Consider the following 56,884-nt stretch of genomic DNA (forward strand, 5'->3'; position numbering starts at 1 on the left):
CCCTCCTGGCCGCGCATGCCCATCCGCCGGGCAGCCTCCACGGAACGGATCAGGGTCTCGCCCTGGGTGGTCAGGATGCGGGCGATGGTGCGCTGCTCCCGCGCCCGCCCCTCCACGGCGAGCCAGATCAGGATCATGGCCGCCAGTACCGCCGGAACGAGCAGGGCCAGGCCGCGCCGTCGCCAGAAGCTGGATGTCGAAAAAGGAGCCTTGCTCTTCATTGCCCGCGCCGTCCTTGCAGCAAGGCATGCCCGGCACGCCTCGCGGTCTGATTGTGATCCTCGAACATGAAAACTATCAACGAAGTCCACATCTAGCAAATACCCTGCCTGCCCGTTGCCAAAGTCGCTGCAAGAAATCATCATTTCTTCAAGACGGGGAAACAATCCTTGCTATTTCACCGAATAAATCAATTCAAATCCGGATGAAAATTTTTTCACCGCTTCTTCCGACCTTTTTCCAGAGGCCTCATGGCGGACTTCGAAAATCATCAACCATGGGCGCATTGCCACGCCGCAGAGGATTTCGTAGGCAGGCCGAAAAGGAGCATATCATGAGTCTCGGTGAACTGCAGGAAGATGTCGATGCCTGGGTAAAGACAATTGGAGTCCGCTATTTTTCCGAACTGACCAACCTTGGCATTCTCATGGAAGAAGTCGGGGAAGTGGCCCGCATCATGACCCGTCGTTACGGAGACCAGAGTTTCAAGGAAAACGAGAAAAACGATCTGGGCGACGAGCTTGCCGATGTCCTGTTCGTGCTGACCTGCATCGCCAACCAGACCGGAGTCGATCTGACGGAGGCCATGCGCCGCAATCTGGAAAAGAAAACCCTACGCGACAAAAATCGCCACAGGAACAATCCAAAGCTGTATTCGACCTGAATCTGGTCAAGTTCTGACCAGGAGCTTCGGGCAGGTGGTCAGGTTCTATCCGCCGCAAGGCGACCCAAATCGCAACGAATACCTGAAAAAACATTAAAAGATCAACAAATCGGGTAGTTGGACAAGCAAGACCATTCTGGCACGGCCCTTGATATCCTCTCTGGTACAATCGGCATTTTAAAACCATTCGGAGGATCTCATGAAAAGAACGACAAGCATCGCAATCCTGGCCATTTTCGGCATCATCGCACTCAGCACCCTGACCTTCGCCGGCCCCATGCGCGGCATGGGCGGCAAAGGCGGAGCCGGGGATTGCCCGGGCTGGAACAGAAACCCTGCCATCCAGCAATTGCCCCAGGAAAAGCAGGACCAGCTCAAAAGCATCCTGGACGAACACCGCAAGGACACGACTCCCACGCGCAACGCCATGTGGGAGAAGCACACCCTGCTAAAAGCCCTGTCCGGCAATCCCAACACCAAGCCCGAAACCATCACCGCCCTGGTCGGCGAATTGAGCGACCTGCGCCTCCAGATGCAGACCAAGCGCGAGGCCCTGCAGGCCCGGGTGAGCAAGGAAATCGGAATCGATCTGCCCATGGATTTCGGAAAGCATGACCGTCGGGGCATGGGCGGATCAGGTTGCGGTCAAGATGACTGCGGTCAGCGCGGCATGGGTCGGGGCATGGGTCGGGGTATGGCTCCCGCAACGAACGACGCTCCCGTCACTCCGGGCGCCTGAAAAACACAGGAACATCCCTTGACAGCAATGGCGATCTCGCCTGCAGGGCGGCCTTCGGGCCGCCTTTTTTGTTCTTGCCCACTCGGGCGAGGGAGCCTATAGCCCTGAACCATGAGCCTTTTTTCCAGCAAACCCCTGCCCCAGCCCTCATTCCTGCCCATGACGCGCCAAGAGATGGACCAGCTTGGCTGGGACGAACTCGACGTACTCCTGGTCAGCGGTGACGCCTACGTGGATCATCCTTCCTTTGCCATGGCCCTGCTGGGCAGGACGCTGGTGGCACACGGATTCCGCACCGGCATAATCACCCAGCCCCGCTGGGACGATCCCGCCGACATGCTCGTCATGGGGCGCCCGCGTCTTTTCGCCGGAGTCTCGGCCGGAGCCATCGACTCCATGCTGGCCCACTACACGGCCTTTCGCAAAAAACGCTCCGAAGACGCCTACACGCCGGGCGGCCTGGCAGGAGCCCGGCCCAACCGGGCATGCATCGTCTACACCAACCTGCTGCGCCGAGCCTTCCCTGGCTTGACCATAATCCTGGGCGGCATCGAGGCCTCACTGCGACGCATCACGCATTACGATTTCTGGACGGATGCCCTGCGCAAACCCATCCTCCTCGACGCCAAGGCCGACGCCGTGGTCTACGGCATGGGTGAACGGGCCATCATGGATATCGCGGCCCGGTTGCAGGCAGGCCGGGACATAATAGGCATCCCCGGCACTGTCGTCGCCGACGGCGATCTTCCTGCGGGAATCGAGCTTCCCAGCCATGAAGACATGCTCGCAGACCCAAAGGAGCTGATGCGAGGCACGCTCCTGCTTGAAAAGCAGGTCCACGACGGCACGGAATGGGCTGTGCAGCGCGTCGCAAACCGCTCCATCCTTGTCGCGCCGCCCGCCACGCCGCTGACCACGGAGGAAATGGACAGGGTCTATGCCCTGCCCTACGCCCGCAAGGCCCATCCCTCTTACAAACAGACCATCCCGGCCGAGGAGATGATCCGCGATTCCGTGACCAGCCACCGCGGCTGCGGCGGCGGTTGCTCGTTCTGCACCCTGGCGTTGCATCAGGGTCGACGCATCGCCTCACGCAGCCGAGGCTCCATCCTGGACGAGGTCCGCCGCATGGCGGCAAGTCCGGACTTCAAGGGCCATGTGTCCGATGTCGGCGGCCCCAGCGCCAACATGTGGGGAGCGTATTGCGACAAGGAAGGCCAGCCCTGCAAGCGCGCAAGCTGCATGACGCCAACCGTCTGCCCGCACTTTTGCATGGACCAGAAGGCCCATCTCGACCTGCTGCGAACCCTGCGCCGCACCCCCGGGGTGCGAGGAGTGCGCGTGGCCAGCGGAGTACGTTTCGATCTTGCCCTGAAAGACATGACCGCCCTTGGCGGCTATCTGCGCGAATTCGTGGGCGGTCAGCTGAAAATCGCGCCCGAACATGTCTGCGACCATGTACTGCGACTGATGCGCAAGCCCGGCAACCGCGTTTTCGAGGAATTCCTGACGATCTTCGCCCGCGAATCAAAACAGGCGGGCAAGGAACAATACGTCATCCCCTACCTGATGAGCGCTTTCCCTGGCACCACCGACGACGACATGCGCGCTCTGGCCCAGTGGCTCGGCAGCCGCGGCTGGAAGCCGAGGCAGGTGCAGTGCTTCATCCCCATCCCCGGAGCCGTGGCCACGGCCATGTATCATGCGGGCATCACACCGGAAGGCAAACCCGTCCATATACCACGCAGCGACGAAGAACGGCTGCGCCAGCATCGCATCCTGCTCCCTCCAGAAGAAAGATCATCCAGGCGTCCCGTGGATGCCAAGTGCGAACCCGGTCCGAAAAAATGCGCGAACCGATGTGCAGCACCCTCGCGAAATGCCGGACACGCAAAGAAAAAGTCGGGCCGCAAAAAGAAACAATAGCTGGTCCACGGGCCATGCCCATCCCAAATTCTTATTTCCGGAGCACACGCGGACGGGATGACTTTTTTGTGTCCTTTATTTTTCTTGCACACTTTTCAAGAAGAGAATTGTCTTTTTCAAAAATATACTGTAAAATCAAACAGAAGAAGATTTTTACAGTGAGCCCGAACCTTACGGGCCAGGGGCCGAAGACCAATCGCGGCAAAATACCTCGACAAAGTTGATTTTTTTTTGAAGAACATGAAGAGAATAACTTCCCATAGTTCTTGATTTTTATTATGAAGTTCTGAATTTTCATGGCGGACAGCGTCTCATGATCCGAGCCATCGGCTTGGACATTGACCGATCTGCCTGGAACGAATGCCCGGCGTCCATGAACCATCCCTTAGTGGATCATGAGTTTTCCCGAATCGCAATCTGGAGCGAACAATGAACAAAAGCGAACTTATTCAGTCTCTTGCCGAAAAAATCAAGATCTCCAACGATGAAGCGTCCACCATCGTGGACAGCTTTTTCGACTCTATGCGCGATGCGCTGCTGCGCGGAGACCGGATTGAAATCAGAGGGTTCGGCAGTTTCAAGATCAAACAATATGAAGGATATACCGGCCGCAACCCCAAGACCGGGGAATCGGTGCAGGTCAAGCCCAAGAAAATGCCTTTTTTCAAGGCAGGCAAGGGACTGCTGGACTATCTCAACGGCTAGGACCGTTGACATGAGGGGCCGTTTTGACGCAATTGCTCGCGGCACACCTTAATAAAAGGCTGCAATCGGTTCGTCCCGAACGGATTGAAAGTCTTTTTATGGAGCTTCGGCATTGCATTCCGTGATCCAACGCGTCGCTGCTATTCATGATCTTTCCGGGTTCGGAGGGGGGTCACTCTCGGCTGTGATCCCCATTCTTTCAGCCCTTGGAATTCAGGTTTGCAGCCTGCCCACAGCCATCCTCTCCACCCACACAGGCGGCTTCGCCAACTTCCATTTCCGCGATCTGACCTCGGACATGCGTTATATAATTGATCATTGGCGACAGCTGTCCCTGTCTTTTGCCGGAATCTACTCCGGATTTCTGGGTTCGCCGGAACAGATCGACATCGTCAGTGATTTCATAAGAACTTTCCGCACCGAATCCACCCTGGTCGTGGTCGATCCGGTACTCGGCGATGACGGCAGGCTTTACGACACCATGGACGGATGCATGGTCGAGGGCATGCGCAGCCTTGTCGCCTCCGCCGACGTAATCACCCCGAACATCACCGAGGCTGCCTTGCTGCTGGGCAAGGCCGGTCCCCCGGCCGTTTCCGGCACCAGGGAAATAAAGATCTGGGCCCGCGCCCTGGCAGATCTCGGTCCGCGCTGCGTCATCATCACCAGCGTCCCCGAGGAGCACGGCCGGGGAACGTCGGTCGTAGCCTTCGACAAGGACGTCAGCCGCTTCTGGAAGGTTGCATGCCCATATATTCCTGCGTGTTATCCCGGCACTGGAGATATTTTTGCCAGTGTGATAACAGGTTCCCTGTTGCAGGGAGATTCTCTGCCCCTGTCCCTGGACCGGGCCGTGCAGTTCGTCTCCATGGCCATCCGGGCAACCTTTGGCCACAATTTTCCGGAGCGCGAAGGAGTGTTTCTGGAACGGGTGCTCCCGAGCCTGAACGCTCCCGTTTCCATGAGCAGCTTTGAACTGATATGAATGACCGATATCGCGGAATTTTCGTCACCGACCTCGACGGGACCCTGCTGCGGGACGGCCGGATCACCGAAGGAGACCTGCGGGCCTTCAGGAGTCTCGGCGATCAGGGCATCATGCGCGTCGTCGCGACGGGCAGGTCGCTGCATTCCGCCAAGGCCTGTCTTGCGGATGATTTTCCGGCCGAGTATCTGATCCTTTCGACCGGAAACCAGATCGTGGAATGGTCGACGCAGAAGGTCATGCGCTCTTCCTTCCTGTCAGGCCTGGAAGTGCTGGAAATCTGCCATTTCCTGCACGGGCATGGACTGAGCTTCATGGTGCATGAAGAATTTCCGCACAGTCATCGCTTCGAATACCACCGGGGGCACAAGAGCGTCGCGGATTTCGATCGACGCCTGGCCCTGTATGCGGACCACTGCCAGGAAAAAGCAGGCTGCCCCGATATGCGGCGCGCCGCATCCCAGATCGTGGTTATCGTTGACGGCAGCGATGCGGCAATGCATGACCGCATCAACCGGGAACTGGGAAATCTGAGCGTGATCAGGGCCACGTCCCCGCTGGATGGCCAGTCCGTATGGATTGAAATCTTTGCCGCCAATGTCTCCAAGGCCTCAGGGATAATGCACCTCGTCAACCATCACGATCTGCAGGGAGCTCCAATCGCGGCCATCGGCAACGATCACAACGACAGGGACATGCTTGAATTCGTACAGATGCCCTTCAAAGTTGCGGACGCCTTTCTGGATGATGAAGAAAAATATATTACAACTCCGGAGAAGAGCGATGCAGTGGCCTTTGCCATTGCACACTACATGGAAACCTTCCATGCCGGCATGACGGACGCATGAAAAACATATTGGCCATCCCCGCACTGCTCGGGGCAACATCACTTGGTATCATCAAGAACGTGGGACAGTGGGGGGTCTTTTCCCTCACCGCAGTCCTGGGTATGGTGCACATGCGCCGGCTCCTGCCCAAGATTCTCTACGACATATATTTCATCGGCTTCAAATCCCTGAACATCATTATTCTTGTGGCGTTCTTCACGGGCATGGTCCTTGGACTGCAAGGCTACTACACCCTGATCAAGTTCAGCGCCGAGGGCATGTTAGGCGTGGCCGTGGCCCTTTCCCTGGTGCGCGAACTCGGGCCGGTGCTGACGGCAATCATGCTCATCGGCCGGGCCGGTTCGAGCATCAGCGCCGAGATAGGTATCATGCGCATCTCCGAGCAGATCGACGCCCTCTCGACCATGGACGTGGACCCTGTCCGCTATCTGGTCACGCCCAAAATCATCGCTTCGCTGATCTGCTTTCCGCTCCTGACCGCAATTTTCGATTGCGTGGGCATTCTGGGCGGGTACTTTTCCTCCGTGCTCCTGAGTTCCCGCTCGGGTATCTTTTTCAGCAAGATCCAGTCGAGCCTGCTCCTGTCCGACGTGACTGGAGGGTTCGTCAAATCCTTTGTCTTTGCCTTCATTGTCATCACCATATCCTGCTACTGCGGATATTACACGCACCAGAACCAATCCAGCGCCGGTGCGGAAGGCGTCAGCAACTCCACGACATCTGCCGTTGTCCAGTCATGCGTTTACGTATTGGTCTCCGACTACGTCATAACGTCCTTTTTGATGTGAGCACATGAGCAGCACAACACCACTCATCCAACTGCGCAACATTTCAAAGGCGTTCGGCGGCAGGGACATCCTGCGGGGAGCGACCCTCGACATCCAGCGAAACGAGATCACTGCCATCATCGGGAAAAGCGGCGGCGGCAAAAGCGTCCTCGTCAAGCACATCATCGGGCTGATCACTGCCGACAGCGGCGAGATCATTTTCGACGGGCTCCCCTACTCGACCATGAACCGCAAGGAATTTTCGGCGATCAAAAACCGTTGCAGCTACATGTTTCAGAACAACGCGCTCTTTGATTCCATGACCGTGTTCGAGAACATCGCCCTGCCCCTGCGGGAAAAATTCAAGCTCGGGAACAAGGATCTGGAAGACAAGGTCCGCGCCCGCATCGAACAGCTCGAACTGACCGAGGTGGCGCAGATGTATCCGAAACAGATTTCAGGCGGCATGCAAAAGCGAGTTGCCCTGGCGCGCGCGCTGGTCACGGAACCGGAGATCATCTTTTTCGACGAACCGACCACAGGGCTCGACCCCATCCGCAAGAAGACGGTCTTCTCCATGATCCACCGCTACCATGAAGAGCTCAATTTCACGGCAGTGATCATCACCCATGACATCCCCGACATCTTCTACATCGCGCACACCGTGAACATTCTCGATGAGGGCCGTATCATCTTTTCCGGATCGCCGGTGGCTCTCGAACAGTCATCGGATCCGGGCCTCTACACTTACACCCACGGCCACGAAATGCTCATTGACGAGTTGACGGGCCTGCACAACAGGCTCTCGCTCATGCGCAAGATCGAGGCCTTCGGGGCCGAGGGCCAGAGCAGCGAGCGGCTTGTTCTGGCAACGGTCAGACTCCTGGGCATGCGAACCATGATGGACTACAAGGGCGACCTTCTGGCCCACGCCTTCATCAGGAACCTGGCCAGATTCGTACGGTCCTTTTTGCCCATTGGTGCCTGCGCGGGCATGTTTTCCAAGGAAATTCTGGTTATTGCAGCAAAAACACAGGACGAATCCATCCTTGATCTGTTTCTAAGCCAGCTTGAAGCATACTTCACCAACCTGACCGTTGAAACATATTGTCACAAACACAGACTTCAGGTCGAAATCGGCGGCGCGGTGGTCCCCAAAGGACTGAGCGCCTACTCGGCCATTCAGGAAGCACTTGCAACATCCAAGAAGTACGTATGAAGACTAACAATTCCTCCCTGCATCTTTCCATTGGCCTTTTTGTCATCGTAGGCCTCGCCTGCACTGCCTATCTGGCCATGACCCTTGCGAACACCACTTTTTTCGCTGGTGATTCCTATGAAGTCACAGCAAAGTTCACGGCCGTGAACGGACTCAGGGCCGGCAGCAATGTTGAAATTTCCGGCGTGGCGGTGGGCAAGGTGTCGAGCATCTCCCTGGACCAGACCCTGTACCAGGCCGTGATCACCATGAACATTGACAATTCCGTAGGCATACCCGTTGATTCCACGGCGGCGATAAAAACCAGCGGACTTATCGGTGACAAGTACGTGAGCATCATACCCGGTGCCGATGACGTGCTCTTGAAAAACAAGGAAATCCTCATGGATACCCAGGCAGCCCTCGATATTGAGGAAATGATTTCAAAATATGTTTTCGGAAGTGTCGACAAATGAGAATTCTGCTTCTTTTGCTTATCCTGCTTCTTCCTGCACCCGCCGTGTCGCAGGACAACCCGACGAGTTACATCCGCGCCAACATTGACAGGGTGCTTAGCATCCTCACGTCTCCGGAGTACGAGGCGGAAACGGACAAAACCGAGCAACTGCGCCAGATCGAGGCCGTGGTTGACAATTTTTTTGATGCTGAAGAGCTCTCCAAGCGTTCTCTTGGTCAGTACTGGAAAATCTTTACTCCCGAACAGAAGCAGGAATTTCAACCCCTGTTCCTGAAACTCATCAAACAGGTCTATCTCAAAAAATCCATCACCTACAATGACGAGGTGGTGAATTACAACCAGGAAATCATCAAGTCGGATACCCTGGCCGAAGTCCATACCACGATAACTTCTCCCAGTCTCAACATTCCGATCATTTACTACATGATCAGAAAGGACGTATCTTGGAAGGTTTACGACGTTTCGGTGGAGAACGTGAGCCTCATCAAAAACTACCGCTCCCAATTCCGGAGCATCCTGCAAAACAATTCGCCCGATAAACTCATCGCCACCTTGAGGGAAAAAACAAATGAATAAGCGTCTTCTCCTGCTCTGCCTGACTTTGTGCATAATCCTGCTTCAGGGATGCGCCGGCAAAAAATCCAGCTCTTCTTTGAACCAGGACGTCGCGGCAGGTCAGGAATATGAGGAAACATACGCCGAGGGCGGAGAAAGCGGCCCCTATCCCGACTCCCTGGAAGGTATCAACAGGGGAGTCTTCTCGTTCAACGACGGCTTCATCACCTACGTGTTCTCGCCCATCGACACGGTCTACACCGGTTTTTTCCCCCCGGACATCCGTGCCGGGTTCGGCAATTTCTACCGCAACCTCGGGTATCCCGTGCGGTTCATAAACGCCCTCCTGCAGTTCAAGTTCGACAAGATGGCCAAGGAGACCGCATCCTTCGCCCTGAATACAGTTTTCGGCGTGGGGGGGCTTTTCCACATCACCCACAACATGCCGTGCCTGCAATCCTCTCCCGAGGATTTCAGCCAGACCTTGGCCTTTTACGGCCTGAACTCGGGCACCTATCTCGTGCTGCCCATTCTCGGACCGACCACCCTGCGCGATGCCGTAGGCTCGATTGCGGACTCCTTTGTGCATCCCCTCTCCTTCGTGACTCCGGACAGCGCAAAATATGCACTGATCGGGCATGACAGAGGCAACACGGCCTCGGCCAACCTCCCGGCCTACAAGAGCATCAAGGAGGAATCCTTCGATCACTACACGAGCATGAAGGATGTCTATTTCCAGTACAGACTTGGTCTCGAGAAGGAATGAAGGCTGACATCATGAGACAATGAGGTCACACATCAGGCATGACCTTGACTTTCCCGGGTCCTAAATATCTTGATTGAAATGAGCAATAGACCATAAATCATGACAAGAATTTGGAGGGAACATGTCCGACAAGAAGAAGCTCGTTTGTGTTGAAGAAACGCGCCTGGCCTACATGACCGGGATGCTGCTCAAGGAAATCGCCGCAGGCCTGTCGAAACGCGAATTCGAATTCAAGACCTCGGACGGCCCCGTTACCGTGACCGTGCCCAAGGATGTTGAGATCGAGTACAGCGTTGTGCAAAAGGAAAAGGAAGGCGCGACCAAGACCAAACTCGAGATCGAGATATCCTGGAAATCCTGAGCAGCCTCCGGGTATCCCAATCCCAAAACCTGACAAATGCCCTGAAGGTGCTCGTTACGCAATACGTGCGCGTTGTGACAGGCAAGGTGGTTCGCGCGCACGCGAGGATGACAAAGAGCTTTAACCGTGGAAGCCCATGTAAAAAATTCCGACACAACTCCTGCGGAACCGACACGCAAAATTTCACACACGCCCCAGTGATCTGGTCTGCGCCTTTCGGTCTTCACTTCAGGCGATTAGACTTCATGCACCTGAAAATAATAAACTATATCAGAAACACAGCGCACCTTTGAAAAGACATCGCCATCGCTTCACCGATATAAATGACAACGAGTCCTGTGGCACGTCACTCTCAGCATACATGCTCCATCCGTGACAACAGGCCCACCCGCAAAAAAATCACCAATTTCTTGTCAGACACGACCCACCGAGACGTTCACTACATACCTGAACCATTCTGCATCATTCAGCATACTCATAAAAAATACATTGAATTCTTGTCATACAAATCATTACCTTTTACCTTGAATGAGACTCAAATGTCGTTGTTATTAACAAGTACATTCAATTTTGACACAAGAACAAGCAATACGGAACATTTTTTGCTCACATCCGCATCAAGCACATAATAATTACTTGAAATACTGACATCTTCTGGCATTAACGTGTCGGTTTTCTTTACACCCTGAAGTAAATTGCAAGGATCACAGGGGGATACTCCGATGTGGCACTAACTCCATAAGCGTTATCCGCCCCAACTCATGCGAAAAAATCCGCTGACTCCGCAAGCAACATATTTGTCGCAGCACCTTCGCACTCGCTCCACCACTCCTCAAAAGCTCACGCAGCGAAAACGCTAACAAATGCTGGCAATAAAATTTATAGCCATACAGCTTGATATAATTATTAAATTACAGGGAGTGGCCCGATGAAAAATCTGAAACGCATCACACTCTGCATAATTATATTTTTTTCATTTCAATTAAGCACATTATATGCACTTACAATGTATATTGAAGATGGATCATATTCTGAAGACATTAAAGCAGAAATTATGTTGGATAGTTATACAAAAAACCAACAGTTTTTTCTGAGAGTTCAGATTGAAAACAAATCCAAACTTGTTGACGTCACAACTGAAACATCTACAATCACTGTAACCCCATTTATCACAGCATTCGCATTTAATCTTCCAGATAAAATATCAGTTGAAAATTTGTATGTTACAGACAGTGAAGGCAATGATATTTCAGGATGGTCCATTCCATATGTTGGAATGAGAACAACCATACCATCTCCTGACAATCATGGATTCTGGGATGCAGGCGCAAGCATTGGAAAGCTCTTTACCTCTGGCTCTCCTGAAAACGGCATCGCACCCGACACCAGTTACTACTTCAATTTCCTCCTTTCAGGGATGCTTGGCAACCCCGATTTTATTCTCGACGAAGCGCCATCCTTTGGCCCTTCCGCTGGCGGCGGGGGTAGTGGAGGGGGTGGCGGGGGTGGAGGGGGCGGAAGGCCGGGCTATGGAAAAGGGAAAAATGCCCCCCAATCTGCCGAAACCGATGGCGAGACGACAGAGGGAGGGATTCCGTCACTTGACTGGGAAGAATATTTCCTCGTCAATATGAAAGGCATGCCAGAAGGGACAATTGATTTTGGACTGTTGGTCCCGGAAAGCGTTCTCACATCTTCCGAACTGCTCACGGCCCAGAGAAGCCTGACACCCCTCCAGGCCGTGGCTACGCCGGAACCGTCGACACTCGCCCTCATGGCTGTCGGAGCACTGTGCGCCGCGTTTGTCCAGAGACGACGCACAAGACCATCGATCTAGACGCAACCTGCTCGGGATTTGTCGCGCATAGTACGTAAAAGGGGCCGAAATTTCTTTCGACCCCTTTTCGAAGTTTTGAACAGTCAAGCAACGTTCAAGCCCATGCGTTGCCCAGGCCGGCCCTTTACATCAGCGATGGCAGGAAGGTCACGATCTGGGGGATGAAAAACAGGATTGCGATGCCAATGATCGTGGCCACCAGGAAGGGATAAATACCGCGAAAGATGGATTCCAGACTGATGTTCTGCTTCATGGCCGTGGTCACGCCGTAGACCACGTAGACGTTGATGCCCACGGGCGGCGTGATGACCCCCATCTCGGTGATCAGCACGATGATGACTCCGAACCAGATGGGATCGTAGCCAAGGTTCATGACCACGGGATAGAAGACCGGGACAGTGAGCATGATCATGGCCAGGGAATCCATGAAGCATCCGCCGAGAAAATAGATGAGCACGATGATGGCCATGACCGCCAGCGCCGGAATCTCGAGGCCGCCGATGTAGCTTGCCGTGGTGAAGGGGATGCGCGTCACGGCCAGGAACTTCCCGAAAACCACGGCTCCGGCCACCAGAAAAAGGATCATGCACGAGGTGCGCAATGTCTCTTCCAGGGATTTGAAAATCAGCCGCCAGTTCAGCTGCCGTCGCACCAGTCCCAGCACCAGCACGCTGAAAGCACCCACGGATGCGGCTTCGGTGGGGGTGAACCAGCCCTTGAAAAGTCCGGTCAGGACAACGGCGAAGATGATGAGCGTGTCGATGAGCCCGGTCAGGGATTTGAAACGCTTGCTCCAGGAAAAATGCTCGGCTGCGGGACCATAATCAGGATGCCGGTGGCACGTGACAGCAATTGCGCACAGAAACAGCCCGGTCAGTAAAAAAGCGGGAAGAATGCCGGCGACGAAAAGCCGCCCGATGGATTGCTCCGTGAGCACCCCGTAGATGATCAGCACCACGCTCGGCGGCATGATCATCCCAAGCCCGCCGCCTGCGGCCACCGCTCCGGCTGCCAGTCGGTCGCGGTATCCGAAGCGCTTCATTTCCGGGATGGCCACCGTGGCCATGGTCGCGGCCGTAGCCGGACTGGACCCGCAGACCGCGCCAAAGGCGGTGCAGGCCGAGACCGTAGCCATGGCCAGTCCGCCGCGAATGTGCCCGAAAAAATGATACGTCGTCGAAAAAAGACGCCTGCTGATGCCGGCGTTGAAGGCCAGCTGCCCCATGAGGATGAAAAGGGGGATGGTCGTCAGGTCATAGGAGACAAAGACCTCGTACATGCTGCGGCTGAGCATGTTCAAACCGCCCTGAACGGAAGTCAGCACGGAAAATCCCACAAAACCGACCACCCCCATCACAAAGGCGACGGGCATGCGCGTGGCGAAAAGCAGGAGCATGATCGCGATGCCCAAAAATCCGATTCCGGCCGGGCTCATGATTTTCTCCATTGCAGCATGAATTGCAACAGGTCGACGAGCATGGTCAGGGTGGCCACGGCGAAGCATGCGCTGAGCGCGTACAGGAAGTAGTACTCGGGCAAACCCAGATTCATGGATACCTCTCCGGAAAGATGTTTGTCCCGGGCATACGTGCACATCATGACCGTGACCGTGGCAAAAAAGGCGACGGACAGGGTTTCGCGAAACAGCTTGAGCCGGCGGCGCACCCTGGTCGACATCAGCTGCACGAAGACCTCCACCCCGATGTGCGAACGGTGGCTATGGGCGTACGGCAGGGACAGCCCCAGCGCCAGAACGGCCAGAAAGGTGACGATCTCCTCGGAGCCGAAAATGGGGCTGCGATTGAGGCGACCGGTAATGTCGGCCACGGTCAGAAACGCCATGCCCAGCAGGCACAGGCATCCGCCGATGCGCATCATGCTTCCGATGCGCGCCAGAATCCTAGAAACGATTTCCACGAGCTTTCTCCCTACTACATGACGCAGGGGCAGGAGCCTTGCGGCTCTTGCCCCTGCAACTCTCCGACAAATTGAAGGCTATCTCAGATTGGCGTGCATGAAATCCAGCACAGCCTTGCCATCCGCTCCGACCTTGGCACATTCGGCCTCGTATTCGCCGAAGATGGGCTCCATGGCCTTGGTCCAGCGCTCTGCCTCGGCCGGGTCCAGGGTGACCACGGCGTTACCCTGCTGAGCCAGGAAAAATTCCAGGCCTTCCTTGTCGCTGTCATCCCAGGCCTGTCCATGCCTTGGAATCCAGTCCCGGCTGACCTCGGTCAACACTTTTTGCACCTCGGGGGTGAGTGAAGCCCAGGCATCCTTGTTGATGACCACAAAAAAAGTGGTCGTGTAGGCCACGGCGGTGGTATCCGTCAAATAGTCAACGACCTCGCCCATCTTCCAGCCCTTGTTGGTCTCGACGGGATAGATTCCACCGTTGACGACGCCTTTCTGGATGGACTGGTAGGAGTCGGGCATGGACATGGCCACCGGGCTGCCGCCCAGGGCGGAGATGACGCTTGCGCTGTTGCCGGTGGCGCGGATCTTCATGCCCTTGAGCTCGTCCATGGAGGTCACGGCCTTGCCTGCGGTGTGCAGCTTGCCCGGTCCGTGCGCATGAAAATAAAGGACATGCACGTCGTCAAATTCCTTGGGCTTGAACTGCTCATAGACGGCATTGGCCAGCGCCGTGGCCTGCGCGCCGCTCGTGTATCCCATGGGCAGGTCGACTCCGGACAGGACCGGAAAACGCCCCTTGGTGTAACCGAGGGCGGAGAGACCGATGTCCGAGATGCGCTGCACCACGCCGTCATAGCAATCCTTGGGCTTGGTCAGGGTTCCTGCCGGGTAGTAGTCGATGACGACCTGGCCGTTCGAGCGAGCCTCGACCTCGCGGCACCACTCTTCGGCCAGGATCGACTGGATGTGGGTCGGCGGGAAGAAATTGCTGTAGGACAGCTTGACCGGTCCTGCGGCGATGGTCGGAGCCGACATTCCCAAAACGATGAAAGCCAGGGTCGCGACTCGTAAAAACAGCCTCATGACAGTAATCCTCCGTGTGAAAAGTGAGACCGCGCCCCATGCGCGAGCCTGATTATTCCTGGGTATCCAGGGCGTTGGCCAGAGCTAGTTTCATGGCTGCCCGGCGAAAATCCTTGCGGTCGATGGTTCCCGTCCCAAGCAGGGAATGGATCAAAAAACCTTCGAACAGGGCCGTGTTCAGGGCGCCGATCTTGCGCGCCGGATAACCGCTACGCACATACGGCGCAACGATGTCGTCGAAAATTTCGTTGGAGAGGCGGTAAAGGGACTGGTTGAGCTGTGCGCGAAGGTCCTCGTTGCGTGAGGCGTGGATGGTGAATTCCAGAAAGACCGAGCTCCAGTTGCGATCATCGATCATGGTCTCCATAAAGTCGAGGATGCGATCCATGACCTCTTCCAGGCTGTGCGCGTCCTGCAATGCGGCGTCGCGCATGGCGCGGTAGGACTGCATCTTGATGGCGATGATGGCCAGCATGATCTCGTCCTTGCTTTGCCAGTGCCGATAGAAATTGCCTTTGGCATAGCCGGCCTCTGAGGTGATTTCGGCCACGGTGGTGGCCACAAACCCCTTGGCGGCGAACAATTTGTCCGCCGAATCGAGCAGCTCGCGCTGGGTCTGGAGTGATTTTTCCTGCTGTTTTCTAGCCACGCGCCATCCTTTTTGGACCATGGTCACAAAGTGACCGAAAGTCATTTTGTGACCAAGTATTCCCCTGCCGCCAATCTGTCAAGCTTCCCCGGCTGCGCAGGATTTCTTGACAGCCCCCAGGGCCACGACTAGCATTTTTACCACTTCGGATACCTTAGGGTGTAAAAGGGAATCCCGTGCAAATCGGGAGCGGACCCGCCGCCGTAAGTTTCAAAAAAAGCCATGCTCCACGCTGTCCACTGGGATCACTCCCGGGAAGGACGAACATGGTGAAACGAGCCGGAAGACCTGTCCGAGGTCCAACCACAGTTTGTGCTGCCTGCAACGGGGGATTTTTGCGGGCCGCGCCCTTGGACGTCAGTCCTTCTCTCATCTCACTGCCCCCGCCAAACCTGGAGGTCTCATGTTCAAAACCTCGCATGTTTGCGGACTCTTTCTGTTCTTTTTTCTGCTCGCCCTGTGCGGCCCGGCCCTGGCTGGGCACAAGGAACGACCGGCCAAAAAGGGTATCCTGCTGGCGGCCTTCGGCACCACCGTGCCCGAAGCGCGCAACGCCCTGGACCACATCGGGGAAAAAGCCCGCGTGCGATTTCCCGGCATTGAAATCCGCTGGGCCTATTCCTCGCGCATCGTGCGCGAAAAGCTGAGTGCCCAAGGCCAGAATTTCGACTCTCCGGCCATGGCCCTGGCGCGGATGATGGACGACGGTTTCACGCATGTGGCCGTACAGTCCCTGCACACCATCCCGGGCGAGGAGTTCCATGGCCTGCAGCGCACGGTGCAGGCCTTTTCCGGCCTGCCCAAGGGCATGGACAGCGTGGTCCTCGGCCAGCCGCTGCTGGCCGAACCCGCCGACGTCGAAGCCTGCGCAGCAGCCATCATGGCCAGCCTCCCGGCAGAGCGCAAAGCCGGAGAGGCCGTGATCTTTCTGGGCCACGGCACACACCACCCCGCCAACATCTATTACCCCGGACTGCAGTTTTCCCTGAACCGCCTCGATCCGCTGGTGCTCATCGGTACCGTCGAAGGTACGCCGTCCCTGGACGATGTGCGCGGAACTCTCAGGGATCACAAGGTTTCGAAAGTCTACCTGCAGCCATTCATGGCCGTAGCCGGCGACCATGCCGTCAACGACATGGCCGGTGACGAGGAGGGTTCCTGGAAATCCGTACTCGAAGCCGACGGTCTGACCTGCGCTACGGTGCTGCTCGGAACGGCCCAGATTCCGGCTTTCGTCGATATCTGGCTGAATCACCTGCAGGCGGCCCTGGAGCGCCTGCCCTAGCCCATGAGCGACAGACGACATACGCGGGCATGGCTGGCCATGGCGGCTGCCGTGCCCCTTTCCATCTATGCGGCCCTGTTTTTCGGGTCCTATCCCCTGCCCGCCGAGGCCATCCACCAAGCTCTCGCGTCCATGCTCCATGGGCAAGTCGAAAGTCAGGAACTGGTCATTGTGCGAGACATTCGGCTGGGGCGCATCCTGCTTTCTTTTCTGACCGGGGCGGCCCTGGCCGTGTCCGGCGGCGTTTTTCAAGGACTGCTGCGCAACCCCCTGGCCGACCCCTTCACCCTGGGCATATCCAGCGGCGCGGCCTGCGGCGCGGCTCTGGCTCTGGGCATGGGCTGGACCGTGGCCGGACTTTCGACCCTTCCTCTGGCCGCGCTTGGCGGAGCGTTCGCGGCCATGACCCTGGTCCTGGCCATGAGCAGGCTGGCCGGAGATTTTTCCCGCGAGAGCCTGGTCCTGGGCGGCATCGTCGTCTCCACCTTCCTCGGCGCGGCCATCGCCCTCATCAAATCATTGAACGAGGAATCGGTGGCGGCCATCGTGTTCTGGATCATGGGCAGCTTTCAGGGACGGGGCTTCGAGCACGTGGAACTCATGCTGCCATACATGATCACGGGCTCTGCCGTGGTCCTTTTCCTGGCCCGGGAACTCGACATCCTGGGCCTTGGATCCGAGCAGGCTGCGCAAGTCGGCGTGTCCGTGGGACGGGCGCGCATCGGCCTGCTCATCGGAGCCGGGATGCTGACCGCGGCGGCTGTCAGCGTCTCCGGCATCATCGGCTTCGTCGGCCTTGTGGTGCCCCACCTGGTGCGCATGCTCATCGGACCGGACTCAAGGCCTCTGCTCCTCTTTTCGGCCCTGGGCGGCGGGATCCTGCTGCTGTGGTCCGACGTGCTGGCCCGCACCATTCTCTCCCACGGAGCGGAATTGCCCGTGGGCGTGGTCACTGCCCTGTTCGGCGGCCCCTTCTTCTGCCTGATCATGGCCAGGGGACGCAGGTCGTGAGCACAACAATGATCGAAATCCGGAACCTGAGCGCGGGCTACAAGGGTCAACCCGTGCTTCGAGGCATCTCCCTGGCTGTCGGCGAAGGCGAGTTCACGGGCGTCCTCGGCCCCAACGGCAGCGGCAAGACGACCCTCATCCGCGCCCTGTCCGGAGTCCTGCCGTATTTCTCCGGCAGCATCCGCATCGCAGGCCACGACATAAAGGCCCAGCCTGCCAAGGCCCGGGCCCGGCATTGCGCCACCGTGGCCCAGAAAAACCCGGGACTTTCCGGGGTGCGCGCCCTGTCGCTGGTACTCATGGGCCGCTATCCGCATGTTTCCTTTCTGGGCGGCTACTCCCGGCAAGACCATCTGCGCGCGCAGGCGGCCATGGAAGAGACAAGCTGTCTTGATCTCGCCCAGCGCAGCACCGAAGCCCTCTCCGGAGGAGAACTGCAGCGGGTCATCACGGCCAAGGCCCTGGCCCAGGACACCAGGCTCCTGCTGCTGGACGAGGCTGCGTCCAACCTCGACGTGGCCCGGACCATGGATCTCTACGAGCTGCTGCGTGCCAGAAATGCCGCAGGGCTGACAATCCTTACCGTGGCCCATGACCTGAACCTGGCCGCTCTCTATTGCCAGCGCCTCGTCTTTCTGAAAAACGGTTCCGTCGTAGCCGATGGACCCACCCGCGAAATTTTCACGGCCCAAACCTTGAGTGAAATATATGAAACACCCCTTGCCGTGGCGGAGCACCCCCTCACCGGGACTCCCCAAGCTTATCTGGTGCCTCGTGCTTAATCTTTTCCTTTTTCAGGCGGCAGCGGGAGCTGGTTCCCTGGACGAGTTCTCCGTCACCGACGATCAGGGCCGCCTGATACGCCTCGATGCGCCCGCGACCCGGATCATCGCCCTCTATGGGGCGTTCAATGAGATCCTGGCCGACATGGGCCGCGAAGACCTGCTCATCGCCCGCACCGCAAGCGACAACCTGCCCCCGTCCATCGTCGGCAAGCCGTCCATCGGAACCCATTTGCGGCCCAACGCGGAGCTGATCCTGGGCCTTCAGCCGGATCTCGTCCTGCAGCTCGGAGGCCGGGGCGAAGCCATGGAACCGGTACGCTTTCTGGAAAAAAGGGGACTTCAGGTCGCGGTCTTCGATCTTGAGAATTTCGAGCAGCTTTTTTCCGTCATGGAGCGCCTTGGCACTTTGACAGCAAGCACGGAGCAGGCTGCCGAACGCGTCAGATTCATGCGCTCGGAACTCGCGCGCATAGAAACCGACAACCTGCCCCCACGGCCCAAAATCTTCTTCGAGGCCCGCTACCCAACGCTCCTGGCGGCAGGACAAGGCTCCATGGCGTCGGAGATAATCTTCAAGGCCGGCGGAGAAAACTGCGTCGCCGCTCCGGACAAGCTCGTGCGCCTGGGCGAAGAGGAGCTTCTGCGTCTCGCCCCGGACATCTATCTCGTGCAGGCGGGGCCCATGAACCCACGCCCCGTGCCCATGTCCGAGCGCAGCCTCTTTCGCACCCTGGACTGCGTGAAATCCGGGCGGGTCCATTTCGTGGACCAGAAGGTCTTTTCACGGCCCGGACCACGCAGCCTTGAAGCGGTGCGCCAACTCTCGACCATCATTTCAAACTGGAAAAAGGAGGTCCGACCATGAGCGGCCATCTCTACGGCATCGGCGTTGGACCAGGAGACCCGGAACTCTTGACCATCAAGGCGGCTGGAATCCTTGGCCGGGTGGACGTCATCCTTGCGGCGTCCTCGACCAAGAACGACGACTCCCTGGCGCTGGACATCGCACGCCCACACCTGAAAGCGGATGCGCGCGTCATCCGTCTGGGTTTCCCCATGAGCCGCGACACAGGCACCCTGCAATCCGCATGGGAAGAAAACGCACGTCTGGTGCTGAATGAACTTGCCAAGGGCCACGACGCGGCCTTTTTGACCCTGGGCGACCCCCTGCTCTACTCGACCTTCGCCTACCTGCTGCGCACCCTGCGCAGCCTGGCTCCGGAGCAGGCGGTGACGGTGATTCCCGGCATAACCTCCTTCCAGGCCGTGGCGGCGGCCACCGAGACCGTGCTGGCCGAAAGCGCCCAGAACCTGCTCATCCTGCCCGGCATCCGCGACGCCGCCGATCTGCGCAGAAGCCTTGAGAGTGCGGACAACGCCGTCATCCTCAAGGCCTACACCAATTTTTCGGCCATCCGCGATGAACTGCGCACTTTACCGACTAAAGCCCATTGCGTTTTTGCCTCAAGAATGGGCATGAAGGACCAGTTCATCACGCGCAGCCTGGACGAGGCGCCGGACAACCCGACCTATCTCTCGCTCATGCTGCTGACCAAAAACGAATCACTTTGAACCAAGGATACGCTTATGCCCAAAGCCATCGTCATTGCCGGCACCTCCAGCGGGTGCGGGAAAACTTCCGTCACCCTCGGTCTGATGAAAGCTTTCGCCCGCAAGGGCCTTGTGGTGCAGGGCTTCAAGTCCGGCCCTGATTTCATCGATCCGGGCCTGCACCGTCTGGCCTCTGGTCTGCCCAGCCACAACCTGGACGGCTGGATGCTCTCGGCCGACGAGATTCATCGCATCTTTCGCCGCAACCACGAAGGTTGCGACATCTCCATCATCGAGGGAGCCATGGGCCTCTTCGACGGCATTGGTGCCGTCAGCGAGGAAGGTTCGGCCGCACAGCTGGCCAAGATTTTGGGCGTGCCCGTGATGCTGGTGGTCAACGCGCGCGGCATGGCCCGCTCGGCGGCGGCGCTGGTCAAGGGCTATGCCCAGTTCGACCCGGATCTGCGCCTTGACTTCGTACTCTTCAACATGACCGGCAGCCCCACCCACGGCCAGATTCTGGCCCAGGCCATGGAAGGTCAGGGGGGCCGGGTTCTGGGAAGCCTGCAGCGCCAGCCCGACCTGCCCCTGCCGTCGCGACATCTCGGGCTGGTCACCGCCGAAGACCTGGACCGCCGCGAGGAGCGCCTGAACACCCTGGCCGACTGGGTCGAGAAATCCATCGACCTTGACAAGTTGCTTGATGCCCTGCCCGAATACACGCTGCCTTCCCTTAGCGACGGCGGGGTCAGGATGCCGGAAATACGCATCGGATACGCTCGCGACCGCGCCTTTTGCTTCTACTACGAGGAAAATCTGCGCATGCTGCGGCAGGCAGGAGCCGAACTGGTGCCCTTCTCGCCCCTGCACGACACGAACCTGCCCCCAGCCCTCAAAGGACTGTATCTGGGCGGAGGCTATCCGGAGCTGCACGCGGCGGAACTTGCCGCCAACACGGCCATGCTCGGCAAAATCCGCGACTTCTGTGCCAGCGGCAAACCGGTCTATGCAGAATGCGGCGGCTTCATGTACCTGATGCGCTCCCTGCGCACCCGCGCCGGGCAGGAGCATGCCATGGCCGGCGTCTTTGATTTTTCCTGCGCCATGGAAAGCCGTCACCAGGCTCTGGGATACCGCGAAGTAAGGCTCACCGCCCCCACTGTGCTGGGCGATCCCGGAGAACGGGCCAGGGGCCATGAATTCCACTATTCGCACATGAGCGGCAGCGACCCGGCCGCGGCCCAAGTCTATGAGGTCCATGACCGCTGTGGAAAGATGAACGCCGGTGGCGGTTTCCAAAAGGGCAACTGCCTGGGATCGTACGTGCATCTGCATTTTGGTTCAAATCCACTCATGGCCACCCATTTCGCCGGAACCTGCGGAAAATGACCCTGCGCCATGGTTTCACCACGGGCACGGCGGCTTCCGCGGCCGCCAGGGCCGCGACCACGCACCTGCTCACGGGACGCGCACAGGAACGTGTCGAGGTGCCGCTGCCCGTTGGCGAGCGCATGAGCATCGCCATCCTTGAGAGCCGTATCGACGGGGACGCCGCCATGGCCGCTGTGGTCAAGGACGCAGGCGACGACCCGGACGTGACCCACCGTGCCGTGATCCGCGCCCGGGTGCAGCGCGGCGCAGGGACAGGCGTGACCCTGCGCGGCGGGTCCGGCGTGGGCGTCGTGACCCGGCCCGGCCTGCCCGTTGCCGTCGGCATGCCCGCCATCAATCCCGTGCCCCGCGAGCAGATCACCCTGGCCGTGACCGAGGCCATGGCCGAGGCCGATACCTTTGGCATGAACGAAAAGATTGGCCTTGAAGTCGAAATCAGCGTTGACCGGGGGGAAGAATTGGCCCGCAAGACCTTCAATCCCCGTCTGGGCATTGTCGGGGGCATCTCCATCCTCGGCACCCGGGGCACGGTCAAGCCCTTCAGCAACGCAGCCTATCAGGCCACCATCCGCCAATGCCTCGATGTCATGCAGGCCTGCGGGGTGGCCACCCCCTGTCTGACCACGGGCGGACGCAGCGAACGCTTCCTGCGTCAGGCCCGTCCGCAGACTTCGGAAACGGCCTGCGTGCAGGTGGCCGACTTTTTTTCCTTCAGCATGCGCGAAGTCAGCCGGCGCGGTTTCGATTCCGTGCTCTGGGGCGTCTTTTTCGGCAAGCTGGTCAAACAGGCCCAGGGACACCGCTACACCCACGCCCGCAGCGCGGAGCTCGACCTTGGCATCCTGGCCGGCTGGTGCGCGGATTGCGGTTTCAAACGACAGATCTGCCAGGAGGTTGCCGGAGCCAACACTGCCATGCAGGCCCTGGAGCTGCTGGCTCCGCTGCCCCAAAGCACGACCCTCTTCACCCTGCTCACGGACAAGGCCGCCGAAGCAGCCCGCGCCTTTTGCGGCCGCGACCTGCGCGTAGGCTACATGCTCTTCGATTTTACCGGACAGATCCTGCACCAAAGCGCGGAGGCCGCATGATCCACGTCATCGGCATGGGCCTGGCCAGGGAGCACCGCAGCCCCCGGATCATGGAGCTTATCCTCAAAGCGGACCTTGTGGCTTCCGGGCGTCGCCTGCTGGACGAACTTGAGATCCCCGAGGAGCGCCGCCTGCCCCTGACCGGCATGGACGCGTTCGCGGCCGACATCCGCGCACGGGCCGAAGGCGCAAGCGTCTGCGTGCTGGCCGACGGCGACCCCCTGCTCTACGGGCTGGGCGCGAGCCTGCTTCGCTACTTCGCCCCCGGCGAGCTGACATTTCATCCCAATGTCTCGGCCCTGCAAACCGCCTGCGCCCGCTTCGGCCTGCCCTGGCACGACTGCCGGGCGTTGTCCCTGCACGGCCGCAGCGACCGGACTCCACTCTTTGCGGCCCTGACGCACGACAATCTGGTGGCGCTCTACACGGACCACAGGCACAGTCCAGACGCCATCGCCGGACTTCTGCTCGAACGCGGCGTCACGGGCTGGCGCATGAACGTTGCCGAGGCCCTCGGCGGACCGGAAGAAAGACTGTCCACCCTCGCCCTGACCGAGGCTGCGCAATGCACCTGGCACGCCCTGAACATGGTTGTTCTGGAACGCACCACCCCTGCGGCCCTGCCCCTGAAGCTGGGGTTTGACGAAGAGGCCCTGGCCCACACAGGCGGCCTGATGACCAAACAGCACGTGCGCGCCCTGGCCCTGTCCCTGCTGCGCCTGCCTGAAGACGCCGTCATGTGGGATCTTGGTGCAGGTAGCGGAGCCGTCAGTCTGGAAGCCGCAAGACTTCTGGGCAAAGGGCACGTGGTGGCGGTGGAGCGCCAAGAGGAGCGAGTGCGGCACATCAGGGAAAATGTGGAACGCACAGGGGCATGGCTGGTGGAAGTGGTGCACGCTTCGCTGGAAGATTTTTTGGAGAATGGATCTTATAGGTCCTATAGGTCCTGTGGGACCCATGGGACCTATAAAGAGGCAAACAAAGCGCAGAATGAACACCCTGCTTGCCTTGGGCATACGTCCCATACACCCCATTCTTCCTTGCCCACCCACATCTTCCTCGGCGGCGGGGCGTCAGCGCAGGTTCTTGCCCAGTGCGCCGCCCTGCTTTCTTCCGGCGGGCGCATGGTGGTGGCCGCCGTGCTGCTCTCCACCCTGGAGACCGCCCGCGCCGTCTTCCATGAACTGGGCTGGCCTCTGAAGGTACACCAGCTCATGCACCACGGCGGGTCTCCTTTGGCCGGCGACCTGCGGCTGGTTCCATCCAATCCCGTATTTCTTCTGGAAACCCGAAAACCTTCAAGCGACACATGAATATTTCTCCCCAGGTTTATTTTATCGGCGCTGGTCCCGGAGATCCTGACCTGATCACGGTGCGCGGCCGGGACCTTGTCGGACGGGCGGATCTGGTGCTCTATGCCGGGTCCCTGGTGCCTGCCGAGGTCGTGGGTTGCGCCCGGGCAGGAGCCGTGGTCGCGGATTCGGCAGGCATGAGCCTCGAACAGACCCACGCCCTGATGCTTGAAACGGCGCGCAGAGGCGGAGTCGTGGCGCGGGTACACACCGGCGATCCATCCCTGTTCGGCTCGGTGCGCGAGCAGATTGCGCTGCTGGACCGTGACGGCGTGGCCTGGACCATCATTCCCGGCGTGACCGCCGCCTTTGCCGCCGCAGCCCGGGCCGGGGTGTCGTTCACCGTGCCCGAGACCACCCAGAGCCTCATCATCACCAGGCTACACGGCCGCACCCCGGTACCGCAGTCCGAGCGACTGAGCGAACTGGCACGGCACGGATCGTCCGTGGCCGTGTACCTCTCCGCGGACAAGGCCGGGGAACTGGCCAGTCAATTGCGCGAGGCCGGATCGCCTGAAAACACGGTCATCGTCATCGGTCACAAGGTTGGCCATCCCCGTGAAAAAATCATCCGTACCACCCTGGCGGAACTCGAACAGAGCGTGCAGGCAGGCGACATCACCCGTCAGGCCGTCTTTCTGGTCCTGCCCGGGGAGACCGCGCCGCAGATCCAGTCCAAACTGTACGACGCCTCGTTCGGACACGGATTTCGGGAGGCCCGGCACCCCCGGACCTGGACGCGCATGGCCGTCTACGCCATGACCAGCCAGGGCCTCGGTCTGGCCCGACGCATCGCCGACATGGCCCCGGCCGATCTTTTCGCCACCAGCCGTCTGGTCACCGACCGTCCCGCCCATGACCAAGTCCAGGGCTTTGGACGCATCGCCGATCAGGTCCGCGTCAATTTCTCCCTCTACCACGCCCATGTCTTCGTGGCCGCCACGGGCATCGTGGTGCGGAGCATCGCGCCCCTGCTGCAGTCCAAGACAAAAGACCCGGCCGTGGTCGTCTGCGACCAGAACGGCGAACACGTGGTCAGCCTCCTGTCCGGCCATCTCGGCGGGGCCAACGACCTGGCCCGGCGCATCGCCGCCCACATCGCGGGCCGCCCCGTCATCACCACGGCCACGGACACGGCCGGCAAACCCGCCATCGACACCCTGGCCCAGCACCGCGACTGCGCCATCGCCGACCCGTCCCGCCTGGCGGCGCTGAACAGCGTCCTGGCCGAAGGCGGGCGCATCACGGTGCATGACCCGGAAAATCGTCTGGGCCTGTCCGGAAACGAGGACTTGAAGGATTCTTTTGAACTGATTGACCAAGGGCAGGCGCAGGTGCTGGTCAGCTGGAAAAAAAACACGACAGCGGGCCTTCTCCTTCATCCGCGTTGCCTTTGCGCCGGTATCGGCTGTCGTCGGGGAGTGTCCCGCGACGAAATCCTGCAGGCCCTGAAGCAGGTCATGGATCGGCACGAGCTGGCTTTCGACAGTCTGGCCGCGCTGGCCAGTGCAGAACTCAAAGCGGACGAAGCGGGGATGCTGGACGCGGCTCAGGAACTGGGAGTGCCCCTTGAATTCTTTGAAGCGTCAACATTGAATGCAACAGACGTCCCCAACCCCTCGGAGCGGGTGCGGGAAAAAATAGGAGTTGGGAGCGTATGCGAAGCAGCAGGCATCCAGGCCGCCCTGAAATCAAGCCCAAAGGCGCGGCTGATAGTGCCCAAGACGATATGCGGGAACGTGACGGTGGCCATATGCCTGGCCGGTTGACCGTGATCGGCCTGGGCCCCGGCAGCTCGTCGCTGCTCGCCCCCATGGCCCTGTCCTGTCTGGCAAAGGCCGGAGCCGTTGTCGGCTATGACCGATACATGGCCCTGGTTGATCCCGATCTGCTCAAGGGAAAGACTCTTTTTTCAAGCCCCATGAAAAAAGAAATGGAACGCACGGCCAAGGCCGTGGAATTCGCCCTGGCAGGACTCGACACGGTCGTGGTCTCCTCCGGGGACAGCGGCATCTACGGCATGGCCGGACTCGTTCTTGAATTTCTGGAACGCGAGGAGCTCCTTGATACCGTCGAACTGGAGGTCGTGCCGGGCATCCCGGCCCTGTGCGCAGCGGCGGCCCTGCTCGGCGCCCCGCTCATGCACGACTTCGCCTCCATCTCCCTGTCTGACCTTTTGACCCCGCTTCCGACCATCATGAAGCGAATCCGCTGTGCGGTCGAAGGTGATTTCGTCATCGCCCTCTACAACCCCAAATCCCGCAAGCGCGATTCCTATCTCGGCCAAGCCCTGGCCATCGCGGCCGAGCATCGCGGCGCAAGCACTCCCGTGGGCTTCGTGCGCAACGCCTACCGCCCGGATCAGGATGTGCGCGTGGCGACCCTTGGCACCTGCGACCCAGAGTGGGCCGACATGCTGACCACGGTTGTCATCGGCAACAGCTCGAGCCGCCTGGCAGGAAAGAAGATCCTCACCCCCCGCGGCTACTTCGAAAAATACGGATAGCTCCTCATCCGCCTTACGGCCGTGAGCTTTCGGACTTCGCCGAGACACGCAGCAGATCCCCTTTGAGCATCCACACCACAGTGGAAGCCAGATGGTTCGCGGCATCGGCCTTCTCGCGCAGAACCTTCCATGACAACGGGCGTCTGGCCCAGACCAGCACCTTGCGCATCAGTTCAAGATCAATCCTGCCTTCGATGCCCGCATAGATCACGGGAAAATCCTGCCCCCTGTACACGGCCCGGCCAAGCTCCGTGATCTCCAGCACATCCCCTTCCGCCAGCCGGCGTGACGGATACCCGGCAAAAATCCGTCCGTGGCGCATGAGCAGCGGATGGCCTTCCCCGTCCGGTCTGGTCGCGGGTTCTGCCGCCAGACGATCCCACAATTCCAGATAGCGCCCGATGATCCTGGACCAGTCAAAGCCCTGCGCGTGCTCGCGGGCCGCCCGGCCCAAGTCCTCACGCAAGCTTTTGACAAGCAAGTCACGCAGATGCCCGGCCAGTTCCCCAACGTCCACGGCCACGTCCTGGGCCAGCCACAAGTGGTAGGTGCTATCGTAAAGAAGCGGCGCCAGAAGCGAGATGTCATCCACTTCGCCGCTGTCCAGAGTGGAAACCAGAAATCCCGTTCGACCGTGACGGACCAGATCGCGGTAGCCATCATAGTCCGAAGCGATGACGGGCTTTGCGGCCGCCGCGGCTTCCAGGATCGTCAGCCCGAAAGTTTCCTGCGGGTTGTCTGCCAGGGACACGACCACATCGGCGCGATGCAGCAGTGCCGTCCTCGTCGCATCATCGGGACAGCGCACCACAACGAGCTCAAGCCCTATATTGGCCGCCAGATTGGTCAGGGTCTGCGGCAGGGACGCGCCTTCGTCGGGGCTCCCGGCCAGGACCAGACAGACATCGTCAAGCTGCACCCCGCTTTGCCGCAGACGCTGGAACGCGCGCAGCAGAGGCAAAAGATCCATCTTGGAGTACGGACTGATCCGTCCAGGCACCAGAAATACGGTCTTCGACTCCGGCACGGCGGATACGCCCCCCGGCCCGGGAGCGTAAAATTCGGAGCACCACACACCAAGGGGCACAACCGCCACCTGCGGAACCGGAGCACGGAGCACCTCGGAAAGCGCCGCCAGTTCCTCCCGCACGACCTCTGCCCCGGCGCTGGAGGTAGCGACTATGCAGTCCCTCGCCGTGGTTCCGGCCCAGACATGCTGGGCGAAGGACTGGCCGAAGCGCGCATAGGACAGGGAGTGGGTCACGCCGGTGATGGGGAAAATGTTGCCTGCGAGACTGTTCCTGGCCGCAGCCAGAAAGCCCTGGGAGGTCAGGCAGTCGGAGAGGTGGAACGCATGATACGTGGTCCTGGCCAGATGCTCGGGCAGAGCGGTTCGCGGCAGGATGCGGACCTTGCCGAGCACCTGCGGGCAAAGGGACTGCACGTAGGCTTTGAGTGCCTCGCCGCTTTGCCTGTCCGCCAGAAAGAAATGATAGGCCGCGAAAGGATCGGTTTCAAGCAGGGCCCGCAGGAAACCGGCATTGGCAACCTTGCGACCGAGGATGGGGCCGCCTTCGACGAATGGATCAAGAGTGCCCCAGACAGGGCCTAAGTGCTGTGCCATGCCCACCAAAAGCAATATCCGGGCCTGATGCCCGCGCTCATGAAAAGATGGTCCATGCAGATGCGAAATGGCTCGAAACTCGCTGCTGTCCATTGCTCGCAGCCTTTTGCCAAGCTTGGCAGCAAACTTGCTTAGTTACGGAAGATCGTCAATTTTTCGTTGCCCTGGAGGATTTCATGGATACCCCGACCCGCCCTTGCCTGGGCCTGGCATTAAGCCCCGCGCTTGCCTCCCAGCTGGAAGGACACCTGCCCCGGACACGCATCCTCGAGAACCGCCTGCTCGGTTCAGCGCAGGATTTCATGCGCGAGAGAATCCAGGGCGGGCTTGTCTTCGTGGCCGTTTCCACCTGGAAAGACCTGACTGCGCAGGACAGGGAACAGCTTACCGCACACAAATCCTGGCAGTTTCTGCTCATCGCCGACCAGCATGATCCGGAAGCTCTGGAGTACATGTCCTCAGGCACATTTCTGACGATCATGACCTGTCCCCTCGATGGGGCAAAAATTGCCCGTGCACTGGAGCAGGCGGAAGAAGTGTCCAGCATGTATCAGGACATATTCCTCATGGCGCGCGAGATCAGCCTCGAACGGGAACTCCTGGCCCGCAAGAACGAGCAGCTGGCCTTCCTCAACCAACTGCTGACCAAAGCCAGTCAGACCCTCGATCCGTCGATCATCCTTTCCAACTGCGCCGAAGATCTGGCGCTGCTTCTCGATGTACGGACCGTCCTTGGCATCTTTTGGAGTGAAAACGAAGGCCAGACCGAGGCGGAACTCTTTCTGACGGAGAACCTGTCGAACACGAGCCAGGCGGAATGGATCAACCATCTTCTGAGCCTGGCCACCCGCCTCGGCAAACACGAGGTGCGCGGATACCAGGTCTCAGTCCTGCAGCACAAGGACGACGATCAGGAGAGTCAACCGGAGCTCGAACAGCTCATCACCCTGCCCCTTTCCCTTGGGCCGGAACCCTTTGGAGCCCTGGTCATCTGTTCGCGTGAGGCTTCGGCCCTCGGGCAGGATCGCCTGCGCATCCTCGGTTCGGCCGCCAACCATCTGGCCCTGGCCATGCGCAACAGCCTCGAATTCCGCAAGACCAAGGCCCGTGCCGACCATGACGGCCTGACGCGCATCTCCAATCGTCATCATTTTGACACCCGTCTGCGCGAGGAAATGAAACGCCACCAGCGCCATCAGGACGAACTCAGCCTGATGATGATCGACCTGGACTATTTCAAGTCCGTCAACGACACCTACGGGCATCAGGCCGGGGACATGGTGTTGCGTGAAGTGGGCAAGATCCTGACCAACACCCTGCGCGAATCCGATTTCCCCGCCCGCTACGGCGGTGAGGAATTTGTTGTCCTCCTGCCGCAGACCAGAGAAGAGCAGGCTTGGATTCTGGCTGAGAGGCTCCGCGCCCAAATCGGCCAGACCGTCTTCCGCTTCCAGAAAAAACGCTTCCGGGTCACGGTGTCCATCGGCATCGCGGGCCTCAAGCCCGGCGCCCTGACCCCGCCGGAGAGCCTGGTCCACAACGCTGATCTGGCCCTGTATCTGGCCAAAACCAACGGGCGCAACATGGTCTGCTGCTCGGCCATCGAAGAATGTCAGCCAGACAGGCTGGACCAGAACGGCTAGACGTGGCGTCAATCACGCAAGCAATAAAAAAACCGCATGAGGCAACCCCCATGCGGTTTTTTCGTTTTACGGAAGTCCCGGCTATTTCAACGCGGAGGGCAGCCAGGTGGAGATGATCGGGATATAGGTGACCATGAGCAGGCAGACAAAGAGCAGCAGCAGGAAAGGCATGACCGCCCTGGCAATGAAGGTCAGGGGTTTTTTGGTGATGCCCATGGCCACGAACAGGTTCAGGCCGAAGGGAAAGGTCAGGAATCCGATCTCCACGTTGACGATCATCATGATACCCCAGGCCACGGGGTCGATGTCAAAATGAGCCAGCATGGGCAGAAAGATGGGCGTAAGCACCAGGATGGAGGTCACGATGTCCATGACACAGCCGACTGCAAGCAGCAGAATGTTGACCAGAAACAGAAAAACATACTTGTTGCTGATGTGTGCCCCGATGAATTCGGCGGCCTGCACCGGTAGCTGTTCGCGCGTCAGCAGCCAGATGAAGGGCATGGCACAGGCGATGATGAAGAGCAGGGCCGAGGACAGCACGGCGCTCTTGACCAGGATGACCCGCAGCTTTTCCCAGGAGAGAGACCTGTAAATGAAAGTTTCGACCAGCAGGGCGTAGACCACGGACACTCCCGCCGCCTCCGTAGGCGTGAAAACGCCCGAATAGATGCCGCCGAGCACGATGAGGGGCATGGCCAGTCCCCAGGACGCCCGTCCGAGGATGCGCAGGGTTTCTCCCAGGGTGTGGGACGATGTCGCGCCCCAGTTGAAACGTCTGGCCATGTACACGGCAAAGGCGCCGAAGATGATCACCCGAATCACGCCCGGGACAACGCCGGCCATGAACATGTCGCTGACCGAGGTGTTGCCCACAAGGGAATAGAGGACCATGGGAATGGACGGAGGAATGAGAATGCCAAGCGTCCCGGCGCTGGTGATGAGGCCGATGCTGAATTTCTCGTTGTATCCCGAACGGATCAGGGCCGGGATCATGATGCTGCCCACGGCGATGACCGTGGCAGGGCTTGATCCCGAGATGGCCGCGAAAAACATGCAGGTCAGAATCCCGGCCAGGGCCAGACCGCCTCGGAAACGCCCTACGCAGGCATCCATGGACTGAACCAGATAATGGGCGATGCGTCCCTCGGCCATGATGTTCCCGGCCAGAATGAAAAAAGGGATGGACAGCAGCAGAAAATTGTCCAGTCCGCGAAACAGCTGTTGCACCAAAGCGGTCAGCGGGACGTTCAGAAACAGGCTGACGGCCCCGGCCGTGGTCGCAAGAACGACAATGGCGATGGGTGTCGAAAGCAGCAGCAGGCCCAGGAAAGTGCAGACGATGAACCAGACCATCAGTCACGCTCCTGTGCGTTCTGTCCGAACATGATACGGGTCTGCTCAAAGGCCCGGCCCAGAAAACGAAGCGCGATGCTCACTCCGAAAACGGGAATGGGCAGATAGGCCACCCACATGGGCATGCCCAGCGAGGCCGTGGTCATCCCGTAACGGGCCAACAGCGCCGTCTGTTCCCACCCGTACCAGGCGATGAGCAGCATCACCGCCGCGCTCAGCAGGTTGGCCAGGGTCCGCATGGCGGCGGCCATGCGTGGCGGGGCATACTGGGTCACGGCCTCCATGGAGAAATGTGCTCCATATTTGACGGCCATGCCCGCTCCGGCAAAGGTCACGAAGACAAGCAGATAGCGGCTGCCCTCGTCGAACCAGTCAAAGGTCATGCCCAGAAAATAACGGGTGAGGACCTGAATGGTGGTGCCCACGGCCAGAAGCAGCAGCAGGCCGCCCACGGCCAACTCCTCGATGTGGCCGAGGTTGCGCAGAAATTTTTTCATCGTGCTCTCAAAAAACGGCAGGGCGTGGGCCCTGCCGTCTCGCGTTTCAAACCTGCACGGAGCCGCGACCCTTGCGCGTCGAGGCTCACGTGACGAGGACTAGTTGCTGTACAGATTCACCTTTTCCACGATCATGTCGTAGTAGCGCTTGCCTGCATACTTCCCGAACTTGGGGTCGTCTGGAATGTTGCCGACCTGATCCGCGAATTTCTCGTGAACGGGCAGCACGGCATCATGAAACGCCTTGCGCTCTTCAGGTGTAAGGTCCGCAATGGTGGCTCCAAATTTATCCACGGCCAGCTTTTCAAGCTCGTTGCGCATGTTCGTGTTTTCGGTGCGATTGATGTCCTCGGCGATCTTGGCGGCATCCAGAAAGATCTGCTGCTGCTCGGGGGTCAGGCTCTCCCAGACCGGACGGCTGACCATCTTGTAGAGGCTGGTCAGGGAATGGGAGGAACGGGTCAGATGCTTGGCCACTTCCGTGAACTTCATCATGACCGAAGTGGGAATGGGATTTTCCTGCATGTCCACCGCGCCCTGCTGCAAGGCCGTGTACAGCTCCGGAAAGGGGATGCCAACGGGATTGGCACCGAGCGCCCGAAAGCTTTCGAGGAACACGGGCGAATCCATGACCCGCACGCGCACGCCCTGCATCTGTTCGGGCGAGGAGATGGTCTTGTCGCGCACGCCGAAGTCGCGCATCTCGTTCTCGGCGTATCCGATGGGTATGAGCCCCATGCCGGGCATGAGCGCGTCCATGACGGTCTTGAATTCCTCGTCGGCCAGGACCTTGTAGGCTACCTCCTTGCTCGGAAAGAGAAAGAAGAGGTCAAGGAGACCAACCTGCGGGATGAGGTTGGACATGACCGCCGTGGTGCAATCCATCATGTCCAGGGTGCCGAACTGGACCTGCTCCAGCATGGAGCGCTCGTTGCCGAGCTGGCCCAGCGGAAAGACCTCGATCCTGATCTCGCCTTTCGTCTCTTTTTCCACGTGCGCGGCAAAGGCCAGGGCCGCCTTGTGCATGGGGAAATCCTTGTCCTCGATCTTGGTGGGCGCGATATGCCCGAACTTGAGAACCCGCTCCGCCTGGGCGGACGCGGCACAGAACATGGTCATTGCAAGAAAGATCGCAACCGAAATTCTCATTTTCATCGATGCCTCCGGGCTGTCCAGACGCCGCGCGGCGCGAATGGCACAAGCCTGTGTTTTTATTAAAATTTCAAAAAAAGTGAGCGCAAAGAATAAACAATTATCGATCAGCAAGAAGCTTTGCAACCCTTTTCTGGCGTCACCGGCCTTTCCCGCAAGGCCCGCGCGGTTGGCCCGATCCGTCACATTGACTTCGGCACTGCACGCCCCTAGTGATTTTGTCCTTCCAGTGCACGCTCCGTTCCGTTGAACACGTTTCAGGAGCACCGACCCCATGGAGCGCCCAATGCCATTGCCGTCTTCCCTTGCCGCCGCCCTGGCCCGTATCGTCCCGGCGGAACGCCTGCATCCGGATGCCGTGCGGGCGCGCGTTTTCGCCCTCGACGCGAGCATCTACCAGCCCCGAGCCAAGGCCGTCATCGACCTTGAAAACGAAACCGAAATCCAGAACCTGCTGGCGACCCTGCGTGAACACGGCGGCGGCGTGACCTTTCGCGGAGCGGGCACGAGCCTCAACGGTCAGGCCACGGGCGAAGACATCGTGGCGCGCATTCGGGGCCCGCTTTGGCGCAGGCATGAAATCCTGGACCAGGGACGGGCCATCCGGCTGCATTGCGGCCTGACTGGCGGCGAGGCCGACGCCGCCCTGGCCCCGCACGGACGCCGCATCGGGCCAGATCCGGCCTCGGCCTCGGCCGCATCCATCGGCGGCATGGTCGCCAACAACGCTGCCGGCATGTGCTGCACCGTGGATCAGAACACCTTTGCGACCATGCGCCACATGCGCCTCATTCTGGCCGACGGCACGATCCTGGATACCGAAGACCCGGACAGCGTGGCCGCGCTGCGCGTAAGCCACGCGCATGTGCTCGAGCGCCTCCTGGATCTGCGCCGCGAAATCATGGCCGACCCGGCCCTGGTGGAACGCATCCGGCGCAAGTATTCCATCAAGAACACCATGGGCTATGCCGTCAATGCCCTCACCGAATTTGACGATCCCATCGACATCCTGACCCATCTCATGATCGGTTCCGAAGGAACGCTGGGTTTTGTCAGCTCCGTGACCCTGGCCACGTTGCCCGTCCATCCCCTGCGGGCCACGGCGCTCATGATCTTTCCGGACCTGGACGCGGCGGCGCGGGCGGTCATGGCCCTGCGCGGAGGCTGCCCGGTGCAGGCGGCGGAGCTTCTTGACCGCACCTCGATCCGGGCCGTTGAGGGCCTGCCTGCGGCACCGCCCATCCTGCGCGAACTGGGCGACGAGGCCTGCGCCGTGCTCATGGAGACCCGGGCCGCCGACAGCGAAGAGCTTGCGCGCAATACCGGGGCCATCCTGGACGCACTGACCGGCATCGAACAGGTCGTGAAACCCGGCTTCACCACGGACGCCGCCGAATGCGAGCGCCTGTGGGCCATCCGGCGCGGCCTCTTCTCGGCGGTGACCAGCTTCCGCGCCGCCGACGAGTTCGTCATCACCGAAGACATCAACATCCCGGTGGAGCGCTTGGCCGAGGGCTGCGCCGCCTTCCAGCGCCTCTTTGAACGCCATGGCTATGAAGCCGGAATCATGGGACACGCCTTTCACGGCAATTTCCACTTCACCCTGCCCACGCGCATAAACGATCCCGTGGAACTACTGCGGCTGCACGGTTTTCTCGATGACCTGGCTACCCTCATCACCCGCGACTTCGACGGGTCGCTCAAAGCCGAGCACGGCACGGGCCGCTCCATCGCACCCTACGTGCGTCAGGAATGGGGCGACACCATCTATGCGGTCATGCGCGCGATCAAAACCCTGCTCGACCCGCATGGGATATTGAACCCGGGCGTCATGTTCAACGAAGACCCGGATGAGCATCTGCGGGGCCTCAAGCTTCCCCTGACCAGCCACCCCAAAATCGACATGTGCGTGGACTGCGGATTCTGCGAGCCTGTTTGCCCGTCGCGGCACATTGCCTTCACGCCGCGCCAGCGCATCGCGGCCTGGCGCGAAATCACCCGCCTGGAGCAGGAAGGACGCGCGGACGAAGCCAGACAGTGGCGCGCCGCCTTCACGGAACTGGGCGAATCGACCTGCGCCACGGACGGGCTGTGCACCACCCGCTGCCCGCTGGCCATCGACGTGGCGGCCTTCATACGGGACCTGCGCCACGATGCGGCCACTCCCATTGCGCGCACGGCGGCGAGCAAGGTGGCCTCGCATTTCACGGCCGCCACGTCCCTTGTGCGTGGCGTACTGGGCGCGGCCGACCTTGCGCATCTGGCCCTCGGCGACCAGAAAATGGAAGCCGTGAGTCGAATCCTGACGCGACTGAGCGGCAACAGACTGCCCCTCTGGCAAAAAGGCCTGCCCCGTGGGGCAAAAGCGTTTCGCGGAAAAACGCGCTCCGGTACAGGGGGGGACGTAGTCGTGTACCTGCCTTCCTGCGCCGCACGGACCATGGGCGACACCCGTGAAGACCGTCTGCCCGCCTTGCCCGCAGTCACGCAGCAGCTGCTCGAACGGGCCGGATTCACGGTACGCATCCCGGACAACGTGAACGAACTTTGCTGCGGCAAGGCCTTTGAAACCAAGGGGCTCACCGATCAGGCCCGCTTGAAGATCCTGGAACTGGAGAGTGCGCTGCGCAAGGCGTCCGAAAACGGCCGCCACCCCATTCTCTGCGACACCAGCCCGTGTCTTGCGCGCATGAAAAAAGAAATCCGGGGGCTTGCCCTCTTTGAACCCGTCGAGTTCGCCCACAACTTCCTGCTGCCGCGATTGCACCTGAAACCTGTGCGGCGCAGCATCGCCCTGCACCCGACCTGCTCCACCCGTCTCATGGGCCTGACCGACGCCTTCACGGACCTGGCACGCCGCCTGGCCGCAGACGTCGTCCTGCCCGAGGGCATCCTCTGCTGCGGATTTTCCGGCGACAAGGGCTTCCATCGACCGGACCTGAACGCCTCGGCGCTGGCAGGTCTGGCCGGACAGGTCGCGGGGTGCAACGAGGGATATTCCACATCCCGCACATGCGAGATCGGGTTGAACATGCATGGCGGCATCCCCTACCGCAACATCCTCTATCTGCTGGAGGAATGCTCCAGAACGGATGAATGATCCGGTTCTTTACGATCAACGCAAGCAGTCCGTGAGCGACAGCACAAACGTCAAAAGTGCACCTTTGAACTTTCCGCGGGACTTTTTCCCGAATCGTGCTTAACAGTACCAGTTAATCAGGCACAATTCAGCACGGAATGACCATGAACGCAGAAGAATCAAGTACCCCGGAAATTCCGGCCCTTATTGCAATGCTGGCACACAAGGACGGACTGATCCGCAAGAAGGGCCGGGAAGGACTGGAAGCCCTGGGCGAACCGGCGGTTGCGCCCCTGTGCCAGGCGCTCCTCACCGCCAAGGACCACCATGTGCGCTGGGCCGCGGCCAAGGCCCTCGGGGCGCTGCGCCATCCGGGTTCCGCACCGGCCCTTGTCGAAGCTCTGGAAGACCGGAACTCCGATGTGGCCTGGCTTGCGGCCGTGGCCCTGGAGAACCTCGGCCGGGAGGCATGGAGACCGCTTTTGCAGAGCCTCATCGACCGTGGGGTCGATTCCGTGGCCCTGCGTGAGGGAGCGCACCATGTTTTCTCCAAGCAGAAGGCGCCCGGATTCGACGATCTGCTGGACACGATCCGCGAAGCCCTTGAATTCGGGGAACTGACGGAAGCCGGGGGCATCGCCGCGTCGGAAATGCTAAGGCGCCTGCGGGACAAAGCCGCTTCACAATGAAATGACTGCGCCAATCCCCCCATCATCGTTGGGTGAAATCACCCAACTGCTGGTATTGTTTTGGGACCAGGGATCATCTGGCGCCATCAATACACCGAAATAATTGAATGATAGCTCGCAGGCTGAGCTGGCACGCATCCTGCGTATGGTATGCCAAATGAATTCACCCAGGAGGACGTATGGGAGCAACCCCAGAAGTTTTGGAAAAATTCCGGAAGAAAGCGGAAATAGTTTCGGCCATTGTTTCGGAAGTGGACTCCATGGCCCAGGCCATCGCCTATACTGTTGATCTGTGCGCCCAGAAAGAAGCCTGTCAGCTGCTCATGAGCGGCTGTGAGGAGACCCTGTCGGACAAGGGCAAGGACCTGTGCGAGCTCAAGGAATGGGGCAAGATCATCGCCGCCCCCGCCTTGAACGACGCCGACATGGCCGAACTGGTCAAGCAGGCTGGAACCCGCCAGATCTCCGTCATCAAGGACGGGATGCGCAGCCATCTGGCCGGCATCGACATCGGTTTCACCGTCGCCGACTACGGCATTGGCGAGACCGGCAGCCTGGTCATCAATTCGGCGAGCGAAGAGCTGCGTCTGGCCACCATGGTCAGCGAAATTCACGTCGCGGTCATCCCCAAGTCACGCATCCGTGCCACGGCCGAGGACATGTACGCCGAACTCAAGGGCTTCATGAGCCAGAAGCCCAACTATCTGGCCTTTGTCACCGGCGCGAGCCGCACCGCTGACATCGAACGCGTTCTGGCCCTGGGCGTGCACGGGCCCCTGGAACTGCACATCCTGATTCTGGAGGACAAATAATGCAGAAGGCCAAAAATCTTTCCGAATACAACGACGAACTGCGCGAAGCTCTGGACAACACCTTCCTGCGTGGAGCCATGGACAAATTCGCCACGGCCTACCCTGTTGGCCGGGCCAACGCATTCCGCGAATACGACGTGGAAGCCCTGATCCAGGAAGTGGTTGATGCCAAAGACGCTGGGCTGACCCGTCTGGACGAGCTGTATGCCGAGTTCAAGGCCAAGGCCGAAGCCAACGGTGTCAAAGTGCACCTGGCCAAGGACGGCGACGAGGCCAACGAGATCGTGGCCCGCATCGCGGCCGAGAACAAGTGCAAGGTGATCGTCAAGTCCAAGTCCATGACGGCCGAGGAAACCCTTTTGAACCATCGTCTGGAAAAAGACGGGCTCGAAGTGGTCGAGACCGACCTTGGCGAATGGATCATCCAGCTCCGGCACGAAGGTCCCAGCCACATGGTCATGCCGGCCATCCACCTGTCCCGCTACCAGGTCGCGGAACTCTTCTCGCAGGTCACCAAGCATGACCAGTCCTCGGACATCCAGCGTCTGGTCAAGGTCGCCCGTCGCGAACTGCGCCAGAAATACGCCGATGCGGACATGGGCGTCAGCGGAGCCAATTTCGCCATCGCCGAGACCGGCACCATCGGCCTGATGACCAACGAAGGCAACGCCCGTCTGGTCACCACCCTGCCCCGCGTGCATGTGGCCATTGCCGGCATCGACAAGCTCTGCGGCAGCCTTGCCGACGCCCTGAAAATCCTGCGTGTCGTTCCCAAGAACGCCACGGGTCAGGCCATCACCTCCTACGTGACCTGGATCAGCGGCGCCAACGAGTGCCAGACCGCGCCCGGCGGCAAGAAAGAGATGCACATCATCTTTCTGGACAACGGCCGCAGCGAGATGGCCAAGGATCCGCTCTTCGCCCAGGTCCTGCGTTGCGTGCGCTGCGGCGCCTGCGCCAACGTCTGTCCGGTCTACCGCATGGTCGGCGGCCACCAGATGGGTCACATCTACATCGGCGCCATCGGCCTCATCCTGACCTACTTCTTCCACGGCAAGGACAAGGCCAAGAACCTGGTCCAGAACTGCATCAATTGCCAGGCATGCAAGCACATCTGTGCGGCGGGCATCGACCTGCCCCTTTTGATCAAGGAAATACACGCGCGCATCCTGGACGAGGACGGCCATCCGCTGCCCTCCATGCTGCTGGGCAAGCTGCTGAAAAACCGCAAGCTCTTCCATGCCTTCCTGCGCACGGCCAAGATGGCCCAGCGGCCGCTGACCGGCGGCACGCAGTACATCCGCCATCTGCCCCATATCTTCTCCAAGGATCATGGGTTCAAGGCTCTGCCGGCCATTGCCGCCAAGCCCTTCCGGGATCGTTTCGCGGCGCTGAAACCCACGGTTTCCGCACCCAAGTACCGCATCGCCCTGTTCTCGGGCTGCGTGCAGGACTTTGTCTATCCCGAACAGATGGAAGCGGCGGTCAAGGTTCTGGCGGCGCACAACGTGGCCGTGGAATTCCCCATGGACCAGTCCTGCTGCGGCCTGCCGCTGCAGATGATGGGCGAGAAGAAAGCGGGCGTGGACGTGGCCAAGCAGAACATCGCGGCCATGAGCGGCGACTACGACTACGTCATCACCCTGTGCGCCTCCTGCGCCTCGCACCTGAAGCACAACTACCCGTTCCTGCTCGGTGAAAACGACGCCGAGGCCAAGGCCTTTGCCGACAAGGTCATGCCCTTCTCGGCCTTCATGACCGACGTGCTCGGCGTAACCGCCGACAAGTTCAAACAGACCCAGGAGCGCGCCACCCTGCACGCCCCCTGCCACCTCTGTCGCGGTCTGGACGTAGTCGAACAGCCCCGCCAGCTTCTGGCCCTGGGCGGCTATGAATACGCCCAGGCGGAGCAGGAGCAGGTCTGCTGCGGATTCGGCGGCACCTACTCGGCCAAGTTCCCAGGGATTTCCGAACAGATCCTCAAGAACAAGCTGACCGACGCCGGTCGCACCGGCGCGGAAGTGCTGGTCACCGAATGCCCGGGCTGCATCATGCAGCTGCGCGGCGGCGCTGAAGTGAACAAATCCGGTTTCGCAGTGCGACACATCGCAGAAGTGCTGGCCGACCACCTAAAATAACAAACGGGCCGGGATTGCCCGGCCCGCACTTTTCTCTCCTTGCGCGCCGGGAGTCTTCCTCTGGAAGGCTCCCGGCATTTTTTTCAGCAATAGACCTCATACGACCTATAAGACCTATTCCTTCACTGAGAAATTTGCTCTCCCCCGTCCTTGCTTCGCGTGCGCAAACCTCTTAAAAGTAGGAGTTCGAAGACACATTGCCGATTACACTTCACCCCCCGAGAAACAATGATATTTCAGTCCAGATTTTTTCTGATTTGCCTTGTGCTCCTGGCCATGGCCTTTCCCGCCGAATCCCGGGCCGATGAACCGTACCGGGTTTCACTCCAGGCCTTTCGAACCGACAGCGCACAGACTCCCGTCCTTGCCGTGCTGACCCTGACACCCGCTCCCGACTGGCATGCCTACGGCAACATTCAGGGCCCGTCCGGATTCCCCACGGAGATCAGAGCGACACGCGACGGCAAGGCCCTGTCGCCTCTTTACCCGCAGCCGACACCTGGACCCGACCCCCTCGACCCGAGCCTGACCGTGGAACTCTACGACGGCCCGACCCCCTTTTTCATCCCCCTGCCCGACGGACCGGCCACGGTCGTGGCGGAGATAAAGGCCCTGCTCTGCTCCTCGACCACCTGCCAGCCCATCAAGAATGAACTTGAACTCGTGATCGCGGCGACAGCGGCCTTGCCGTCTGCCGAGAAACAGGATTGGTGGCCCCGCTTTCTGCAAGCCGCTCCGGGGCTGCCATCGGACGTTTCCTTAGAACCCGTCACACCCGGTGAAACGACACAGACGCCCGCCGCCAAGACATTGTCGCCCCGCTATTTTGCTCCCGGCCTTGAGGTCAACACTCTCTCCAAGGCCGCCGCGCTCGCCTTTCTGGCCGGCCTGATCCTCAATTTCATGCCATGTGTGCTGCCGGTCATCACCCTGAAGCTTCGCTCCTTCATCCCGGCGGCAGACAGTGTGCCACAAAGTCAGCGCCGGGCCTTTCGTTCCCACAACCTGTTCTTCGCTCTCGGGATGATGGTCTATTTCCTGATCCTGGCCGGGATCATCGCCGTCACCGGCATGGCCTGGGGACAGATTTTCCAGGAGCCGGCAGCCATCATAACCTTGACCGCCATTGTCTTCGCGCTTTGCCTGAGCCTGTTCGGGGTCTACGATCTCCCGCTCATCGACCTCAAAGGCAAGGCCAAGGGGGTCGTACATCATCCGCGGCTGGAGTCCTTCACCACCGGCATCCTGGCCACGATCCTGGCCACCCCGTGCAGCGGGCCGTTTCTGGGCGGAGTCCTGGCCTGGGCCCTGATCCAGCCTCCGGACGTCATCGCCATGGTCCTGAGCTGCATAGGGCTTGGCATGGCCTCGCCCTACCTGGCCATGGCTCTCTTTCCCGGCCTGTACCGCTTCCTGCCCAAACCCGGCCCCTGGACCCTGCATCTGGAACGCATCCTCGGCTTTCTTCTGGCCGCGACCTGCGTGTATCTCTTCGGCCTGCTGCCAACCTCAGAATACATAAACGTGCTCATTCTGCTGTGGACCATTGCCCTGGCGGCCTGGATCTGGGGCAAGTGGACCAATCTGAGCCAAAGCAGCCTGCGCAGATGGTCCGTTCGCGGCATCGCCGTCGCCCTGGTCGTCCTTGCCGCCGCTTTCCTCTTCCGCCCGGAAGGACATCCGGACCCGTGGAAAAACTTCGACATGCGTCAGTTCGACTCCCTGCGCGGGCAGGAAAACCTGATCCTGGACTTTACGGCGGACTGGTGCCCGAACTGCAAGTTTCTGGAAAAGACCGTGCTCACTCCGGAGAAGAGCGCCGCGTTCGCCAGGAAACACAATGCCGTCCTGTTGCGCGTGGACCTGACCCGCCATGATCCCGAACTGATGGCCCTGCTCGAAAGCCTGGGATCCAAATCCATTCCCATCCTGGCCATCTTCCCCAAAAACAACCCGGACAGCCCCCTCGTGCTGCGCGACCTGTTCACCAGCGGCCAGCTCGAGGATGCCCTGGATCAGGAACTACCCTGAACGCAAAAAGGCGCGGGAACCTGCCCGCGCCTCATTATCCTGGCACTCCAATCAGTCCTTGCCTCTCATTGACCTTAAGAGCGTGCTTCAATCCAAATCCGGCCAGTGCAGCCTGCCCGCGACCAGTTCTTCCTTGAGTCTTTTCGGTTGCGCCTTGATCCATCTTTCCATGGCCAAAGCCGCGGACTTACCGTCCACCGGAACTGAAAAGGCAAGTTCCAGCGGACCGCGACCACGCAAATACTTGGCGGCCCTGGGTCCGCCGGAAGCGTGTTCGGTCAGGCGTCGGGCAACGTCGGTGGTGATGCCGGTGTAGAGACTCCCGTCGCCGCAGCGCAGCACGTACACGAACCAATCGGACACGGACTATGACGGCAGGGTGTTAAGAACCGAGAAGAAATGCATGGTGCTGCCCGCGATGACAAAGAGATGCCAGATCGCATGGTTGTATGGCAGGCGTTTCCAGACATAGAAGATCACACCCAGCGTATAGGCCATTCCGCCCAGGGCCAGAAAGATCAGGCTGGCGCCGGACAGGGTCGCGTACATGTCGCGCCCGATGAGGATGCAGAGCCAGCCCATGCCAAGATAAATGGTCAGTGACAGGCGCTTGAAGCGGTACACGAAGCAGCATTTGAGCACGACGCCAGCCACGGCCAGCAGCCAGACCACCCCGAACACGGTCCAGCCCACTGTCTCGCGCAGGTTGACCAGCATGAACGGCGTGTAGGTGCCGGCGATGAGCAGGAAGATCGCGCTGTGGTCCAGGGTCTTCAGAATGCGCTTGGCCCGTGGCAGCGGAATGGCGTGGTACAGGGTTGACGCCATGTAGAGCAGGATGAGCGTTGCCCCGAAAATGGAGAAACTGACCACGTGCCAGGCGTCGCCATAGGACACGGCCCGGGCGATGAGCACCACCAGAGCGGCGATGGACATCCCGGCGGCTATGGCATGGGTGATGCTGTTGGCGATCTCTTCACCCTGAGAATACTCGGAAGCAGACTGGTTCATGTATTTACCCTCCATCCCCGGGCCTCGGCCCTCAGGGGTTGTCACCCTCTCCCCCCGCATCGCGAAAGGAATTGTCCACTTCGGACGCAAAATCGTTTATCCAGTAGATGCGGTCGGCCCGGCATTGCAGCTCTGAAGAAACGCCGTCCCTGAAAACCACAAGTTCGATGCTCTTGCCCTGCTCCGAGAGGTGTTCCACGGCGTCGAGCAAATCGGAATCGCCGGAGGACAACATCAGGGTATCGTAATTGCGCTGATGAATGAGCGACAGGGTGGCGATGGCCACGTCCACTCCCTTCTGGATCTCGTTGAAGACCCGATGCGTGAAATCCCCGTTCTGATTCTGGCACCTGAGCGACACCTTCTGACCGCATTCCTCGCAATAGGCCTTGTCCGCGCGCTGCTGTTTGAGCGTATAAAACTTTGTTATGATCTTGGGCCCAAACGGCGGCCCGCTGCGCAGCCAGCGATGAAAATTGTCCTGCCCGTCCGAGGGAGGATTGGGGGTGGAGTTGAGGTAGTAGGCCCTCCAGATGAGCCCGTCCTGCTCCAGATAATTCCTGAGGCGCAGGTAGCTGAATTCATAGCCGCTGCGAACGCTATGCCGGGCGTTGAAAAGATAACCTGCGTCGATAAGCCAGAGTCTGCGTTTTTGGGTCATGAATCCTCATACTTGAATACCAAAAAAATGCTTATGAAAACACGTAGCACATTATGAACACGTCCGCCACATGCGTTAGGCGGGAAAAGTCGGGCCGAAGCGCTCGCCGGTCAGGCACTTGCCGCCCTCGGGAGTGACCACGAAGGTGTTTTCCACACCGACCATGCCAAGACCCGCGATGCCGATCTTGGGCTCCAGGGCCAGGACCATGTTTTCCTGCAGAGGACGGTCGAAGGTGGGGGCGATGACCGGCCATTCGTCGATGGCCAGTCCGATGCCGTGGCCCAAAAAACCGACCTTGTTGCGGCCAAGGCCCATGAATCCCTCGCCCATGTCGTTGGCCAGCGCGATGCGGATGCAGTCGCGGTATAACTCCGCAGGGATGGCGCCGGGCACCAGACGGCTGCTCAGGTGTTCCTGGATCTGCAGACAGAAATCCTGGGCGCGATCCGCCTCTTCGGGAATCACCGACTCTTCTGCCCAGTACACCTGGGTCTTGTCCGTATGGTAGCCTTCAAGGCAAAATCCGCAGTCAAGAGCCAAGGGCTCGCTACGCTGCCAGACCTTTCCGGCATAGCCCAGAAAAGGAAGCACCGGATGGGCTCCGCGAAGGCCCAGCGGACCGTTGAACACGCTTGGATAATTGGCCGAATCACCGGCCGCGACATGGCCCAGAAAAATCTCCTCCCCCGCGTTCTGCATGCGCATCATGCCCTGGTGGCCATGCCTGTAGAAGGCGTCCCACACGGCCAGGGCTATCTCGCGCTCGGTCATGCCGGGACGAATGAGGTCGGGCAGTGTGTCGTTCAGCGCCTGGTCGTGGCGGGTACCGGCCAGCCTCAGCTTGGCCAGCTCCCAGGATGTCTTGACGGCGCGGGTCCAGGCCAGGGCAATGTCGCCGGGAACCAGGCTGATCCCCGGCAGCTTCGAGCGCAAAAGCTCGCCCATGGACCAGCTGAGTCCCGTCATTTCGACGGCCACGGTATCGCCAAGAGGGACCTCGGCCTCCTGCAGCAGGCCGGGCAACTGCGAATACGACTTGAACTCCATGATGCGCTCCAGCGGCGAATCAAGACGGGCCCGCTCCACGCCCTTGCGGCACAGCAGCACGGGCTCGCCGGTCATGGGCACCCACAGCGCCCCGCTGGCCCAGACCCCGCTCAGGTGGTAGATGCCAAGACGCGAAAAAACCAGAATTCCCGACGCTTCGGGGCAAGCTTCGGCCATGTTTGCCCGCAGGCGCGAGATGCGCTCCCGGGTCTCGGACAGGGGCATTTGCTCAAGGGAAACAAAAGTCATGCGCCCTCCTCGCAGAGGGTGTAATCCATTTTCCGTCGCCGGGGCTTGAATCCGGCGCGCTCGACCAGCCCGCGCAGCCGATCCTCGGGCAGCAGAAAATGCACGCCCGTGGCCGCGACGACATTCTCCTCGAGCATGGTCGACCCGAAGTCATTTGCTCCCCAAAAGAGGGCCAGCTGCCCGATCATGGGCCCCTGCGTGACCCAGGAGGCCTGGATGTTGTCGATGTTGTCCAGATACAGACGGCACAGGGCCAGAAATTTCAGATATTCGTGCGACGAGGCCTCGGGCATGACCATGCGCGTGTTGCGAGGCTGAAAGGTCCAGGGAATGAAAGCCGTGAACCCGCCGGTGCGGTCCTGCAGGTCGCGCAGCCGTTCGAGGTGCTCCATGCGCTGCGCAAAGGTCTCCCCCTGGCCGAGCATCATGGTCGCCGTGGTGCGCATGCCAAGGCCGTGCGCCGTCTCCATCACACCAATCCACTGATCCGCCGTGCACTTGCGCGGAGAAACTCTCTCTCTGACCTCGTCATTGAGAATCTCGGCACCGCCGCCGGGCATGGAATCAAGACCGGCACGGCGTAGTTCCATAAGGATGTCGGCCACGGGGCGTCCCTCCTTCTCGCTCAGATACCAGACCTCGGAAGGGGAAAAGCCATGCACGGCCACGCTCGGAAAATGATTTTTGAGGGTGGTCAGGAGATCAACGTAATAGCCCAGGGGCAGATCCGGGTTCATCCCCCCCTGCAGAAGAATCTGATAACCGCCCACGTCAACGGTTTCCCGGACCTTGGACAGAATCTCTTCCGTGGGCAGGACGTAACCGCCCTCCTCACCCGGCCCCTTGAAAAACGCGCAAAACTTGCAGGCGGACACGCAGACGTTGGTGTAATTGATGTTGCGATCGACAATGTAGGTGACGATCCCCTCCGGATGCATCTCCATGCGACGCTGATGAGCGAGCTTTCCGAGGGAAAAGACGTCGTTCATGTCCCAGACGTAGCGGGCCTCGTTCCTGTTCAGGCGGGTGTTCATAAGCATTCCTTGGATGATGGTGGGCTGGTGAAGTGCTAGCTTTTGGCCGGGTGTGAGGTCAAGGGTTTGCAGGACGCCAAGCGGCTGCACGCACCCCGTCCGCAGGCCGCGGCCCCGCAGCCGAGCCCCTTGCCAAACTCCGCGCCTTGTGGTTCAAGTCGGGCCCAAGCAAGAGGTGACAATGACCGAAACCGTATTTGACTGCCGCATGTGCGGGCACTGCTGCCAAGGCCAGGGAGGCATCGTCGCTTCGGCCCCGGAACGTGAACGTCTGGCCGCACATCTGGGCATGACGGTGGAGGAATTTTGCTCCCGCTACACCGAGGCCCAGGGAAAAAAGCTGGTCCTGCGCTGCGGCGAGGACGGCTACTGCGTCTTTTTCGACCCCCAGACCGCCTGCACCGTGCACCCGGCCAAGCCGGACGTATGCCGTGCCTGGCCTTTTTTCCGCGGCAATCTGGTCGACCCCGTAAGTTGGGAACTGGCCCAGGAATACTGCCCGGGCATCCGTCCCGAATGCGGACACGCCGAATTCGCCCGTCAGGGCATCGCCTACATTAAGGACAACCATCTGGCCAAGGCGGGCCGCGAGGACGAGGCAAACGCCCTGCGCATTGCGGACCTGATGGATAAAATCTGATGCGCCTGTCCGAGTGCTATTCCCTGCTTGAGGTCTCCCCTGGGGCAACCCTGGACGAGATAAAGGCCAGCTATCGCAAACTGGCCTTCAAGTACCATCCGGACTTGAATCCCGGCGATACGCGCGCGGCCCAAAGTTTCAGCCGCCTGAACGAAGCCTACGTGCTGCTCAAGAAAAACCTGGAGACCGAGCCAGCGGACAAGCGGCGTTTCAATGCCGAGACCATCAGGCAGGAAGAGGAAGCCAGAGTCAAGCGCGGCGGGAAACCCTCGGGCGGATTTTCCGCCAAGCAGGAAGAGGTGCTGCGGGACATCCTGAATGATCCCTTCGCCAAGCAGGTCTTCGAGGACATTTTCAGCAAGCTCAAACGCGGAGTCCCACCCGAAGGCAGTGCCCCTGAGCCGATCACGACAAAAAAACTGGACCTCAAATGGGGAGAGCGCGCGCTCAGCATCGATCTTGGCAAGGGCCTTGTCCGGGGCATCAAGGACTGGGCCGCCGGCCAGCTCGACGATCGCCAGACCTTGCGCTTGCCCGCCCGCGACCTCATCCCCGGCACCACCCTGCGGGTTCAGATCCGGCACCGCTTCAGCGCAGAACCGCGCACCATAGACGTGACCCTGCCCCCGGACTTCGTGGTAGGACGCCCCATTCGCCTCAAGGGCATGGGCAGACGGCTGGGGCCCTGGAAAGGCGATCTGTACCTGAGATTGCTGGCTGTCTAAAAAAAGGTCCTACAGGTCACATACGACCCATAGGACCTATTCTTTTCACTCCCCGACCATCCCCTCGATAACTTCCGTTCCCTTGGGCGGATCCAGGGTGAATTCCTTGTCCGCCACCTCCACGTCAAGCTCGATCCCGGTCAGTTCAAGTTCGTTCACGTTGCCAAAGAAATCCACAAGTTTGATCTTCTCAAGCATGTCCTGTCCCGGCCGGACCCAGAGCTCTCCTTCGACCAGATTGGGCTCGGGTTCCCGGGGGGTGATTCTGAGGTGTCTGAACTCCCCGTCAGCGCCAAGGTCCTCAACGATGAAGTCGTCCTTCAGGTTGGCCTCGCCGGACAGAAAGCGGATCATGGTCTTGGAGCTCAGGACCTGCTCCACCGAATAACGGTAGACTGTCTCCTCGGCAGGGAAATATTCCCAGACCGTGTCCTGGCCGATGATGAGCAGCTCATTCTCGGGGCTCGTCGTTTCCCAGCGGATGAAGCGGGGACGTTTGAAGGTGATGCTGCCGAGCCGTTCCTGCACCTCGCGACTGGAGGCGTTGGTCAGTTTCTGCAGAAAAAAACCCCGAAAAGACTGCAATGTATCATATCGCTTCTGGATCTGATCGCTCAAATCCGCAGCCTGTGCGCACCAGACGCTGGTCAGGACGAAGAGAAGCCCCATGAAAAAGCGCGGCACACGAACCTCCTGGTTGATGTTGCTTTCACGATTCAATGGACGTATCGGATGATCCCTTTACGCCACTTGGCCAAATACAGAGTTTCCTCACGGTTGTTAAGCGATGAACCCAGACCCGAAAAAAATTCCCCCCCCGCCATTTGCCCCGGCCCTGCCCGCCCTGGCACTGCTGACAACGGTCTTTCTCGCCAATTTTCTGGCGCGGACCATGTTCGGCCCCCTGCTGCTGCCGATCAGCGAACATCTTGGGCGCAGCCTGGCCGCCAGCGCCAATCTTTTTGTCTGTCTGGCGGGAGGATACAGCGTCTCCGTTCTTTGCGCGGGATTCGTGTCCCAGCGTCTCGGGCACAAGGGCACCATCGTCGCCTCAGTGGCAGGCATCGGCATCGGCCTGCTTGGGCTGGCGGGAAGCGACACGTTCACCAGCTTTTCGATCTGGATCACCATCATGGGCATTGGAGCGGGGCTGTACATGCCATCGGGAGTGGTGACCATCACCGAGATCACCCCTGCGGCCCATTGGGGGCAAGCCTTCTCCATCCACGAACTGGCTCCGAACCTGGCCTTCATCGCGGCTCCCTTCATCAGCGAACTGTTCCTGGGATTCCTTGGCTATCCGGCCCTTTTTCGCCTGCTCGGAGCCGTCTGCCTGATCCTGGCCGTGGTCTACGCCCTGCGTGGACCACGCACCGTGCGCCCGGGCATGGCGCCCGTGCTCGGCAACATAAAGACCATCGTGACCAGACCGGCTTTCTGGATCATGGCCCTGCTCTTTGTCCTGGCCGTGGGCGTGGAGATGGGAATCTACAATCTGGTGCCCGCATTTTTGGTCATGGAAAAGGGAACCACCCGGGAAATGGCAAACATCATCCTTGGATGTTCGCGCACCGCGTCCCTTGTCTTCCTGCCCGCCACGGGATGGATCATCAGACGCATCGGCTATCGCCGCACCCTGGCCCTTTGCCTGCTGGGCACGGGGCTGACGACGTTCCTGGCCGGATACGGCCCGCTGTGGTGGACCGTGACCATGCTGACCCTGCAACCGATATTCGTGGTCTGCTTCTTCCCGGTGGGGTTTGCGGTCCTGGCCCTGGTCTGCCCCAAGGCCACCGGCGACCTGTCCGTGTCCCTGACCGTCACGTGCACATCGATCATCGGCGCCGGCCTCATCCCCGCCGTACTGGCCTGGAGCGGAGAGCGGTTCAGCTTCGCCCTGTCCTTCTCTCTTTTTGGCGCGGCCCTGTTCATCGCGAGCCTCATCGCCATCTCCAGGCTGCGCATCCCCGAATCCTGAAGAATTCCTCGCGCCCTGAAATGAAAAAAGCCCTCAATCGGGGCCTTATTCGTATCTGGTCCAGCGCAGGGGTTCTTCGTACTGGATCCCGATGGCGAACCCTCCCGTGCTTGAAGGCACGCACCATTTGACTTGCGCTTTCACATCCCGGGCCAGGCTGACCAGATCCTGGGGCAGGCGGACCATGACCCTGCTCCCCTTGTCCAGAGGTTCGGGGTGGACAAAACAGAGCCCCCCGCGACTGAAATTGAACACCGTGGCCGGACTGAACCCGCTTTGCAGGGACGTGGCTATCTGCACCAGATATTTCTTTTCGTGGCGCGGCCACCGACGCCGGCTGATATTGGGACGGATGATGCTTGGCATGATGGTCTCCTCGCGGCTGATCTCGAATCTCTTTACCTCGCGCACCCTGTAGCAGGAAAAACGAAAACCGAACAGAACCGGATTTCAGTCCTTTTGTTGCCGCGTCCTCATTCCCGGTGGTCGCCGTAAATCTTCTGGAGCTGCTCTGCATTCATGGAAAAGGAATGCGCGTCGTCAGGAAAGGCGCCTGAACGGACCTCGGCGGCATAGGCGCCCAGAGCGCCCCTGGCTTTTACACCCAATGTCTCGAACTGCTTGACGAATTTGGGCACAAAGCGCTCGAAGAGTCCCAAGGTGTCATGAAAGACCAGCACCTGTCCGTCGCAGGCCGCGCCGCCGCCGATGCCTATGGTCGGTATGGAGAGGCGCTTGCTGATCAGCTCCGCGACCTGCGCCGGGATGCACTCCAGCACGATCATGAACGCCCCGACCGCTTCAAGCGCCAGCGCGTCGTTCAGCAGCTTCTTGGCCGCCTCCGCGGTGCGTCCCTGGACCTTGTAGCCGCTCAAGGACGTGGCCGACTGCGGGGTCAGCCCGATGTGCCCGCAAACGGGAATCCCGGCGTTGACCAGGGCCCGCACCTGCGGCGCGATCTCTTCGCCGCCCTCGATCTTGACGCCCTCGCATCCCCCCTCCTGCACCAGGCGGGCCGCGTTCTCCATGGCCTGGGCCGTGGAGATCTGGTAGGTCAGATACGGCATGTCCGTGAGCATGAAGGTGTCCTTGGCCCCGCGCCGGGCAGCGCGGCTGTGGTGGATCATGTCGGCCATGGTCACTGGCACTGTCGAATCGTAACCAAGCACGACCATCCCCAGGGAATCACCGACCAGAACGATGTCAATGCCAGCCTCCTCGGCCAAGCGACCCGAGGGATAATCGTAGGCCGTCAGCATGACTATCTTCTCGCCGTTTTTCTTCATCTGGAGGAAGTCGCTTATGGTTTTCATGCTCGTCTCCGCTAGGATTTGGTGATTTCGTTGTCCGGTCCGACCAGGACCACGGTGGGCTCATGGCCGGGGATCTCTTCGGGGGTCAGTTGCACGTAGGAGGCAATTATGACCCTCTGGCCCCTGCTGCCCTTGTGCGCGGCAGCTCCGTTCAGGCAGATCTCGCCCTTCTGGCCGAGGATGACGTAGGTCGAGAGACGCTCCCCATTGTCCACATTGTAGATATCGACGCGCTCGTTCAGATAAAAGCCTGCGGCACGGATGAGGTCCGGACAGATGGCCACGGAGCCTTCGTAATCGACCTCGGCCCCGGTGATGGTGGCGCGGTGCAGTTTGGCCTGCAAAAAGGTACGTAAAGACATTTATTTCTCTAGGTTGATTCGTTTGTTGTCAATGAGCCGGGCCTTGCCAAGCCGCAGGGCCACGGCGACCAGGATGTCGGCGCGGACATGGTCCACGGCCTCGATGGTGTCGGGATCGACCAGCTCAAGATAATCAAGCACTCCGGAAGGAATCCACGCTTCGTAATAATCCAGAACCGCCTGGCGCAGCGCTTCGCAATCTCTTTCCCCGGCCCGGATCATGCCTTCGATCAGACAGAGCCCCTTCTGGATATGCGGGGCCACGGCGCGGTCCTCAACAGTCAGATAAACATTGCGCGAGCTCATGGCCAGTCCGTCAGCCTCGCGCACGATGGGGCGGCCCTCGATGCGTACCGGAATGTCCAGCTCGCGCGTCATCTTGCGGATCACGGCCACCTGCTGCCAATCCTTCTCGCCAAAGGCGGCAAAGGTCGGCTGCACGAGATTGAAAAGTTTGCAGACCACCGTGGCCACGCCCTGGAAATGTCCGGGACGCGAGCGCCCACAGAGATTCCTGGTCAGCTCCGGAACATTGACCCACGTGCCATGGCCCGGAAGATACATTTCATCCTTGTACGGCGTGAAAAGCACATCAACCCCGCACTCTGCGGCCAGAGCGGAGTCACGGTTGATATCCGAAGGGTAGTTCTCCAGATCCTCGCCCGGACCGAACTGGGTCGGATTGACGAAGATGGAAGACACCAGCAGATCGCAGTGCTGGCGGGCCCAGCGCATCAGGCTCAGATGACCCTCGTGCCAATAACCCATGGTTGGCACCAGGCCGACGCAAATCCCCTGCCTGCGCCACTCGAGCCCCAGCTCCTGCATGGACCGAGGGCTTTGGACACACTTCATACCGCTCATTTGCCCCTCTTGGAATGAACCTGCATGTCGAAAAATTCGCATCCGCAATCGCACACGATCTGATCTCCCTTGCGGCGTCCGTCCGGATCGTCGATCACGTCATGCAGGATGCCTGTATTCTGGTCGTAGACGAACTCCATGCCGATAACGTCGACCATCCCGTACAAGCCGCATTTTCTGCAAATGAAATCCCGAAAGTCACCAAAGTCAGCGTGCATCATTTTCCTCCTGCGAGAGGCTCAGGCTCTCCAGTTGGATGTTCAGGGCCTGTGTGGAAATGTGAATCTCGCGCGTGGACAGGCCAAGGGAGACCAACAGGGCCAAAAGGCTCAGGCCGAAAAGGAACTTGCCCAGGGTCACAAGCCCGGCAAAAAGACAAAACATGCACAGGACGCACAAAAAAAGGCTCACCACTCCGTAGAGTTGCATCAGCCGGATCAGGTTCACCCGCAGACGCAGGTTCTCGATCTGGGCCAAGAGGGACGGGCCGTGGTTGTCCTGGTAACGATCATACAGGGTTCTGATCCTGCTGCCCAGGGCCAGAAAACGATTGGTGAAGGCCAGCAGTATGAGCGAAATGGTCGAAAAAAGCAGGGCCGGAGTGGTCAGGGTGATGTCCATGTGTATCCTTATGAGGACTCGCACACCATGCGCAGCTCTTCGAGTTCGTCCCAGCGGGTCAAGAGGGAGTCCAGTTCGGCCTCCAGGATTTCCAGCCGGGAGGCGGCCGCCGCAACCACGGTGTGATCGTTGGAATAGAATTCGGGGTCGTTCATCTGCTCGTGCAGGGCCGCGATGTCGGCCTCCAGTGCCTCGATGCGTCCAGGCAAGGCGTCGAGTTCCAGATTTTCCTTATAAGTCAGCTTGCGGGTCTTGGCCACCTTGAGCTTTGCCGCCTTGGGCAAAACCAGCTCGGGCTCCGCGACCTGCGGGCGCTGCGAAAGCCAATCGTCGTAACCGCCGGCGTACTCGACCACCCGCCCCTGACCTTCGAAAACCAGGCAGGACGTGACCGTGTTGTTCAAAAATTCGCGGTCGTGGCTGACCACGAGCACCGTACCCGGAAAATCGCCGATAAGTTCTTCCAGAAGTTCGAGGGTCTCCTGGTCCAGGTCGTTGGTCGGTTCGTCAAGAACGAGCACGTTGCAGGGCCGGGTGAAGAGCTTGGCCAGGAGCAGCCGGTTGCGCTCCCCGCCGGACAGGAGGTTCACCGGGGTCTGGGCCCGATCGGGGGTGAAGAGAAAATCCTTCAGGTAGCCGATGACGTGGCGCCGGTTTTCGTTCACGTCGATGTAGTCCGCACCCTCGCCGACAATCTCGCGCGCGGTCTTGGTCTCGTCGAGCAGGGAGCGCATCTGGTCCGAATAGGCGACCTCCAGGTGCGTGCCTTGCCGAACCTTGCCGCTCTGGGGTTCAAGATCTCCAAGGAGCAGTTTCAGGAGCGTAGTCTTGCCTGCACCGTTGGGGCCGACAATGCCGACCTTGTCGCCACGCATGATGTTGACCGAAAAATCGCGAATGACCGGCTCATCTCCCCATGCATAGGAAATGTCCGTGACCTCGAGGACCAGGCCGCCCGTCTTGCGGCCCTCCTGGATCTGCATGGACACCGTGCCGGTCCGCTCACGACGCTGACTGCGTTCGGCTCGCATGGCCTGCAGGGCGCGCACGCGGCCCTCGTTGCGCGTACGGCGGGCTTTTATGCCCTTTCTGATCCAGATCTCCTCTTCTTTCAGCTTCTGGTCGAACTTGCGCCACAGGGTCTCTTCGGTGGCCAGCACGTCTTCCTTGCGCTTCAGAAAAGTGTCGTAATCGCAGGCCCAGTCCACCAGAACCCCGCGGTCCAGCTCCAGGATGCGATTGGCCACGTGACGCAGGAACATGCGGTCATGAGTGACGAAAAAGAGAGTTCGGGACTGCTTGATCAGAAATTCTTCGAGCCAGCGGATGGAGTCCACATCGAGATGGTTGGTCGGTTCGTCGAGAAACAGGATGTCCGGCTCCCCGGCCAGGGCCCGGGCCAGCAGGGTCTTGCGCTTAACGCCGCCGGACAGGGAGGTGAACTGCGCCTCGGGGTTGAGCCCCAGGTGGGTGATGACCGTGTCGATCTTGCGGGTCAGGCTCCAGCCGGCCTGCTCGTCGAGCATTCGATGCGCCCGCGCAAGCAGATTCGGATCGACACAGGCGTCGTCGTGCCCTTCGTGCCGCAAAGCCGCCAGGCAAAGCCCGGCCTCGCCTGCTCCGGAGGCGACAACGTCATAGACCGTGCCAGTCAGATCCGCGGGAACCTCCTGGGGCAGGGACGCCGTAGTCAGTCCCTTGCCAAGGCCCACCTCGCCCGAGTCGGGCGCCAGTTCGCGGGACAGGATGCGCATGAGCGTGGACTTGCCCTCGCCGTTGCGGCCAAGGAGACAGATGCGTTCGCCCGCATGAATCTGCAGACTGATGTTGTCCAGCAGGAGCGGACCGGAAAATGAGAGAGATATGTTGCTTGCGCTGATGAGTGCCATGGATTGGGGGAAAGCGGGTTGGTTGTTCGGACGCCCCGACTACTAGGGAGAATCATCCGGATTGTCCAGAAGGGAATCTAGCGCCTGAAAAGCCTGATCCAGCGCAGGATGTTGAACATGCTGGCCAGGGCCTGCGCAAGATAGGTCAGGGCGCAGGCCGTCAGGATCTGACGGGCCGCCTTCTCGTCCTCGGGCGGGATGTACCTTCCGGCTTTCAGCAACGGAAGGGCGCGGTTGAAGCTCGCGTCCAGCTCCACGGGCAGGGTCACCAGATGAACGATGACCGGAATGCCGAGCACCAGGACCGCCCCGAGAAGCAGCAGGCGGCCGATCAGAGGCACCTGCAGGGCCGCGCCCAAAAGCGGCGCGATCATGAGCGCCGCTGCCCCGATGCGCTCGGCCCAGATCCCGAACATGACCAGCCCCGTGCGAAAACGCAGCAGTCCGTCCCCGGACTGATCCTGCATGGCATGTCCCACCTCGTGGGCGGCAACAACCACGGCGGTCAGGGAACGCTTGCCGCTTGTCGCGGGATTGAGGCGCACAACCTTGTCCCTTGGGTCGTAGTGGTCGCCAAGCTCCGTCGTCTCCACGCTCACGCCTGCAAGATTCAGGTCCTGCACCAGAATCCGCGCCAGATCGATGCCCGTGCCGGAAAAATACTCATCCCGGCCATGACGCTCAAGAACGTGCCGTGCCCACAGCCCAGGCAGGGCGATAAGCGCAACCAGTACCAGAAACCCGACGACGTAGGGCATCAGACCTTGCCCACGGGGGCCAGATACAGGGCGAACTCGTCCTCCCCGTCCACGCCCAGAAGTTCATCCAGGGCCTGCTGATGAAAGGCCGCCACCGCGCAGGTGCCGCACCCCACCGCCTGTGTCGCAAGATACAAGTTTTGGCAGACGTGTCCGGCATCGATTGCGATGACCCGGTGGGCGGCCGCCATGTAGCGCCACTCCATGCGGTAAGGGATGGTCGCCCAAACCAGCACCACGGGCGCCTTGGTCACGAAGGTCTGCATGAGCACGGCCTCGTGCTGACGAGTGGTAAAATCAGCCCCGCCCGAGGCTTCAAGCACCAGCCCGTGCTCAAGGGGCAGGTAGCGGTACACACCCCGCTCAAGAGACTCGCAGTTGTTGACCAGTAAGTATGTTTCCAGGGCATGCCTGCAGCCGGCTGAAGGGACGGTGCGGAAAACACTGGTTACGCCCCTCTTCCCGCGCACCCCCTGCACAGCCCAGAGCAGAAAGCCGAGCTCTTCTGGGCTCAGCGACTCATCGCGCCAGGCCCGATGGCTCTTGCGACCTGCAAGGGCGCGGACCAGATCCATGCGCCCGGCAAAGGCCGAGGCAGGATCGTCCGGCAGTGAAATCAACTTCTGATCCGCCTGTACAGGCTTCTGCACCGGAGGCGGCATGATGCCGCGATTCTGGTCCGAGCGGGAAAAATCAAGCTGTAAACGCAGATCATCCTTCAAAAAGTCGCGCATGGTACGCATATTCACGAACCGCCCTCCTCTGCAGGTTTGACGATCAGTCCCGGCGTGGAAGGTGCCAGCACCAGCCGACGATAATAGGCCAGCGCCAGACAGGTCATGGGCAGGGCGATCAGTAGCCCGAGCATGCCCAAAAGCTTGCCCCAGATCGAAAGTGACAGGAGCATCACGGCCGGGGACAGGCCCATGGCCTTGCCCAGAATGCGCGGTACGAGCACCGCGTCCTGAATGATCTGCACGATTACGAAGACAAGACCGGTCATGCCCATGACCACCCAGAAAGACTGGCCGGTCTCAAGAGCGTGGATGGCGGCCAGCACAACTGCCGGGATAAGCCCCAGCAACTGAAGGTAGGGCACCAGATTGAGCATTCCAACGAAGAAGCCGAGCAGAATGCCCATGGGCAGACCAATCATGGAGAAGCCGGTGGCGAAACAAATCCCGAGGATGCCCGCGATGGTCGTCTGACCGCGAAAATAGAGGTTCATGGCCAGATCGAACTCTTCGACGAAGGACACAACGCTTTCGCGGTACTGGGGCGGTATCAACTCCTTCCAGGCGACCCGCACCCTCTGAAAATCCATGAGCAGAAAAATGAGGTACAGGAGAACCACGGCCGGCACGACCAGGGCCATGAGCACGCTGTAGGTGCCGCTGATGATCCCCATGAGTCCAGGAAGGACCCTGCGCAAGGTGGCCTGAGCCATGGAGATGAAGCTGTCGGTGCGAAAGAAGTCCCGCACCTCGGGCGTGTTGAAATAATCCCGCAGGGCCTGCCACACGTCGGGCGGCAGACGATTGGCGGCCTCCTCGGCCAGCTTGGAGTTGCTGACCAGATCGGAAATGAGCCGGCCCATATGCGCAACCTCGCGCCCCATGAGCGGAATGACGAACCAGCAAAGCGCGCCGACTGCCGCAAAGAAAAAAAACAGGGTCAACCCTATGGCCAGCCCCCTGCTCTTCACGAGCAATTGCACGCGATGCACCAGCGGATTGAGAATATAGGCCAGGAGCAGGGCCACGGCAAAAGGGATGAGCACGTCACTGAGGTAGCCCAGGGTCGTGATGACGCCCCAGAGCAGCCCTGCGGCCAAAGCCATGCGCACGACGCGGTCGAAGGAATATGGAGTCTTGTCGAGAATCATCAGCCCTCCCGAGGCTCGGCAATATGAAAAATACGCAGGAACCAGCCTGCCATTACAGCGGATAGCAGACTAGAGAATGGCTTGGAAGCCCCGGATTCGTACGCTTGATTTGAAACAGAGCTTGTCATACATTCCAATGGTTATTCAACGTTTACC

The 56,884-nt window shown here is 60.0% G+C and carries 57 protein-coding genes and 1 riboswitch (1 of these 58 only partly in view); of the genes, 32 read left to right on the forward strand and 25 right to left on the reverse strand.

Annotated features, from left to right (window positions below; translation table 11 throughout):
- A protein-coding gene (locus CVU60_02170) for a two-component system sensor histidine kinase ZraS (GenBank protein PKN43184.1) crosses the window boundary here: on the reverse strand, positions 1-365 show its beginning. The gene continues 1,129 nt to the left of window position 1, outside the view; 365 of the gene's 1,494 nt are visible here — the first part of the coding sequence; the start codon lies at positions 363-365; its stop codon lies off the left edge, out of view.
- Between the two features lie 188 nt (positions 366-553).
- Here CVU60_02170 and CVU60_02175 point away from each other — a divergent pair, with 188 nt between their 5' ends.
- The 13 genes from CVU60_02175 to CVU60_02235 all read left to right on the forward strand — a co-directional run bounded on the left by CVU60_02175 (position 554) and on the right by CVU60_02235 (position 12,048).
- A complete protein-coding gene (locus CVU60_02175) occupies positions 554-883 on the forward strand; it encodes a pyrophosphatase (GenBank protein ID PKN43185.1) in 330 nt (109 codons plus the stop codon).
- A gap of 199 nt (positions 884-1,082) precedes the next feature.
- A complete protein-coding gene (locus CVU60_02180; protein ID PKN43186.1) occupies positions 1,083-1,622 on the forward strand; it encodes a zinc resistance-associated protein in 540 nt (179 codons plus the stop codon).
- Between the two features lie 111 nt (positions 1,623-1,733).
- Positions 1,734-3,548 (forward strand): YgiQ family radical SAM protein, encoded by a 1,815-nt coding sequence (locus tag CVU60_02185; GenBank protein ID PKN43187.1) that lies wholly within the window; start codon positions 1,734-1,736, stop codon positions 3,546-3,548.
- Positions 3,549-3,977: 429 nt separating this feature from the next.
- On the forward strand, positions 3,978-4,253 hold the full coding sequence (locus CVU60_02190; protein ID PKN43188.1) for an integration host factor subunit beta: 276 nt from the start codon (positions 3,978-3,980) through the stop codon (positions 4,251-4,253).
- 112 nt (positions 4,254-4,365) lie between these two features.
- Positions 4,366-5,238: a pyridoxamine kinase gene (locus CVU60_02195; protein ID PKN43189.1), complete on the forward strand. Its 873-nt coding sequence runs from the start codon at positions 4,366-4,368 to the stop codon at positions 5,236-5,238.
- A complete protein-coding gene (locus CVU60_02200) occupies positions 5,235-6,086 on the forward strand; it encodes a hypothetical protein (protein PKN43190.1) in 852 nt (283 codons plus the stop codon). The genes CVU60_02195 and CVU60_02200 overlap by 4 nt, the downstream gene beginning before the upstream one ends.
- The gene (locus tag CVU60_02205) at positions 6,083-6,874 is read left to right on the forward strand and encodes an ABC transporter permease (protein PKN43191.1); all 792 of its coding nucleotides are present in this window, start codon (positions 6,083-6,085) and stop codon (positions 6,872-6,874) included. Before CVU60_02200 ends, CVU60_02205 begins: the two co-directional genes overlap by 4 nt.
- A 4-nt stretch (positions 6,875-6,878) precedes the next feature.
- Complete coding sequence (locus CVU60_02210) at positions 6,879-8,072, forward strand: diguanylate cyclase (GenBank protein ID PKN43192.1); 1,194 nt, start codon at positions 6,879-6,881, stop codon at positions 8,070-8,072.
- Positions 8,069-8,527 (forward strand): outer membrane lipid asymmetry maintenance protein MlaD, encoded by a 459-nt coding sequence (gene mlaD / locus CVU60_02215; protein ID PKN43193.1) that lies wholly within the window; start codon positions 8,069-8,071, stop codon positions 8,525-8,527. Before CVU60_02210 ends, mlaD begins: the two co-directional genes overlap by 4 nt.
- Complete coding sequence (locus tag CVU60_02220) at positions 8,524-9,105, forward strand: hypothetical protein (protein PKN43194.1); 582 nt, start codon at positions 8,524-8,526, stop codon at positions 9,103-9,105. Before mlaD ends, CVU60_02220 begins: the two co-directional genes overlap by 4 nt.
- The gene (locus CVU60_02225; GenBank protein ID PKN43195.1) at positions 9,098-9,850 is read left to right on the forward strand and encodes an ABC transporter; all 753 of its coding nucleotides are present in this window, start codon (positions 9,098-9,100) and stop codon (positions 9,848-9,850) included. Before CVU60_02220 ends, CVU60_02225 begins: the two co-directional genes overlap by 8 nt.
- A gap of 121 nt (positions 9,851-9,971) precedes the next feature.
- A complete protein-coding gene (locus tag CVU60_02230) occupies positions 9,972-10,211 on the forward strand; it encodes an amphi-Trp domain-containing protein (GenBank protein PKN43196.1) in 240 nt (79 codons plus the stop codon).
- Positions 10,212-11,139: 928 nt separating this feature from the next.
- Positions 11,140-12,048 (forward strand): hypothetical protein, encoded by a 909-nt coding sequence (locus CVU60_02235; GenBank protein PKN43197.1) that lies wholly within the window; start codon positions 11,140-11,142, stop codon positions 12,046-12,048.
- Between the two features lie 124 nt (positions 12,049-12,172).
- Here CVU60_02235 and CVU60_02240 read toward each other — a convergent pair whose 3' ends face one another.
- The 4 genes from CVU60_02240 to CVU60_02255 all read right to left on the reverse strand — a co-directional run bounded on the left by CVU60_02240 (position 12,173) and on the right by CVU60_02255 (position 15,697).
- Positions 12,173-13,483: a C4-dicarboxylate ABC transporter permease gene (locus CVU60_02240; protein ID PKN43198.1), complete on the reverse strand. Its 1,311-nt coding sequence runs from the start codon at positions 13,481-13,483 to the stop codon at positions 12,173-12,175.
- Complete coding sequence (locus CVU60_02245) at positions 13,480-13,965, reverse strand: TRAP transporter small permease (protein PKN43199.1); 486 nt, start codon at positions 13,963-13,965, stop codon at positions 13,480-13,482. Before CVU60_02245 ends, CVU60_02240 begins: the two co-directional genes overlap by 4 nt.
- A 78-nt stretch (positions 13,966-14,043) precedes the next feature.
- Positions 14,044-15,048, reverse strand: coding sequence for a C4-dicarboxylate ABC transporter substrate-binding protein (locus CVU60_02250; protein ID PKN43200.1), 1,005 nt, complete (start codon positions 15,046-15,048; stop codon positions 14,044-14,046).
- 52 nt (positions 15,049-15,100) lie between these two features.
- Positions 15,101-15,697: a TetR/AcrR family transcriptional regulator gene (locus tag CVU60_02255; protein ID PKN43416.1), complete on the reverse strand. Its 597-nt coding sequence runs from the start codon at positions 15,695-15,697 to the stop codon at positions 15,101-15,103.
- A 130-nt stretch (positions 15,698-15,827) separates the two neighbouring features.
- A riboswitch (cobalamin riboswitch) is annotated at positions 15,828-16,008 on the forward strand.
- Positions 16,009-16,100: 92 nt separating this feature from the next.
- Between CVU60_02255 and CVU60_02260 the strand changes: the two genes are divergently transcribed.
- The 10 genes from CVU60_02260 to cobJ are packed head-to-tail and all read left to right on the forward strand — an operon-like array spanning position 16,101 to position 26,667.
- Positions 16,101-16,982, forward strand: coding sequence for a sirohydrochlorin cobaltochelatase (locus tag CVU60_02260; protein PKN43201.1), 882 nt, complete (start codon positions 16,101-16,103; stop codon positions 16,980-16,982).
- Between the two features lie 3 nt (positions 16,983-16,985).
- Positions 16,986-17,993: an iron ABC transporter permease gene (locus CVU60_02265; protein PKN43202.1), complete on the forward strand. Its 1,008-nt coding sequence runs from the start codon at positions 16,986-16,988 to the stop codon at positions 17,991-17,993.
- Positions 17,990-18,775 carry an iron ABC transporter ATP-binding protein gene (locus CVU60_02270; GenBank protein PKN43203.1) on the forward strand — a complete coding sequence of 262 codons (786 nt, stop codon included), beginning with the start codon at positions 17,990-17,992 and terminating at the stop codon, positions 18,773-18,775. Before CVU60_02265 ends, CVU60_02270 begins: the two co-directional genes overlap by 4 nt.
- Entirely contained in the window at positions 18,768-19,643 is an 876-nt protein-coding gene (locus CVU60_02275) for an iron ABC transporter substrate-binding protein (protein PKN43204.1), read from the forward strand. Before CVU60_02270 ends, CVU60_02275 begins: the two co-directional genes overlap by 8 nt.
- Complete coding sequence (gene cobI / locus CVU60_02280; GenBank protein PKN43205.1) at positions 19,640-20,350, forward strand: precorrin-2 C(20)-methyltransferase; 711 nt, start codon at positions 19,640-19,642, stop codon at positions 20,348-20,350. Before CVU60_02275 ends, cobI begins: the two co-directional genes overlap by 4 nt.
- A gap of 15 nt (positions 20,351-20,365) precedes the next feature.
- Positions 20,366-21,718, forward strand: coding sequence for a cobyrinate a,c-diamide synthase (locus CVU60_02285; protein PKN43206.1), 1,353 nt, complete (start codon positions 20,366-20,368; stop codon positions 21,716-21,718).
- Positions 21,715-22,809 (forward strand): cobalt-precorrin-6A synthase, encoded by a 1,095-nt coding sequence (locus tag CVU60_02290; protein ID PKN43207.1) that lies wholly within the window; start codon positions 21,715-21,717, stop codon positions 22,807-22,809. Before CVU60_02285 ends, CVU60_02290 begins: the two co-directional genes overlap by 4 nt.
- Positions 22,806-24,122 carry a bifunctional cobalt-precorrin-7 (C(5))-methyltransferase/cobalt-precorrin-6B (C(15))-methyltransferase gene (locus CVU60_02295; GenBank protein PKN43208.1) on the forward strand — a complete coding sequence of 439 codons (1,317 nt, stop codon included), beginning with the start codon at positions 22,806-22,808 and terminating at the stop codon, positions 24,120-24,122. Before CVU60_02290 ends, CVU60_02295 begins: the two co-directional genes overlap by 4 nt.
- Positions 24,119-25,930, forward strand: a complete 1,812-nt coding sequence (gene cobM, locus CVU60_02300; GenBank protein PKN43209.1) for a precorrin-4 C(11)-methyltransferase — start codon at positions 24,119-24,121, stop codon at positions 25,928-25,930. Before CVU60_02295 ends, cobM begins: the two co-directional genes overlap by 4 nt.
- The gene (gene cobJ / locus CVU60_02305; GenBank protein ID PKN43210.1) at positions 25,915-26,667 is read left to right on the forward strand and encodes a precorrin-3B C(17)-methyltransferase; all 753 of its coding nucleotides are present in this window, start codon (positions 25,915-25,917) and stop codon (positions 26,665-26,667) included. The genes cobM and cobJ overlap by 16 nt, the downstream gene beginning before the upstream one ends.
- A gap of 13 nt (positions 26,668-26,680) precedes the next feature.
- On the opposite strand, the gene CVU60_02310 is transcribed toward cobJ, so the two are convergent.
- Positions 26,681-28,384: a glycosyl transferase gene (locus CVU60_02310; GenBank protein ID PKN43417.1), complete on the reverse strand. Its 1,704-nt coding sequence runs from the start codon at positions 28,382-28,384 to the stop codon at positions 26,681-26,683.
- Here CVU60_02310 and CVU60_02315 point away from each other — a divergent pair.
- Positions 28,249-29,934, forward strand: coding sequence for a GGDEF domain-containing protein (locus CVU60_02315; protein ID PKN43211.1), 1,686 nt, complete (start codon positions 28,249-28,251; stop codon positions 29,932-29,934). The genes CVU60_02310 and CVU60_02315 overlap by 136 nt on opposite strands.
- Before the next feature lie 81 nt (positions 29,935-30,015).
- On the opposite strand, the gene CVU60_02320 is transcribed toward CVU60_02315, so the two are convergent.
- From CVU60_02320 to CVU60_02330, 3 genes are all read right to left on the reverse strand, one after another.
- Positions 30,016-31,290 carry a C4-dicarboxylate ABC transporter permease gene (locus CVU60_02320; protein PKN43212.1) on the reverse strand — a complete coding sequence of 425 codons (1,275 nt, stop codon included), beginning with the start codon at positions 31,288-31,290 and terminating at the stop codon, positions 30,016-30,018.
- The gene (locus CVU60_02325) at positions 31,290-31,787 is read right to left on the reverse strand and encodes a hypothetical protein (GenBank protein PKN43213.1); all 498 of its coding nucleotides are present in this window, start codon (positions 31,785-31,787) and stop codon (positions 31,290-31,292) included. The genes CVU60_02320 and CVU60_02325 overlap by 1 nt, the downstream gene beginning before the upstream one ends.
- Positions 31,788-31,886: 99 nt before the next feature.
- Positions 31,887-33,332: a hypothetical protein gene (locus tag CVU60_02330; protein ID PKN43418.1), complete on the reverse strand. Its 1,446-nt coding sequence runs from the start codon at positions 33,330-33,332 to the stop codon at positions 31,887-31,889.
- Here CVU60_02330 and CVU60_02335 point away from each other — a divergent pair.
- From CVU60_02335 to CVU60_02355, 5 genes are all read left to right on the forward strand, one after another.
- Positions 33,214-36,039, forward strand: a complete 2,826-nt coding sequence (locus CVU60_02335) for a 4Fe-4S ferredoxin (GenBank protein ID PKN43214.1) — start codon at positions 33,214-33,216, stop codon at positions 36,037-36,039. The two genes, CVU60_02330 and CVU60_02335, sit on opposite strands and share 119 nt — an antisense overlap.
- A gap of 137 nt (positions 36,040-36,176) precedes the next feature.
- On the forward strand, positions 36,177-36,707 hold the full coding sequence (locus CVU60_02340) for a hypothetical protein (GenBank protein PKN43215.1): 531 nt from the start codon (positions 36,177-36,179) through the stop codon (positions 36,705-36,707).
- A 179-nt stretch (positions 36,708-36,886) separates the two neighbouring features.
- Positions 36,887-37,519, forward strand: a complete 633-nt coding sequence (locus tag CVU60_02345; GenBank protein PKN43216.1) for a lactate utilization protein — start codon at positions 36,887-36,889, stop codon at positions 37,517-37,519.
- On the forward strand, positions 37,519-39,657 hold the full coding sequence (locus CVU60_02350; GenBank protein PKN43217.1) for a (Fe-S)-binding protein: 2,139 nt from the start codon (positions 37,519-37,521) through the stop codon (positions 39,655-39,657). The genes CVU60_02345 and CVU60_02350 overlap by 1 nt, the downstream gene beginning before the upstream one ends.
- 228 nt (positions 39,658-39,885) lie before the next feature.
- Complete coding sequence (locus CVU60_02355; GenBank protein ID PKN43218.1) at positions 39,886-41,688, forward strand: protein-disulfide reductase; 1,803 nt, start codon at positions 39,886-39,888, stop codon at positions 41,686-41,688.
- An 87-nt stretch (positions 41,689-41,775) separates the two neighbouring features.
- On the opposite strand, the gene CVU60_02360 is transcribed toward CVU60_02355, so the two are convergent.
- From CVU60_02360 to mqnC, 5 genes are all read right to left on the reverse strand, one after another.
- Positions 41,776-42,051: a GIY-YIG nuclease family protein gene (locus CVU60_02360; protein PKN43219.1), complete on the reverse strand. Its 276-nt coding sequence runs from the start codon at positions 42,049-42,051 to the stop codon at positions 41,776-41,778.
- 3 nt (positions 42,052-42,054) lie between these two features.
- Complete coding sequence (locus CVU60_02365; GenBank protein ID PKN43220.1) at positions 42,055-42,699, reverse strand: hemolysin III; 645 nt, start codon at positions 42,697-42,699, stop codon at positions 42,055-42,057.
- A 31-nt stretch (positions 42,700-42,730) separates the two neighbouring features.
- Entirely contained in the window at positions 42,731-43,360 is a 630-nt protein-coding gene (locus CVU60_02370) for an NYN domain-containing protein (protein ID PKN43221.1), read from the reverse strand.
- A 75-nt stretch (positions 43,361-43,435) separates the two neighbouring features.
- Positions 43,436-44,659 (reverse strand): aminopeptidase P family protein, encoded by a 1,224-nt coding sequence (locus tag CVU60_02375; GenBank protein PKN43222.1) that lies wholly within the window; start codon positions 44,657-44,659, stop codon positions 43,436-43,438.
- On the reverse strand, positions 44,656-45,693 hold the full coding sequence (gene mqnC, locus CVU60_02380; protein ID PKN43223.1) for a dehypoxanthine futalosine cyclase: 1,038 nt from the start codon (positions 45,691-45,693) through the stop codon (positions 44,656-44,658). Before mqnC ends, CVU60_02375 begins: the two co-directional genes overlap by 4 nt.
- 181 nt (positions 45,694-45,874) lie before the next feature.
- Here mqnC and CVU60_02385 point away from each other — a divergent pair, with 181 nt between their 5' ends.
- Positions 45,875-46,333 (forward strand): YkgJ family cysteine cluster protein, encoded by a 459-nt coding sequence (locus CVU60_02385; GenBank protein PKN43224.1) that lies wholly within the window; start codon positions 45,875-45,877, stop codon positions 46,331-46,333.
- Complete coding sequence (locus CVU60_02390) at positions 46,333-47,058, forward strand: molecular chaperone DnaJ (protein ID PKN43225.1); 726 nt, start codon at positions 46,333-46,335, stop codon at positions 47,056-47,058. Before CVU60_02385 ends, CVU60_02390 begins: the two co-directional genes overlap by 1 nt.
- Positions 47,059-47,103: 45 nt before the next feature.
- Here CVU60_02390 and lolA read toward each other — a convergent pair whose 3' ends face one another.
- Positions 47,104-47,742 (reverse strand): outer membrane lipoprotein carrier protein LolA, encoded by a 639-nt coding sequence (gene lolA / locus CVU60_02395; protein PKN43226.1) that lies wholly within the window; start codon positions 47,740-47,742, stop codon positions 47,104-47,106.
- 103 nt (positions 47,743-47,845) lie between these two features.
- On the opposite strand from lolA, the gene CVU60_02400 reads away from it, so the two are divergent.
- Positions 47,846-49,036, forward strand: coding sequence for a hypothetical protein (locus CVU60_02400; GenBank protein PKN43227.1), 1,191 nt, complete (start codon positions 47,846-47,848; stop codon positions 49,034-49,036).
- A gap of 45 nt (positions 49,037-49,081) precedes the next feature.
- Here CVU60_02400 and CVU60_02405 read toward each other — a convergent pair whose 3' ends face one another.
- The 10 genes from CVU60_02405 to CVU60_02450 form a co-directional block, all read right to left on the reverse strand.
- Positions 49,082-49,402 (reverse strand): hypothetical protein, encoded by a 321-nt coding sequence (locus tag CVU60_02405; protein PKN43228.1) that lies wholly within the window; start codon positions 49,400-49,402, stop codon positions 49,082-49,084.
- A 107-nt stretch (positions 49,403-49,509) separates the two neighbouring features.
- Complete coding sequence (gene panB / locus CVU60_02410; protein PKN43229.1) at positions 49,510-50,349, reverse strand: 3-methyl-2-oxobutanoate hydroxymethyltransferase; 840 nt, start codon at positions 50,347-50,349, stop codon at positions 49,510-49,512.
- 11 nt (positions 50,350-50,360) lie between these two features.
- The gene (locus CVU60_02415) at positions 50,361-50,711 is read right to left on the reverse strand and encodes an aspartate 1-decarboxylase (protein PKN43230.1); all 351 of its coding nucleotides are present in this window, start codon (positions 50,709-50,711) and stop codon (positions 50,361-50,363) included.
- A complete protein-coding gene (locus CVU60_02420) occupies positions 50,712-51,575 on the reverse strand; it encodes a pantoate--beta-alanine ligase (GenBank protein ID PKN43231.1) in 864 nt (287 codons plus the stop codon).
- The gene (locus CVU60_02425) at positions 51,572-51,793 is read right to left on the reverse strand and encodes a hypothetical protein (GenBank protein ID PKN43232.1); all 222 of its coding nucleotides are present in this window, start codon (positions 51,791-51,793) and stop codon (positions 51,572-51,574) included. Before CVU60_02425 ends, CVU60_02420 begins: the two co-directional genes overlap by 4 nt.
- Complete coding sequence (locus tag CVU60_02430) at positions 51,783-52,196, reverse strand: DUF2721 domain-containing protein (GenBank protein ID PKN43233.1); 414 nt, start codon at positions 52,194-52,196, stop codon at positions 51,783-51,785. The genes CVU60_02425 and CVU60_02430 overlap by 11 nt, the downstream gene beginning before the upstream one ends.
- A gap of 8 nt (positions 52,197-52,204) precedes the next feature.
- Complete coding sequence (locus CVU60_02435) at positions 52,205-54,085, reverse strand: ABC transporter ATP-binding protein (GenBank protein ID PKN43234.1); 1,881 nt, start codon at positions 54,083-54,085, stop codon at positions 52,205-52,207.
- Between the two features lie 77 nt (positions 54,086-54,162).
- Positions 54,163-54,843 carry a peptidase gene (locus CVU60_02440; protein PKN43235.1) on the reverse strand — a complete coding sequence of 227 codons (681 nt, stop codon included), beginning with the start codon at positions 54,841-54,843 and terminating at the stop codon, positions 54,163-54,165.
- Positions 54,843-55,592 (reverse strand): thioester oxidase, encoded by a 750-nt coding sequence (locus tag CVU60_02445; GenBank protein PKN43236.1) that lies wholly within the window; start codon positions 55,590-55,592, stop codon positions 54,843-54,845. Before CVU60_02445 ends, CVU60_02440 begins: the two co-directional genes overlap by 1 nt.
- Positions 55,589-56,728, reverse strand: a complete 1,140-nt coding sequence (locus CVU60_02450; GenBank protein ID PKN43237.1) for an AI-2E family transporter — start codon at positions 56,726-56,728, stop codon at positions 55,589-55,591. The genes CVU60_02445 and CVU60_02450 overlap by 4 nt, the downstream gene beginning before the upstream one ends.
- Positions 56,729-56,884: the final 156 nt, after the last annotated feature.

The sequence above is a fragment of the Deltaproteobacteria bacterium HGW-Deltaproteobacteria-18 genome, from assembly GCA_002841885.1.
Classification (GTDB): Bacteria; Desulfobacterota; Desulfovibrionia; order Desulfovibrionales; family Desulfomicrobiaceae; genus Desulfomicrobium.

Excerpts from the sequence above, each read along its gene's own strand:
- CVU60_02175 (PKN43185.1), top strand. The coding sequence starts at position 554 with ATGAGTCTCGGTGAACTGCAGGAAGATGTCGATGCCTGGGTAAAGACA.
- CVU60_02180 (PKN43186.1), top strand. The coding sequence starts at position 1,083 with ATGAAAAGAACGACAAGCATCGCAATCCTGGCCATTTTCGGCATCATC.
- CVU60_02185 (PKN43187.1), top strand. The coding sequence starts at position 1,734 with ATGAGCCTTTTTTCCAGCAAACCCCTGCCCCAGCCCTCATTCCTGCCC.
- CVU60_02190 (PKN43188.1), top strand. The coding sequence starts at position 3,978 with ATGAACAAAAGCGAACTTATTCAGTCTCTTGCCGAAAAAATCAAGATC.
- CVU60_02200 (PKN43190.1), top strand. The coding sequence starts at position 5,235 with ATGAATGACCGATATCGCGGAATTTTCGTCACCGACCTCGACGGGACC.
- CVU60_02205 (PKN43191.1), top strand. The coding sequence starts at position 6,083 with ATGAAAAACATATTGGCCATCCCCGCACTGCTCGGGGCAACATCACTT.
- CVU60_02210 (PKN43192.1), top strand. The coding sequence starts at position 6,879 with ATGAGCAGCACAACACCACTCATCCAACTGCGCAACATTTCAAAGGCG.
- mlaD (PKN43193.1), top strand. The coding sequence starts at position 8,069 with ATGAAGACTAACAATTCCTCCCTGCATCTTTCCATTGGCCTTTTTGTC.
- CVU60_02220 (PKN43194.1), top strand. The coding sequence starts at position 8,524 with ATGAGAATTCTGCTTCTTTTGCTTATCCTGCTTCTTCCTGCACCCGCC.
- CVU60_02225 (PKN43195.1), top strand. The coding sequence starts at position 9,098 with ATGAATAAGCGTCTTCTCCTGCTCTGCCTGACTTTGTGCATAATCCTG.
- CVU60_02230 (PKN43196.1), top strand. The coding sequence starts at position 9,972 with ATGTCCGACAAGAAGAAGCTCGTTTGTGTTGAAGAAACGCGCCTGGCC.
- CVU60_02235 (PKN43197.1), top strand. The coding sequence starts at position 11,140 with ATGAAAAATCTGAAACGCATCACACTCTGCATAATTATATTTTTTTCA.
- CVU60_02240 (PKN43198.1), bottom strand. The coding sequence starts at position 13,483 with ATGAGCCCGGCCGGAATCGGATTTTTGGGCATCGCGATCATGCTCCTG.
- CVU60_02250 (PKN43200.1), bottom strand. The coding sequence starts at position 15,048 with ATGAGGCTGTTTTTACGAGTCGCGACCCTGGCTTTCATCGTTTTGGGA.
- CVU60_02260 (PKN43201.1), top strand. The coding sequence starts at position 16,101 with ATGTTCAAAACCTCGCATGTTTGCGGACTCTTTCTGTTCTTTTTTCTG.
- CVU60_02265 (PKN43202.1), top strand. The coding sequence starts at position 16,986 with ATGAGCGACAGACGACATACGCGGGCATGGCTGGCCATGGCGGCTGCC.
- cobI (PKN43205.1), top strand. The coding sequence starts at position 19,640 with ATGAGCGGCCATCTCTACGGCATCGGCGTTGGACCAGGAGACCCGGAA.
- CVU60_02285 (PKN43206.1), top strand. The coding sequence starts at position 20,366 with ATGCCCAAAGCCATCGTCATTGCCGGCACCTCCAGCGGGTGCGGGAAA.
- CVU60_02290 (PKN43207.1), top strand. The coding sequence starts at position 21,715 with ATGACCCTGCGCCATGGTTTCACCACGGGCACGGCGGCTTCCGCGGCC.
- CVU60_02295 (PKN43208.1), top strand. The coding sequence starts at position 22,806 with ATGATCCACGTCATCGGCATGGGCCTGGCCAGGGAGCACCGCAGCCCC.
- cobM (PKN43209.1), top strand. The coding sequence starts at position 24,119 with ATGAATATTTCTCCCCAGGTTTATTTTATCGGCGCTGGTCCCGGAGAT.
- cobJ (PKN43210.1), top strand. The coding sequence starts at position 25,915 with ATGCCTGGCCGGTTGACCGTGATCGGCCTGGGCCCCGGCAGCTCGTCG.
- CVU60_02315 (PKN43211.1), top strand. The coding sequence starts at position 28,249 with ATGGATCAAGAGTGCCCCAGACAGGGCCTAAGTGCTGTGCCATGCCCA.
- CVU60_02310 (PKN43417.1), bottom strand. The coding sequence starts at position 28,384 with ATGGACAGCAGCGAGTTTCGAGCCATTTCGCATCTGCATGGACCATCT.
- CVU60_02320 (PKN43212.1), bottom strand. The coding sequence starts at position 31,290 with ATGGTCTGGTTCATCGTCTGCACTTTCCTGGGCCTGCTGCTGCTTTCG.
- CVU60_02325 (PKN43213.1), bottom strand. The coding sequence starts at position 31,787 with ATGAAAAAATTTCTGCGCAACCTCGGCCACATCGAGGAGTTGGCCGTG.
- CVU60_02335 (PKN43214.1), top strand. The coding sequence starts at position 33,214 with ATGGAGCGCCCAATGCCATTGCCGTCTTCCCTTGCCGCCGCCCTGGCC.
- CVU60_02330 (PKN43418.1), bottom strand. The coding sequence starts at position 33,332 with ATGCTCGCGTCGAGGGCGAAAACGCGCGCCCGCACGGCATCCGGATGC.
- CVU60_02340 (PKN43215.1), top strand. The coding sequence starts at position 36,177 with ATGACCATGAACGCAGAAGAATCAAGTACCCCGGAAATTCCGGCCCTT.
- CVU60_02345 (PKN43216.1), top strand. The coding sequence starts at position 36,887 with ATGGGAGCAACCCCAGAAGTTTTGGAAAAATTCCGGAAGAAAGCGGAA.
- CVU60_02350 (PKN43217.1), top strand. The coding sequence starts at position 37,519 with ATGCAGAAGGCCAAAAATCTTTCCGAATACAACGACGAACTGCGCGAA.
- CVU60_02355 (PKN43218.1), top strand. The coding sequence starts at position 39,886 with ATGATATTTCAGTCCAGATTTTTTCTGATTTGCCTTGTGCTCCTGGCC.
- CVU60_02365 (PKN43220.1), bottom strand. The coding sequence starts at position 42,699 with ATGAACCAGTCTGCTTCCGAGTATTCTCAGGGTGAAGAGATCGCCAAC.
- CVU60_02370 (PKN43221.1), bottom strand. The coding sequence starts at position 43,360 with ATGACCCAAAAACGCAGACTCTGGCTTATCGACGCAGGTTATCTTTTC.
- CVU60_02375 (PKN43222.1), bottom strand. The coding sequence starts at position 44,659 with ATGACTTTTGTTTCCCTTGAGCAAATGCCCCTGTCCGAGACCCGGGAG.
- mqnC (PKN43223.1), bottom strand. The coding sequence starts at position 45,693 with ATGAACACCCGCCTGAACAGGAACGAGGCCCGCTACGTCTGGGACATG.
- CVU60_02385 (PKN43224.1), top strand. The coding sequence starts at position 45,875 with ATGACCGAAACCGTATTTGACTGCCGCATGTGCGGGCACTGCTGCCAA.
- CVU60_02390 (PKN43225.1), top strand. The coding sequence starts at position 46,333 with ATGCGCCTGTCCGAGTGCTATTCCCTGCTTGAGGTCTCCCCTGGGGCA.
- CVU60_02400 (PKN43227.1), top strand. The coding sequence starts at position 47,846 with ATGAACCCAGACCCGAAAAAAATTCCCCCCCCGCCATTTGCCCCGGCC.
- CVU60_02405 (PKN43228.1), bottom strand. The coding sequence starts at position 49,402 with ATGCCAAGCATCATCCGTCCCAATATCAGCCGGCGTCGGTGGCCGCGC.
- panB (PKN43229.1), bottom strand. The coding sequence starts at position 50,349 with ATGAAAACCATAAGCGACTTCCTCCAGATGAAGAAAAACGGCGAGAAG.
- CVU60_02415 (PKN43230.1), bottom strand. The coding sequence starts at position 50,711 with ATGTCTTTACGTACCTTTTTGCAGGCCAAACTGCACCGCGCCACCATC.
- CVU60_02420 (PKN43231.1), bottom strand. The coding sequence starts at position 51,575 with ATGAGCGGTATGAAGTGTGTCCAAAGCCCTCGGTCCATGCAGGAGCTG.
- CVU60_02425 (PKN43232.1), bottom strand. The coding sequence starts at position 51,793 with ATGCACGCTGACTTTGGTGACTTTCGGGATTTCATTTGCAGAAAATGC.
- CVU60_02430 (PKN43233.1), bottom strand. The coding sequence starts at position 52,196 with ATGGACATCACCCTGACCACTCCGGCCCTGCTTTTTTCGACCATTTCG.
- CVU60_02435 (PKN43234.1), bottom strand. The coding sequence starts at position 54,085 with ATGGCACTCATCAGCGCAAGCAACATATCTCTCTCATTTTCCGGTCCG.
- CVU60_02440 (PKN43235.1), bottom strand. The coding sequence starts at position 54,843 with ATGCCCTACGTCGTCGGGTTTCTGGTACTGGTTGCGCTTATCGCCCTG.
- CVU60_02450 (PKN43237.1), bottom strand. The coding sequence starts at position 56,728 with ATGATTCTCGACAAGACTCCATATTCCTTCGACCGCGTCGTGCGCATG.